The 55,793-nt window shown below is 63.8% G+C and carries 53 protein-coding genes (2 of these 53 cut by a window edge); 21 read left to right on the forward strand and 32 right to left on the reverse strand.

Annotated features, from left to right (window positions below):
• From FJ492_RS05130 to FJ492_RS05145, 4 genes are all read left to right on the forward strand, one after another.
• On the forward strand, positions 1–60 hold the 3' end of the coding sequence (locus tag FJ492_RS05130) for a TetR/AcrR family transcriptional regulator (protein WP_140768823.1). Its footprint begins 630 nt before the window's first position; only the last 60 of its 690 coding nucleotides appear in the window; its start codon lies beyond the left edge, outside the window; the stop codon is at positions 58–60.
• A gap of 146 nt (positions 61–206) precedes the next feature.
• Positions 207–743 carry an SspB family protein gene (locus FJ492_RS05135; RefSeq protein WP_140502475.1) on the forward strand — a complete coding sequence of 179 codons (537 nt, stop codon included), beginning with the start codon at positions 207–209 and terminating at the stop codon, positions 741–743.
• An 11-nt stretch (positions 744–754) separates the two neighbouring features.
• Positions 755–1,006: a DUF4169 family protein gene (locus FJ492_RS05140; protein WP_140768825.1), complete on the forward strand. Its 252-nt coding sequence runs from the start codon at positions 755–757 to the stop codon at positions 1,004–1,006.
• Positions 1,003–1,227, forward strand: a complete 225-nt coding sequence (locus FJ492_RS05145) for a ribbon-helix-helix domain-containing protein (RefSeq protein WP_140502472.1) — start codon at positions 1,003–1,005, stop codon at positions 1,225–1,227. The genes FJ492_RS05140 and FJ492_RS05145 overlap by 4 nt, the downstream gene beginning before the upstream one ends.
• A gap of 1 nt (position 1,228) precedes the next feature.
• Here the strand turns inward: FJ492_RS05145 and FJ492_RS05150 are convergent, their stop codons facing one another.
• Positions 1,229–3,031 carry a chloride channel protein gene (locus FJ492_RS05150; RefSeq protein WP_140502470.1) on the reverse strand — a complete coding sequence of 601 codons (1,803 nt, stop codon included), beginning with the start codon at positions 3,029–3,031 and terminating at the stop codon, positions 1,229–1,231.
• Positions 3,032–3,195: 164 nt separating this feature from the next.
• Between FJ492_RS05150 and FJ492_RS05155 the strand changes: the two genes are divergently transcribed.
• The 3 genes from FJ492_RS05155 to FJ492_RS05165 all read left to right on the forward strand — a co-directional run bounded on the left by FJ492_RS05155 (position 3,196) and on the right by FJ492_RS05165 (position 4,950).
• Positions 3,196–3,627 carry a helix-turn-helix domain-containing protein gene (locus FJ492_RS05155; RefSeq protein WP_181166582.1) on the forward strand — a complete coding sequence of 144 codons (432 nt, stop codon included), beginning with the start codon at positions 3,196–3,198 and terminating at the stop codon, positions 3,625–3,627.
• A gap of 104 nt (positions 3,628–3,731) precedes the next feature.
• The gene (locus tag FJ492_RS05160) at positions 3,732–4,037 is read left to right on the forward strand and encodes a hypothetical protein (protein WP_140768827.1); all 306 of its coding nucleotides are present in this window, start codon (positions 3,732–3,734) and stop codon (positions 4,035–4,037) included.
• Positions 4,038–4,068: 31 nt separating this feature from the next.
• On the forward strand, positions 4,069–4,950 hold the full coding sequence (locus FJ492_RS05165; RefSeq protein WP_140768829.1) for a sigma-70 family RNA polymerase sigma factor: 882 nt from the start codon (positions 4,069–4,071) through the stop codon (positions 4,948–4,950).
• A 45-nt stretch (positions 4,951–4,995) separates the two neighbouring features.
• Here FJ492_RS05165 and FJ492_RS05170 read toward each other — a convergent pair whose 3' ends face one another.
• Entirely contained in the window at positions 4,996–8,994 is a 3,999-nt protein-coding gene (locus tag FJ492_RS05170; protein WP_140768831.1) for an AsmA-like C-terminal region-containing protein, read from the reverse strand.
• Between the two features lie 133 nt (positions 8,995–9,127).
• On the opposite strand from FJ492_RS05170, the gene FJ492_RS05175 reads away from it, so the two are divergent.
• Positions 9,128–10,090 carry a Dyp-type peroxidase gene (locus FJ492_RS05175; RefSeq protein WP_140768833.1) on the forward strand — a complete coding sequence of 321 codons (963 nt, stop codon included), beginning with the start codon at positions 9,128–9,130 and terminating at the stop codon, positions 10,088–10,090.
• Between the two features lie 57 nt (positions 10,091–10,147).
• On the opposite strand, the gene FJ492_RS05180 is transcribed toward FJ492_RS05175, so the two are convergent.
• On the reverse strand, positions 10,148–10,666 hold the full coding sequence (locus FJ492_RS05180; RefSeq protein WP_140768835.1) for a hypothetical protein: 519 nt from the start codon (positions 10,664–10,666) through the stop codon (positions 10,148–10,150).
• A 100-nt stretch (positions 10,667–10,766) separates the two neighbouring features.
• Positions 10,767–12,182 carry an FAD-linked oxidase C-terminal domain-containing protein gene (locus FJ492_RS05185; RefSeq protein ID WP_140768837.1) on the reverse strand — a complete coding sequence of 472 codons (1,416 nt, stop codon included), beginning with the start codon at positions 12,180–12,182 and terminating at the stop codon, positions 10,767–10,769.
• 102 nt (positions 12,183–12,284) lie between these two features.
• On the opposite strand from FJ492_RS05185, the gene FJ492_RS05190 reads away from it, so the two are divergent.
• Both FJ492_RS05190 and FJ492_RS05195 read left to right on the forward strand, forming a co-directional pair.
• Positions 12,285–12,764: a thioesterase family protein gene (locus FJ492_RS05190; RefSeq protein WP_140768839.1), complete on the forward strand. Its 480-nt coding sequence runs from the start codon at positions 12,285–12,287 to the stop codon at positions 12,762–12,764.
• A gap of 259 nt (positions 12,765–13,023) precedes the next feature.
• On the forward strand, positions 13,024–13,221 hold the full coding sequence (locus FJ492_RS05195; RefSeq protein ID WP_015317249.1) for a hypothetical protein: 198 nt from the start codon (positions 13,024–13,026) through the stop codon (positions 13,219–13,221).
• Between the two features lie 27 nt (positions 13,222–13,248).
• On the opposite strand, the gene FJ492_RS05200 is transcribed toward FJ492_RS05195, so the two are convergent.
• Positions 13,249–13,728: an Lrp/AsnC family transcriptional regulator gene (locus tag FJ492_RS05200; protein ID WP_140747409.1), complete on the reverse strand. Its 480-nt coding sequence runs from the start codon at positions 13,726–13,728 to the stop codon at positions 13,249–13,251.
• An 89-nt stretch (positions 13,729–13,817) separates the two neighbouring features.
• Between FJ492_RS05200 and FJ492_RS05205 the strand changes: the two genes are divergently transcribed.
• The gene (locus FJ492_RS05205) at positions 13,818–14,759 is read left to right on the forward strand and encodes a DMT family transporter (protein ID WP_246675899.1); all 942 of its coding nucleotides are present in this window, start codon (positions 13,818–13,820) and stop codon (positions 14,757–14,759) included.
• On the opposite strand, the gene FJ492_RS05210 is transcribed toward FJ492_RS05205, so the two are convergent.
• Positions 14,756–15,643, reverse strand: a complete 888-nt coding sequence (locus FJ492_RS05210; RefSeq protein ID WP_140747412.1) for a dienelactone hydrolase family protein — start codon at positions 15,641–15,643, stop codon at positions 14,756–14,758. The two genes, FJ492_RS05205 and FJ492_RS05210, sit on opposite strands and share 4 nt — an antisense overlap.
• Positions 15,644–15,893: 250 nt before the next feature.
• Between FJ492_RS05210 and FJ492_RS28655 the strand changes: the two genes are divergently transcribed.
• Positions 15,894–16,061 carry a hypothetical protein gene (locus tag FJ492_RS28655; protein ID WP_181166583.1) on the forward strand — a complete coding sequence of 56 codons (168 nt, stop codon included), beginning with the start codon at positions 15,894–15,896 and terminating at the stop codon, positions 16,059–16,061.
• A complete protein-coding gene (locus tag FJ492_RS05215) occupies positions 16,058–16,492 on the forward strand; it encodes a hypothetical protein (protein ID WP_140715863.1) in 435 nt (144 codons plus the stop codon). Before FJ492_RS28655 ends, FJ492_RS05215 begins: the two co-directional genes overlap by 4 nt.
• A gap of 27 nt (positions 16,493–16,519) precedes the next feature.
• Here FJ492_RS05215 and FJ492_RS05220 read toward each other — a convergent pair whose 3' ends face one another.
• Positions 16,520–18,835 carry a glucose/quinate/shikimate family membrane-bound PQQ-dependent dehydrogenase gene (locus tag FJ492_RS05220; RefSeq protein ID WP_140747415.1) on the reverse strand — a complete coding sequence of 772 codons (2,316 nt, stop codon included), beginning with the start codon at positions 18,833–18,835 and terminating at the stop codon, positions 16,520–16,522.
• 258 nt (positions 18,836–19,093) lie between these two features.
• Between FJ492_RS05220 and FJ492_RS05225 the strand changes: the two genes are divergently transcribed.
• Positions 19,094–21,883 carry a UvrD-helicase domain-containing protein gene (locus FJ492_RS05225; protein WP_140768841.1) on the forward strand — a complete coding sequence of 930 codons (2,790 nt, stop codon included), beginning with the start codon at positions 19,094–19,096 and terminating at the stop codon, positions 21,881–21,883.
• A 2-nt stretch (positions 21,884–21,885) separates the two neighbouring features.
• Here FJ492_RS05225 and FJ492_RS05230 read toward each other — a convergent pair whose 3' ends face one another.
• The 4 genes from FJ492_RS05230 to FJ492_RS29435 all read right to left on the reverse strand — a co-directional run bounded on the left by FJ492_RS05230 (position 21,886) and on the right by FJ492_RS29435 (position 25,304).
• Positions 21,886–23,004, reverse strand: a complete 1,119-nt coding sequence (locus tag FJ492_RS05230) for a DUF5677 domain-containing protein (RefSeq protein ID WP_140768843.1) — start codon at positions 23,002–23,004, stop codon at positions 21,886–21,888.
• Between the two features lie 170 nt (positions 23,005–23,174).
• Positions 23,175–23,489, reverse strand: coding sequence for a hypothetical protein (locus tag FJ492_RS05235; RefSeq protein ID WP_140661187.1), 315 nt, complete (start codon positions 23,487–23,489; stop codon positions 23,175–23,177).
• A 124-nt stretch (positions 23,490–23,613) separates the two neighbouring features.
• A complete protein-coding gene (locus FJ492_RS05240) occupies positions 23,614–25,167 on the reverse strand; it encodes a trimethylamine methyltransferase family protein (RefSeq protein WP_140769009.1) in 1,554 nt (517 codons plus the stop codon).
• 14 nt (positions 25,168–25,181) lie between these two features.
• Positions 25,182–25,304 (reverse strand): hypothetical protein, encoded by a 123-nt coding sequence (locus tag FJ492_RS29435; RefSeq protein WP_281408108.1) that lies wholly within the window; start codon positions 25,302–25,304, stop codon positions 25,182–25,184.
• Between the two features lie 287 nt (positions 25,305–25,591).
• Between FJ492_RS29435 and FJ492_RS05245 the strand changes: the two genes are divergently transcribed.
• The gene (locus FJ492_RS05245; RefSeq protein ID WP_140768845.1) at positions 25,592–27,061 is read left to right on the forward strand and encodes an esterase-like activity of phytase family protein; all 1,470 of its coding nucleotides are present in this window, start codon (positions 25,592–25,594) and stop codon (positions 27,059–27,061) included.
• Between the two features lie 56 nt (positions 27,062–27,117).
• On the opposite strand, the gene FJ492_RS05250 is transcribed toward FJ492_RS05245, so the two are convergent.
• Entirely contained in the window at positions 27,118–27,921 is an 804-nt protein-coding gene (locus FJ492_RS05250) for a L,D-transpeptidase (protein WP_140768847.1), read from the reverse strand.
• A gap of 166 nt (positions 27,922–28,087) precedes the next feature.
• Between FJ492_RS05250 and FJ492_RS05255 the strand changes: the two genes are divergently transcribed.
• Positions 28,088–29,560 (forward strand): MATE family efflux transporter, encoded by a 1,473-nt coding sequence (locus tag FJ492_RS05255; protein WP_140768849.1) that lies wholly within the window; start codon positions 28,088–28,090, stop codon positions 29,558–29,560.
• 24 nt (positions 29,561–29,584) lie between these two features.
• Here FJ492_RS05255 and FJ492_RS05260 read toward each other — a convergent pair whose 3' ends face one another.
• Together FJ492_RS05260 and FJ492_RS05265 are read right to left on the reverse strand one after the other, a co-directional pair.
• Positions 29,585–30,790 carry an MFS transporter gene (locus tag FJ492_RS05260; RefSeq protein WP_140768851.1) on the reverse strand — a complete coding sequence of 402 codons (1,206 nt, stop codon included), beginning with the start codon at positions 30,788–30,790 and terminating at the stop codon, positions 29,585–29,587.
• 212 nt (positions 30,791–31,002) lie between these two features.
• Positions 31,003–31,410 (reverse strand): SH3 domain-containing protein, encoded by a 408-nt coding sequence (locus FJ492_RS05265; RefSeq protein ID WP_140768853.1) that lies wholly within the window; start codon positions 31,408–31,410, stop codon positions 31,003–31,005.
• Between the two features lie 238 nt (positions 31,411–31,648).
• On the opposite strand from FJ492_RS05265, the gene FJ492_RS05270 reads away from it, so the two are divergent.
• On the forward strand, positions 31,649–32,224 hold the full coding sequence (locus tag FJ492_RS05270) for a TMEM175 family protein (protein WP_140502445.1): 576 nt from the start codon (positions 31,649–31,651) through the stop codon (positions 32,222–32,224).
• Positions 32,225–32,305: 81 nt separating this feature from the next.
• Here FJ492_RS05270 and FJ492_RS05275 read toward each other — a convergent pair whose 3' ends face one another.
• On the reverse strand, positions 32,306–32,587 hold the full coding sequence (locus tag FJ492_RS05275) for a hypothetical protein (RefSeq protein ID WP_023792142.1): 282 nt from the start codon (positions 32,585–32,587) through the stop codon (positions 32,306–32,308).
• A gap of 134 nt (positions 32,588–32,721) precedes the next feature.
• On the opposite strand from FJ492_RS05275, the gene FJ492_RS05280 reads away from it, so the two are divergent.
• Positions 32,722–33,588: an SDR family NAD(P)-dependent oxidoreductase gene (locus FJ492_RS05280; protein WP_140502443.1), complete on the forward strand. Its 867-nt coding sequence runs from the start codon at positions 32,722–32,724 to the stop codon at positions 33,586–33,588.
• Between the two features lie 3 nt (positions 33,589–33,591).
• Here FJ492_RS05280 and FJ492_RS05285 read toward each other — a convergent pair whose 3' ends face one another.
• From FJ492_RS05285 to FJ492_RS05295, 3 genes are all read right to left on the reverse strand, one after another.
• Positions 33,592–34,020 carry a low affinity iron permease family protein gene (locus FJ492_RS05285; RefSeq protein WP_181165913.1) on the reverse strand — a complete coding sequence of 143 codons (429 nt, stop codon included), beginning with the start codon at positions 34,018–34,020 and terminating at the stop codon, positions 33,592–33,594.
• 320 nt (positions 34,021–34,340) lie between these two features.
• Positions 34,341–34,982 (reverse strand): DapH/DapD/GlmU-related protein, encoded by a 642-nt coding sequence (locus FJ492_RS05290; protein ID WP_140768855.1) that lies wholly within the window; start codon positions 34,980–34,982, stop codon positions 34,341–34,343.
• Between the two features lie 83 nt (positions 34,983–35,065).
• Entirely contained in the window at positions 35,066–35,584 is a 519-nt protein-coding gene (locus FJ492_RS05295; RefSeq protein ID WP_140502441.1) for a CreA family protein, read from the reverse strand.
• A gap of 196 nt (positions 35,585–35,780) precedes the next feature.
• Here FJ492_RS05295 and FJ492_RS05300 point away from each other — a divergent pair, with 196 nt between their 5' ends.
• From FJ492_RS05300 to FJ492_RS05310, 3 genes are all read left to right on the forward strand, one after another.
• Positions 35,781–36,359 (forward strand): SCO family protein, encoded by a 579-nt coding sequence (locus tag FJ492_RS05300; protein WP_140502440.1) that lies wholly within the window; start codon positions 35,781–35,783, stop codon positions 36,357–36,359.
• 11 nt (positions 36,360–36,370) lie between these two features.
• A complete protein-coding gene (locus FJ492_RS05305) occupies positions 36,371–37,243 on the forward strand; it encodes a 50S ribosomal protein L11 methyltransferase (protein ID WP_140502438.1) in 873 nt (290 codons plus the stop codon).
• Between the two features lie 200 nt (positions 37,244–37,443).
• On the forward strand, positions 37,444–39,288 hold the full coding sequence (locus FJ492_RS05310; RefSeq protein ID WP_140768857.1) for an aminopeptidase P family protein: 1,845 nt from the start codon (positions 37,444–37,446) through the stop codon (positions 39,286–39,288).
• Between the two features lie 28 nt (positions 39,289–39,316).
• Here the strand turns inward: FJ492_RS05310 and FJ492_RS05315 are convergent, their stop codons facing one another.
• The 14 genes from FJ492_RS05315 to murG form a co-directional block, all read right to left on the reverse strand.
• Complete coding sequence (locus FJ492_RS05315) at positions 39,317–39,613, reverse strand: AzlD family protein (RefSeq protein WP_140747450.1); 297 nt, start codon at positions 39,611–39,613, stop codon at positions 39,317–39,319.
• Positions 39,610–40,338: an AzlC family ABC transporter permease gene (locus tag FJ492_RS05320; protein ID WP_140502434.1), complete on the reverse strand. Its 729-nt coding sequence runs from the start codon at positions 40,336–40,338 to the stop codon at positions 39,610–39,612. Before FJ492_RS05320 ends, FJ492_RS05315 begins: the two co-directional genes overlap by 4 nt.
• A gap of 167 nt (positions 40,339–40,505) precedes the next feature.
• A complete protein-coding gene (locus FJ492_RS05325; protein ID WP_140715838.1) occupies positions 40,506–41,201 on the reverse strand; it encodes a TIGR02453 family protein in 696 nt (231 codons plus the stop codon).
• Positions 41,198–43,402, reverse strand: coding sequence for an NAD-dependent DNA ligase LigA (gene ligA / locus FJ492_RS05330; protein WP_140768859.1), 2,205 nt, complete (start codon positions 43,400–43,402; stop codon positions 41,198–41,200). The genes FJ492_RS05325 and ligA overlap by 4 nt, the downstream gene beginning before the upstream one ends.
• 134 nt (positions 43,403–43,536) lie before the next feature.
• On the reverse strand, positions 43,537–45,210 hold the full coding sequence (recN, locus tag FJ492_RS05335) for a DNA repair protein RecN (RefSeq protein ID WP_140768861.1): 1,674 nt from the start codon (positions 45,208–45,210) through the stop codon (positions 43,537–43,539).
• Between the two features lie 178 nt (positions 45,211–45,388).
• A complete protein-coding gene (locus FJ492_RS05340) occupies positions 45,389–46,258 on the reverse strand; it encodes an outer membrane protein assembly factor BamD (RefSeq protein ID WP_027141655.1) in 870 nt (289 codons plus the stop codon).
• Between the two features lie 261 nt (positions 46,259–46,519).
• Positions 46,520–47,470, reverse strand: a complete 951-nt coding sequence (lpxC, locus tag FJ492_RS05345; RefSeq protein WP_140768863.1) for a UDP-3-O-acyl-N-acetylglucosamine deacetylase — start codon at positions 47,468–47,470, stop codon at positions 46,520–46,522.
• 280 nt (positions 47,471–47,750) lie between these two features.
• Complete coding sequence (gene ftsZ, locus FJ492_RS05350; RefSeq protein WP_140502428.1) at positions 47,751–49,436, reverse strand: cell division protein FtsZ; 1,686 nt, start codon at positions 49,434–49,436, stop codon at positions 47,751–47,753.
• Positions 49,437–49,502: 66 nt separating this feature from the next.
• Positions 49,503–50,810, reverse strand: a complete 1,308-nt coding sequence (gene ftsA / locus FJ492_RS05355; RefSeq protein WP_015317215.1) for a cell division protein FtsA — start codon at positions 50,808–50,810, stop codon at positions 49,503–49,505.
• The gene (locus FJ492_RS05360) at positions 50,807–51,748 is read right to left on the reverse strand and encodes a cell division protein FtsQ/DivIB (protein WP_140768865.1); all 942 of its coding nucleotides are present in this window, start codon (positions 51,746–51,748) and stop codon (positions 50,807–50,809) included. The genes ftsA and FJ492_RS05360 overlap by 4 nt, the downstream gene beginning before the upstream one ends.
• On the reverse strand, positions 51,736–52,662 hold the full coding sequence (locus tag FJ492_RS05365; protein WP_140768867.1) for a D-alanine--D-alanine ligase: 927 nt from the start codon (positions 52,660–52,662) through the stop codon (positions 51,736–51,738). Before FJ492_RS05365 ends, FJ492_RS05360 begins: the two co-directional genes overlap by 13 nt.
• A gap of 300 nt (positions 52,663–52,962) precedes the next feature.
• Complete coding sequence (murB, locus tag FJ492_RS05370; RefSeq protein WP_140768869.1) at positions 52,963–53,928, reverse strand: UDP-N-acetylmuramate dehydrogenase; 966 nt, start codon at positions 53,926–53,928, stop codon at positions 52,963–52,965.
• Complete coding sequence (gene murC, locus FJ492_RS05375; RefSeq protein WP_140715829.1) at positions 53,925–55,325, reverse strand: UDP-N-acetylmuramate--L-alanine ligase; 1,401 nt, start codon at positions 55,323–55,325, stop codon at positions 53,925–53,927. Before murC ends, murB begins: the two co-directional genes overlap by 4 nt.
• Positions 55,322–55,793: the final stretch of an undecaprenyldiphospho-muramoylpentapeptide beta-N-acetylglucosaminyltransferase gene (gene murG, locus FJ492_RS05380; RefSeq protein ID WP_140715827.1), read on the reverse strand. 656 nt of this gene lie beyond the right edge of the window; 472 of the gene's 1,128 nt are visible here — the last part of the coding sequence; its start codon lies beyond the right edge, outside the window; the stop codon is at positions 55,322–55,324. Before murG ends, murC begins: the two co-directional genes overlap by 4 nt.

A 55,793-nucleotide genomic window follows, 5' to 3' on the forward strand; every position in this document is an offset into this window, starting at 1 on the left:
TTCGGCAAGCGCCCTTCCCCGTCCGGCGCGAAAAAGCACACTGCGCTGGCTAACGCATAACATTTGCGGTTGCGGCGAAGCCGCCTTGCCGATCAAATCGTTGGCAATAGTCTTCGCTTCGGCGCGGCGGCGGTCTATATCAGGTTTACGCCGCGCCCAAGCTTGATTACAGCTATGCGGACGATTCAACGGAACCCGACCACCTCATGGCCGACGACCACATCCGCTACGACATTCTGGCCCAGGAGGCGTTGCGCGGCGTCATGCGCAAGGTCCTGGCCGAGGTCGCGCGCACCGGCCTCCCCGGCAATCATCATTTCTTCATCACCTTCCTGACCGGCGCGCCCGGCGTGCGCGTGTCGTCGCGCCTGCGCGAGCGCTATCCCGAGCAGATGACCATCGTCATCCAGTTCCAGTATTGGGACCTGAAGGTGACCGACACCGGCTTCGAGGTCGGTCTCTCTTTCTCCGACGTGCCGGAGAAACTCGAGATCCCGTTCTCGGCCGTACGTGGGTTCTATGATCCCTCGGTCAATTTCGAACTCGAATTCGACGTCAAGACCGACGCGCAGCCCGACGAGGAACCGGCAGCACCGGCCCCCGAGCCGCTGACCATCGTCTCCGAGAAGAAGCCGAAGGCCGAGAAGAAGGCCGCCGCCGAAGCGGAGAAGAAGCCCGCCGCTGGCGATGCCGGCACCAAGGGCGCAGAAGTGGTCTCGCTCGACGCCTTCCGCAAAAAATAGGCTCGCGGTCCATGGCCGATATCGTGAACCTTCGTCAGCTCCGCAAACAGAAGGCGCGAGCCGACAAGGAACAAATGGCCAGCCAGAATCGCGCCTTGCACGGCCGCACCAAGGCCGAAAAGCAACGCGACCGCCTGATCGCCGACAAGAGCGAAAGGTTCGTCGCGGGCCATCACCGCGAAAAGCCCGGCGAACCAGGCAACCCCAGCCAACCTAACGATCGCAGCCAATCTGGCGATTCCAGCCAATCTGACGGTCAATGAGCGCCGTCGAAAAGCGCTCGGTGACCATTCGCGGCCATCGCACCAGCTATTCCCTCGAAAAACCCTTCTATGACGACCTCCTCGCCATCGCGGCGGCGAGAAAGCTGACACTCGCCGCCCTTGTCGCCGAAATTGACGAGACCCGGCCGCGCGGTGCCAACCTGTCCTCGGCGCTGAGGCTCTATGTCCTGGAGTGGGCGAAGCACGGGACGAACGCCTGAACTAGGCACTGTCAGCTACGTCTGCCTTTTTCCTGCGTCTGGTGCCGAAGCCGAGCAAGGTCGAGCGCTCACGCTCCTCGGCCTGCTTGCGCGAGCGCACGCGCATCAGATCCTTCCAGCCGACATAGCCGACCAGCCTTCCGTCCTCACGCGCCACGACCGGCAGATGCGAGACATTGGCCGTCAACAGTTTGTCCGAAAGACCTTCCAGATATTCGTCGGGATAGGCCAGCGTCACCTTGCTTCCGGCCAACAACTCCCCCAGCGTCGTCGTCCGGTGCTTGCCGGCGCGGCGCCAGCGCAGGATCGCCGGCGGATCGATGAGCCCGAGCACCTGCCTGTTTTCATCGACCACGGGAAAACTCGGATGCCGGGTTTCCGGCGCGGTCAAGAAGGCGGCCGCGCCATGCAGCGTCATCGTCGCCGGCACGCTCTCGACTTCCGATGTCATCACCTCGCGCACCCTGGTGAGCGCGAATGGATCGACGCGATATTCGCGCACAAGGTGGTGCCCTCGCCTGGCGATCTTCTCGGTCAGGATCGAACGCTTCATCAGGAGAACGGTGACGGCATGCGCCGCCGCACAGGCCGCGATCAGCGGCACCAGCACATGCGTGTTGCCGGTCAGCTCGACGGCGAAGAAAGTGGCTGTCAGCGGCGCGCGCATTGTGCCGCCCATGGTGGCGGCCATGGCCAGCAGCGCCCAGAAGCCCGGGTCCGCCGCCGGCAGGATCCCGGCAAGCACCGCGCCCATTGCGCCACCCATGATCAACAGCGGCGCCAGCACGCCGCCCGAGGTTCCCGAGCCGAGCGCCACCGACCAGATCACGGCCTTGACCACCAGCAGCAGGAGCGCCGCGGTCGCGATCGTGCGGCCGTCCAGCATGTCGGCGATGTTGTCATACCCCACGCCGAGCGCCCGTGGGTCGATCAATCCGCCTATGCCGACCACCAGGCCGCCGAGCATCGGCCACCACATCCAGTGGATGGGCAGCTTCTGGAAGCCGTCCTCGCACGCATAGACCATCTGCGTCAGCAGCCCGGACAAAAGACCGGCGCAGATACCGACCAGCACCCAGCCGCCAAGGCCGAGGAAGGAAACCGCCATGCTGCCCTGGAACGGAAAGATCGGCCCCGGCATATGCAGCATCGTGCGCTCCACCTCCGCCACGATGGCCGCCACCGCCACGGGAATGAAGCTGCGCGGCGTCCATTCGAACAAAAGCAGTTCCACCGCCAGCATGATGGCCGCGATCGGCGTGCCGAACACGGTGGTCATGCCGGCCGCCGCTCCCGCGACCAGCAGCGTCTTGCGCTCGGTGTCTGAGACCGGCAGCATCTGCGCGATCAGCGAGCCGATGGCGCCGCCGGTCATGATGATCGGCCCCTCGGCGCCAAACGGCCCGCCGGAGCCGATCGAGATCGCCGACGACAGCGGCTTCAGGATTGCCACCTTCGCGTCCAGTCTGGAGCGCCCGAGCAGGATCGCCTCGATCGCCTCGGGAATGCCGTGACCGCGGATTTTCTCGCTGCCATAGCGCGCCATCAGGCCGATGATCAGCGCGCCGATGACCGGAACGATGACGGCGGCAAGCCCGAGCGGCGTATCCTGCAGCTTCAGCTCGGCAAGCGAGAACTGGCCGAAATAGGCGATGTTGGTGGCCAGCCGGATCAGCTTCAGCAGCACGATGCCGGCAAACAGCCCGGCGGTCGCCACCACCACCGCTATCGCGGCGACGAGCAGCACTCGGGCATCCGTGGTGAAATCCCTGAGATGACCGGGATTGGAGTTATGGGTCTTCATGGTTGCGTTGCTTCCCGGCGGCGGCCGTATCTGGTTCTGCGGCACGGTCGAAGTGGCCAGCCGGTTGTCGGTCGGCTATGTATCGTAACACGATATATCTGTTCAAGCTCATTCCGTCCGAAATTTCGTTTGAGCTTTCTCCGGAAAACGAAGACATCTCCTATATGACGCAGTCACCCAAGACACGACGCCCCGCCATCAGGCAATCCGACTACGAGCGGCTGTCCGAATTCCGCTACCTGATCCGCCGCTTCCTCGAATTCAGCCAGGTGCAGGCCGAGGGTGCCGGCCTGACCCCACGCCAGCACCAGGCGCTGCTGGCGATCAAGGGCTATCCGGGCGGCGGGCCGGTGACGGTGGGCGACCTGGCGGAACGCCTGCGCATCCGCCACCACAGCGCCGTCGAACTGGTCAACCGCCTCGGCGAGGCAGGACTGGTCGCACGAGATCAGGACAAGGACGATCATCGCCGCGTACTGCTGCGGCTGACCGAACGCGCCGACGATTGCCTGGCCGAACTGTCGGCCGCGCATCTCGACGAGCTCTCGCGCATCGAACCCATGCTGCGGCGCCTGCTCGACCGGAGCCGGGACTGACGTCCAGCATCCGTGCGGGCCGATACGAACTATTTTTTCGGAATCCGAATCCTTTGGCTTGGCCCCGGCGTCTTGGACACGCGACAGCCAAGGGAGCCGATGCGATGAAACGCCATATGATACGCTACAAGACGAAGCCGGACCGGGCCGACGAGAACGAGCGCCTGGTCAAGGCCGTGTTCGAGGAACTGCGCGGCAAATCGCCGGAAGGCGTTCGCTACATGACCTGGCGCTCCGGCGACGGCACTTTCGTCCATCTCGTCGAGATCGAAACCGACGAGCATGCCGATGTCATCCCCGGGCTTGCCGCTTTCGAGGCCTTCCAAAATGGCATCAGGGATCGCTGCATCGACCCGCCGCACCGTGACGTGATGACAGTGGTGGGCCATTATCGGATGCTGGACGAGTAGCTGAATAAACCACGTCAAGAACGGGCGGTGCATGAACAGTCAAGGCGAAGTCCGCGAGCCTTTCGACCGCTTGTTCGGCGAATTGCGCCCCAAGCTGCACCGCTATTGCGCCCGCATGACAGGCTCGGTCGTCGATGGCGAGGACGTCTTGCAGGAGGCGCTGGCCAAGGCATTCGAGGCCTTGCCCAACGCCGGCCCGATCGCCAATCCCGAAGGCTGGCTGTTCCGCATCGCCCACAATGCGGCGCTCGATTTCCTGCGCCGCCGCGCCCGCGAGAGGGCCTTCTCCGACGAGGAGCCGGACATGATCGCCGACCCGGCAAATTCCATCGCCGACCGGCAGGCCGCGGCAGCCGGATTGCACAGTTTCATGCGCCTTCCCGTCGCGCAACGAAGCAGCGTCATCATGATGGACGTCCTGGGCTATTCGCTGCAGGAGATCAGCACCATGCTCGACACCAGCATCCCCGCGATCAAGGCCGCGCTGCACCGTGGCCGAGGCCGGTTGCGCCAGTTCGCCAATGAACAGGACGATCGTCCTGTTCCCAGGCTGAGTGCATCGGAGCGCCTGTTGCTCGACGCCTATGTCGATCGCTTCAACGCCCGTGATTTCGACGCCGTGCGGGACATGCTGGCCGATGAAGTGCGGCTGGAACTGGTGGCCAGGGCAAGGCTGAACGGCCGCAAGGAGGTGGCCACCTATTTCGGCAATTATTCCCGGGTGCAGGATTGGCATTTCGCGCCTGGTTTCGTCGAAGACCGTCCGGCAATCCTCGTGCGTGATCCCAACGACCCTGGGGCAGCGCCGACATACTTCATCCTGCTGGGTTGGCAGGGCGACAAGCTTGCCACCATCCGCGACTTCCGCCACGCCAGATACGTCGCTGACGGCGCCGGAACGTTTCTTCTTTGAGACGATTGCGAGACGGCGAGCAACCGGAAAGCCCAGTCTTACCGCCTACTGCAGCGACTTCAGCAGATTGTCGACAGTGAACGGATTGGCTTTCGGCTTGGCCGGAGGCGGATTGTCGTTGGCGGGCACCCGCTCGGCCTTGGGCGCCTGTTCCGCCGCCTTGCGCTCGGCTTCGAGCCTGGCTTTTTCCTGAGAGGCAATGCGCATCGCCTCCTCCGCCTTCTGGCGCTCCTGCTCGGCCTGCGCCTTGGCCGCCTCGTCCGCTGCCTGCTGTTCCGCCGCCGCCTTCGCATCGGCATCGGCCTTAGCTTTCGCGTCTGCATCCGCCTTGGCTTTCGCTTCCGCGTCGGCTTTCGCCTTGGCATCCGCTTCAGCCTGGGCCTGAGCGTCGGCTTCCGCTTTCGCCTTGGCGTCGGCTTCTGCTTTCAGGCGCGCCGCTTCCTCCTGCTGGCGCAATTCTTCCGCGGCCTTGTCGCGGGCATCCTGAAGTGCCGCGTAGTAGCGCACCTCGCGCCGCAGCCGCTGTTTCTCAAGCAGCGCGGCCTGCATCGCCTCGACGCGTTGCTGTTCTTTTTCCAGCGCGCGCTGGGTCAGGAACTGCGCCAGCGGCTCGCTGTCGAACTGCCGTTTCACGGCACCGAACGGCCCCTCGGCGGTGAAATTCACGACCGGCTCGGAGCCGACCAGCGCTTCGTCGCCGGGCCGATAGGTGACCGCGCCCTTGGCCGAAACCGTGCTGGCGTTAAGGTCGGCCGTGATGTCGGCCGACAAGGTCGCCGCCGGATTTTCAAGGCTGATCGGGGGCGCTCGCAGCATGCCGCCGGCAATCGTGAAGGCGACCTCGGCGTCCTTTGCCGCGAAGCTGCCGTCGGCTGCGATGTCAGGCACGAAGCCAGCGGTCTTGGCCGCGTCGATATCGCGGCCGATCGCATCCGCCTTGGCGAGGAATGCGCCGAACGCGTCAGGATTGACGCCGGCGATCTGCAAGCCCTTCAGCGTCGCCGTGCCAGATCCCGACAGAGCGGCGATCATCGCGTCGACCGACTTGCCGCTGGTCGACATCGTCGTCGAGAAATCGCCGCTGCCGCTGATGCCCGCATTCGGCAAGACATCAGCCAGGTCGGCATCCGCCAGTTTCATCTGTCCGGTGAAAAGCCCGGTGCCCTCATTGTTCTTCAACTCGAACAGGCCGGAGAGCGCCCCGCCGAGGAATTTGGCTTTGAGATCGGCCACCCGAATGCCTTCCGGGTCGAGCTTGAGCGAGAAGGCCGCGTCATAGGCGGTCGCCAACGGGCCGGCGGCCAGCGAAGCCGTGGTCAGGTCGAGATCGGCGGTGAACGGCAGGCTGGACTTCTGGCTGAACGGCGCCGACGGCCATGCGCCGGCCTTCTCACTCTTGTCGGCCTTGTCGCTCTTGCCGGCTCCGTTCTTGTCCGCGAGAAAAGCGGAATCGCCAAACAGTGCCACCGCCATCGGATCAAGGTCGAGTTCGTCGAGCGCCAGCGCACCGGCCAGATGCGGCACGCCATCCTTGCCGTCGACCCCCTGCTTGACATCGAGGTTGATGTCGCCGGACACAGCCGCCTCGTTGATGGCGCCGCTGAGCCCGGAGAGCACCAGCAGGCCATTGCCGTAATCGGCCTGCGCGGCCAGCGATGTCGACATGCCGGCGCCCATGCCGGGCAGGCCGATGCCCGTCGTCATCAGCCAAGGTTCGATGTCGGCGGCGTCGAGGTTGACCTTGCCCTTGGCCGTCGGACCTTGCTGCGTGTCGGCGACCGTACCCTCGAAGCCGGCCTTGAAGTCGTTGCCGGCAAGGCTGAAGCTCGTCGCCAGGCCGCCGCCAAACGTGCCCTTGGCCTGGATATCGGTGCTTGCTTCACCCAGCATGCCGAGCGGCAGCGCCGGCAGGCCATAGAGCGCCAGCAAGGCGGTTGCGTCCGGGTTCCTTGCATTGAAAGTCAGGGTCACCGGCGCGTCGGCAAGCTTGTTCACCGCGCCCCTTCCCGACAGCGACGCCGAAAACGCCGAGCCGCCGGCCTTGCCCTGCCCGCTGACCGCCAGACCCGTAGTGCCATCGCCATTGTCGGCGGCACTGGCCACGAGGTCGATGCGCGCATCCTGGAACAGGTCGGGATAAGCGGCGGCGCGGCCCGCAAGCCCCTTCAGCACGGCATTGTCAGGATAATGCTGCGCGGCGACGTCGATCAGCGGCTTCAGGTCGACCGCGACCACCGAGGCGTCGAGCTTGCCGGTCGGGCCCGCCGGAAAATCCTTGATCCGGCCCGTGGCGCTGATCGAGGAACCGGCCAGTCCGCCGACCGAAAGCCTGTCGATTTCGAGCAGTCCGTCCCGCAGCCTGAGAGCGGTATCGACCGTGTCGGCGGTCAAGCCGCCGGCGCTGACCGGGCCGGCCTTGATCTGGAAATCGAGGTCGCTGCTGGCAAAACGGTTGGCGCCCTTGTCGCTGACGAAGATCGAGGCGAAGGCCGCCAGCCCGTCGACATCGAGGTCACCGCCCTCGAGCCGCATCAGCACCGAGGGCTTTGCGTCTGCGGGCTGGCTGGAATCGATGCGGCCGGAAAACTTCGCCTTGCCGAGGATCAGTTCGAGATCGCTGAAGGATTGATGATTTTCCGAGAGATCGACCTTGGCCTTGAAACCGGCGGCAGGCAGACGGCGGATCGCCTCGTCGACATCCTTCGACAGCCAGGCTGCGAAACCCGAAGGTTGCGCCACGGCCAGCAGCAACGAGCCGGTGAAGCCGAAATGGCCCTGCACGTTGAGCATGACCTTGCCATCGGCTTCCAGCTTGGTGCGGCCCGGCAAGGTCGCGGCCAGCGATTTCACCGACCAGCCGTCACCGACCGGCTCGGCGGAAAGATGAACGTCGCGCACCGTGGTGTCGCCGGCCACCACCGCCGGCAGCTTGACCTCGACCGTGCCGGGAATGGTCGGCTTCGGCACATCGAGCAACGCCTGCTCGAGCCCGGCGATACGCTGGTCCAGCGTCAGGCCCGCACCCGCCGGCGCACCCACCGCCTCGTCGAATTGCACCTGTGCGCCGTTGGCTTCGATGGCGAAGCTCGGTTTCTGGCCGAGATCGACCGAAGCCTTGCCGTCGGCGGTGTAGGGATTGTCGAGCGGACCGGTTTCGAAACGGAATTCATCGACCCCAAGCTTCTGGTGGTCGAGCGAGAACTTGCCGTTCAGCCGGAAACCCGGATCGGGCTTGCCGGCGCTGACCTTGACCGTCTCGCCATCCGTGCCGCGCAGCTCGGCTGAATTCTTGCCGGCACCATCCTTGTCGGCACCCAAAATCTTGAACTGGCCGGAATAGACGGCGGCACCGTTGACGATTCCGGCATTGCCGTCGGTCTCGATGACCAGCGGATAGGCTTCGGGGTCCGCCCTCACCCGTAACCGCATCTGCCCGGAGGGTTCGGCCTTGCCGGTCGACGCCGCGACCGTGGTCCGCAACCCGTCCAGCCGCAACGTGCCGTCCATGCGCCACGGACCGGCCAGCGACTTGGCCGAAATGGTCGAATTGATCTCGGAAAAGATGTGGCTGCGGCCGCCGGCGGCATGGCGCAGTTCGACCTGCCCTTCCGTCACCGTCAGCTTCTCGATCGAAATCTGGCCGGGGTCGAAGGGCGAGGACGGGCGCATCGCCCAGTCGACGGTTCCATTGGCGGCGATGTCTATGGTCGCCTTCGGCCGCACCAGCCGCATGTCGAAGATCAGCACCTCGCCGCGCAGGAAGGGCGCCAGTTCGGCATCCATCGAAAACGTCTCGACGGTCATGGCCGGCTGGCCGTCGGGGCCACCGGCGACGGCGACGTTGGAAAAGGTCACCGAGGGGAACGGCAACAGCCTTGCCGTGGCGTCGCCCTGCACGGTGACCTTGCGGCCGAGGATGGCGCTTGCCTCGCGCTCGAACTCGGCGCGGTAGCCGGTCCAGTCGACGAAGTACGGCACCACCAGCGCCGCAAGCAGCACCAGCACGAACAGGCCACCGAAGATCACGAACAGGCGTGCGAGCATCCGCTCCGAACAGGTTGATTGAAATTCCACCGCACTCTACCCGCATCCGCGTGTCGATAAAGAGGCAATTCATCCGGTGTTGCGTGATGTCGGACGATCTGAAACAAATTCTGGAAAAAGCGGAGATTCTCGGATGTCGGGCAAGAACTGGGATCGCGTGCCGATCGATGCGCAGAGTGTCGATGCCCCGCTATCGCAGTCGGCGATTTTCCTTGTCGTCACCGTCGCCGGCGAACAGCCGGCCTTGGCCAGGGTTTGCTCCGTGCTCGGCGAGCTCGACGACCTGGTCAAGACTGTCGGATTCCGCGATCTTGGCGGGCGCCTGTCGTGCATCGCCGGCATCGGCAGCGATCTCTGGAACCGGCTCAGCCCCGGCCGGCGACCGCTGGAGCTGAAGCCGTTCGCGCCGATCAAGGGCGCGGTCCATTCGGCGCCAACGACGTCGGGCGACCTGCTCTTCCACATCCGCGCCGAGCGGCCCGACATGTGCTTCGAATTCGAACGTATCCTGCTCGACAGGCTTGGTCCCGGCGTGACCGTCGTCGACGAAGTGACGGGCTTTCGCTATTTCGATGCCCGCGACCTGCTCGGTTTTGTCGACGGCACCGCCAACCCGGCCGGCCTCGATTTGCCCGCCTCGGCGCTGGTCGGTGACGAGGATGCCGACTTCGCCGGCGGCAGCTATGTCGTGGTCCAGAAATATCTGCACGATATGCAGGCCTGGGCGCGCATTCCAACGCCCGAGCAGGAGGCGATCATCGGCCGCACCAAGATCGACAACATCGAAATCGATGATGACGACGCGCCGCGCAAATCGCACAAGTCGCTGGCCACCATCGAGGATGCCGACGGCAACGAGTACGACATATTGCGCGACAACATGCCGTTCGGCAGGCCCGGGCAGAACGAGTTCGGCACCTACTTCATCGGCTACAGCAGATATCTCTGGGTCACCGAGAAAATGCTGCAGCGCATGTATGTCGGCGACCCGCCGGGCGCCTACGACCGGCTGCTCGATGTCTCGACGCCGCACACCGGCACGACCTTCTTCGCCCCGACCCGTCCCATGCTGCAGACGCTTGTGCAGGCGAAGTAAGACAAGCTACTCCACTGCACGGTAGAGCAGCGGCTGGTGGCCTCTATCCGCGGTCCCTCAGCGTGCGTCGCGTTTCGCCTGCGCCACCTTGGCCGCTTTGCGCTGGCGGCCAAGTTCCGCCGGTCGAACAAGACTTGGAACCTTCTGGTTGGCGACGGCCCGCATGCCCTTGTGCGCCGTTCGCGAATTGTGCGTGGGACCGTCCGGGGCTTTCTGCTTCAAGGCCAGCGCCTTGCGTGCATTGTCAACCAGCGAAATGCGGGCCGCCAGTTGGCGGCGCCGTTCGGGCTCGCCGTTCAGCCGCCGCATCGCCATGGCCAGCACCGCGAGCTTCACTTGTGAACCGCCATCGGCCTTTGAGGGTGCCGCGCCTTTCGGCGCGCCCTTGCCGCGTATCTCGCGCCGCCTGCGATGCGCTTCCGCCTGCGCCTTGTCACGCCGTTCCCGCAACAGCTTGACCAGGCCGGAAAGGTCGGTATCGGAAAGTTCCTGCACCACCGGGTGGTGCGATTTCTCCACCATCTCGTGTTCGTCGGCGCTCAGCGCTCGCGCTTCTTCCCTGCGTGAAATGGCCATGACAGTCCTCCTCAGCCGGCACGCCTGTCTTTCCAGGCTTGCCACTGCGGGAGCCTCGACCCGAATGGCCGCGCGGTCAAGACGCGCTCTTCACGACGCCCTAGCCCGCGTCAGGCAGGATCTTGCCCGGATTCATGATGTTTTGCGGATCGAGCGCCTGCTTGATGGTGCGCATGACGTCGACGCCGTGGCCGAGTTCATGGCGCAGGAAGCCGATCTTGCCCTGGCCGATGCCGTGCTCGCCGGTGCAGGTGCCCTCCATGGCGATCGCCCGCATGTTGAGCCGCGCGACGAATTTTTCCGACAGCGCGATTTCCTTGGGATCGTTCACATCCATCAGCACCAGCACGTGGAAATTGCCGTCGCCGGCATGGCCGACGATCGGCGCGATCAGCCCCATCTCGGCGATATCGGCCTCGGTTTCCATGACGCATTCGGCAAAGCGCGATATCGGCACACAGACATCGGTCGAAAGCCCCTTGGCGCCCGGCCGCAAGGTCAGCGACGCCCAGTAGGCGTCGTGCCTCGCCTTCCACAATTTTGTCCGCTCCTCGGCGACGCTGGTCCACAGAAACGGCCCGCCGCCATTCTCTTCCGCGATCATGCCGAAGGTCTCGGCCTGCTCGGCGACACCGGCATCGCTGCCATGGAATTCCACGAACAGGCACGGGCTCTCGGGATAATCGAGCTTGGAATAAGTCTTCATCGCCCGCATCTGCAGTGCATTGACCAGTTCGATGCGCGCCACCGGAATGCCCATCTGAATCGTCGCGATGACGGCGTTGCAGGCCGCCTCGACGCTCGGAAACGGACAGACGCCGCCCGAGATCGCCTGCGGAATACCCTGCAGCTTCAAGGTTAGCGCGGTGATGATGCCGAGCGTGCCTTCCGAGCCGACCAGCAGCCGGGTCAGATCATAGCCCGCAGAACTCTTCTTCGCCCGTTTGCCGGTCGTCACCGTCTCGCCGTCAGCCATGACGGCGGTCAGCGACAGCACGTTCTCGCGCATCGTCCCGTAGCGCACCGCATTGGTGCCGGACGCCCGCGTCGCCGCCATGCCGCCGAGCGAGGCATTGGCGCCCGGATCGATCGGAAAGAACAGCCCGGTGTCGCGCAAATGCCGGTTCAGGTCCTCGCGCGTCACGCCGGGCTCGACCGTGCAGTCGAGATCCTGTGGATTGACCGAAAGAATGCGGTTCATCCGCGACGTATCGACCGAGATACCGCCACCCGGCGCATTGGTGTGGCCTTCGAGCGACGAGCCGACGCCAAACGCGATCACCGGCACGCGATGCGCGGCGCAGGCGCGCACGATCTCCTGCACCTCGGCCGTGGTCTCGGGGAAAGCCACGCCGTCGGGCGCCTGCGTCGGAATGTAAGTCGTCGTATGCGCGTGCTGCGAGCGGATGGCCTGGCCGATCTGGAAGCGCTCGCCCAGCCGCTGCTTGAGGATGCCGAGCACCGCCGCGATGCCTTCCTCGTTGCGTTCGACCGGATTGAGGTCGCTCAGAGCCATGAAATCCTCCGCGAATGGACCAGCATGCATGCTTGTTATGCGATTATGGATGCGTAGTCTCCGCGACCACGCTCTGTCCAGCACCAGAACAAGGAAGTTTCAATGTCCATCCCCGCCCCCTTCGTCTCCAGGCCCATGGACATCGAGAAGGACTGGATCGACTATAACGGCCATCTCAACATGGCCTACTACAACGTGCTGTTCGACCGCTGCTCGGACGAGGCCTTCGAGGCGATGGGCATGGGGCTGGACTATGTGAAAGAGCGGCGGCTCACCATCTACACCGCCGAAGTCCATGTCTGCTACGTGCAGGAACTGCACCTGGACCACAAGGTCACGGTCTCCTTCCAGCTCATCGAGCATGACGAGAAGCGGCTGCGGGCCTACCAGGAAATCCGCCATGTCGAGGGCTGGCTCGCCGCCACGTCCGAGACCTTGTCGCTGCATGTCGATATGTCGGGGCCGAAGGTGGCGCCCTTCCCGGCCGATGTGCTGGCGAGGATCCAAGCCATGCGCGCCGCCCATTCGGTGCTGCCGATGCCCGAACGCGCCGGCCGCTCGATTGGAATCAAGCGCAGGTAGGGCGGAGCCGGCATCCATCTCGCCCCATTAGCGGGAGACCGGGCTGGCTTCGAAGCCACACCCGAAACTCAAAATCGCAGAACATCGGATAACCGCCGGCACCCGCGCTTGAGGCGGGTTCGCACCGACGTTAACCTTACCGAGGTTTTAACGGGAACAAGCCAATTGAGCCGTTGAACGACTCAGCGGAGCGGTCGAAAACGTCCGCACAAGGGTTGTTTTAGCGGGCGGCGGGGCGAAGCCGGTTCGAGGAACGTGCATGAAAACCGACATCAAGGTCGAGGTGGACAGGCTGGCCGCCGATCCGCGCATATCAGACTACGATTTCTGGCGTTCGCTCAAGAATGTCGACAACGAGATCTTTCACATCGCCAACAACAACGAACCGATTCCATTCGACATGATCCGCTGGCGCAGCATCCTGAAGCGCGCCCGCCTGAAGCGCGGCCATGCATAGCGAGGCGGAGGGATCAAATCCCCAGCTTCACGGCTGCCGCCTGATCGCCGCCAGCGGTGAGCGCGCGATCACCGGCGATGACTGGATGATCGCCGTATTGGTCATCGCATGGGGGATGATGCGGTCGATCACCCGTTCGAGTTCGGCGACCGAGCCGACATGCGCCAGCGCGATGAAACAGTCTTCGCCGGTCACCCGGTCGCATTGCGCGATTTCCGGCAGGTCTCGGATGATCTCGGCCACGACGGCCAATTGCCCGGGCACCGGCCGGATGCGCAGCCATGCCGATAGTTTCAGGCCAAGCGCCGCGGGATTGATCTTGACGCAATAGGCCTCGATCACGCCGTTTTCCTGCAGCCGCTTGATGCGCTCGGCCACACTCGGCGCCGACAGGCCGACCGAGCGCGCCAGTTCCGCCGTGCTGGCGCGCGCATCCTTTTCCAGCAGGCGCAGGATCTTCATGTCGGCCGCATCGAGGTTGATGTTTTCGCTTCGAAGGCGTTTCATGGAAAACTCCTTGCTTCCGGGTAAGAAATGATCGGACAAGCGGATCATCATCCATATAAGTCGGGACGATCGGCTACGATACTGGTCTCATGGACGACCCGAGGCAAGCACCGCATTCCGGTTTTACCGCAGTCAGCCCTACTGCTGTCCGCCCGGCCCTTGCCGGCCCCGCACTCAGCGGGCTGCTGACAAGACTGCCGCCGCATGTCTGGTTCGCGGTCAGCGCGGTCTTCCACTATCTCGGTCCGGCCTTCGCCGTGCTGCTTTTCCCGCATGTCGGCGTGCTCGGCATGGCGTGGCTGCGCATCGCCACCGCGGCGCTGATCTTCGCGCCGCTGACCCGCCCTTGGCGAACCTTCGCCCGTGCCGGCCCTCGGACGCGGCTCCTGCTCATTGCCTTCGGCGCTTGCCTGGCGGTGATGAACTGCTCGTTCTACCTGGCGCTTGACCGCCTGCCGATCTCGCTGGTGGCGGCGATCGAGTTCGTCGGCACCATCGGCATTGCGCTGGTCGGCCTAAGGAGCGCCCGCAATCTGGCCGCTCTTGCCATCGCCGTCACCGGCACCTTGCTGTTGATTGACGTCAAATGGTCAAGCGACCCGGTCGGGCTGTTCTGGGCTTTCCTCAACGGAGCGCTCTTTGTCGGCTACATCGTGCTTGGCCACCGTGTCGCCCGCGCGGGCGCCGGCGACGGCATCGCCGGCCTGGGTGCTGCCATGGCGGTCGCCTTCGTCGTCGTGCTTCCGATCGGTGTCACCGACGCGCTGCCCGCCTTTTTCTCGCCGCCGCTGCTCATCGCCGCCATCGGCGTCGGCATCTGTTCTTCGGTCATTCCGTATGTCTGCGATCAACTGGCCATGGCGCGGTTGCCGCGCGCGAGCTTTGCGCTGATGCTGTCGCTGCTGCCGGTCACCGCGACGCTGATCGGCATCGTCGTGCTGCGCCAGATTCCAAGCGTCAGAGATTGCCTCGGCGTCGCGCTGGTCGTGGCCGGCATTGCCTTCCACAAACCGGCGGCTGATCGCGCTTAGGCCAGCTTCTGCTTGAGGAAGGCGATCGTCCTGCCCCAGGCGAGGTCGGCCGCCTTCTTGTCGTAGCGCGCCGCCGAGGTGTCGTTGTTGAAGGCATGGTTGGCGCCTTCATAGACATAGACCGTGTATTCGACATGCGCGGCGTCGAGTTCCTTCTTGAAAGCATCGATGCCGGCATTCGTGCGCTCGTCCAAGCCCGCATAATGCAGCAGCAGCGCAGCCTTGATCTTCGACGCGTCGGCGGCCTTGGGCTGCATGCCGTAATAGGCGACGCTGGCGGAGAGATCGGGCGCGTTGACGGCCAGCATGTTGGCCGTGCCGCCGCCCCAGCAGAAGCCGATGGCGCCGACCTTGCCATTGCCGTCCTTGTCGGCCTTGAGGAAGGCGACCGTCGCCACGCCGTTGGCAACAGTCTGCGCCGCATCGAGTTTCCCGAACATGTCGCGCGCCTTGTCCTCATCAGTGGGCGTACCGCCGAGCGGCGACAGGAAATCGGGCGCGAGCGCCAAGAAGCCCTCCAGCGCCACGCGCCGGGCGACGTCGCGGATATGCGGGTTGAGCCCCCTGTTTTCATGGATGACGATGACGGTGCCGAGCTTGCCGGTCTGGTTTGCCGGTTTGACCAGATAGCCTTTCATCTCGCCGCCGCTGACGGGATAGGTGATGTCCTCGCCCTTCACGCGGGGATCGTTTTCGGCCACGATCGCCGCCTGGGCGGAGTTCGCCGCCAGCATCGGCACGATCGCGGCGGCCGCAGCACTTGATCCGGCAAGCCTGGTCAACTGCTCCATGAAGCGGCGGCGATCCAGCGTCAGATGTGTGTATTCGTCATAAGCATCGATCATCGCCTGGGTGATGACGGGTTTGGTGGTGACGTTGGCCATCAGCTTCCTCGCTCTCTCGGCTTCGGGTCCTTGCCGGTCGCAAGATAGGGGCGAGCCTCTCATCGTCCAGTCACCGGACCGTGACATCTCGCTGTCCTGCCGGCCGCCAGTGGGTCGGCTGGAAGATCATCACGTTTTTGTCATCGGTGACAAATCTTGATGGCGCCGCCACAATAGTGGGGGAAACTGGCTTGCCGGCCGCCTTTGGCGGCCACGGTCCTATAGGCCCGATCTGAAAGGAACAGTACCGATGACCATGACCTCGCCGATCCTGGCAACGGCCTTCGTGGCAGCAGTGGCGGCCGTTCTGGCGATGCGCGCGGCTGTTGTCGCGGCGAGCCGCAAGTCCATGGTCAAGGTTCGCAGCCGCCGGCGTCAGTGCACAAACACGAAAACCCAAGTTGAGGTGAAGTCATGAACGTCCAGGACATCGTGAACACCGTCTCGCAGAAGGCCGGGCTTGACCAGGCTACGACCGAAAAGGTCGTCGGCACCATCCTCTCGGTGCTGGAGCACGAAGCCGAAGGCACCAGTGCGTCTTCGTTTTTCGCCAAGATTCCCGGCGCCGACGACCTTGCGCACCAATATGACGTCATGGCCGCCGCGCCGGCCGGCGGCGGCGGCTTCCTGTCGTCGCTGCAAGGCGCGCTTGGCGGCGTTCTCGGCGAGAAAGCCGGCGCACTGGTCAACGGCCTCGCCGCGCTCAAGGCATCCGGCCTCGACATGGCGCAGATCCAGAAGGCCGGCGAGACGCTGGTGCAGCAGGCCGAGGCCGCCGCCGGCCCCGATTTGACCAACCAGGTGCTCGGTTCGGTGCCCAGCCTGAAGGCCCATCTGGGGCTCGGCTGATCGTCGAATCGCCGAACCCGGCACCGCCTATTTCGGCAGCGCGTAGGCCATCACATAATCGCCCGGCTTGGTGCCGACCGAGCCGTGGCCGCCGGCGACGATGACCACGAACTGCCGCCCGTCGGCGACCGTATAGGTCATCGGCGTCGATTGCCCCCCGGCCGGCAGCCGCGCCCGCCAGAGCTGCTTGCCCGATGTCAGGTCGTAGGCGCGCAGATAGTCGTCGACGGCGGCACCCAGGAAGGCAACACCGCCGGCCGTGATCATCGGTCCGCCAATGCCGGGCACCCCGACCTTCAGCGGCAACGGCAGTGGCGTCATGTCGTAGACGGTGCCGTTGCGGTGCTTGTAGGCAATGGTACCGGTCCGAAGATCGACGCCAGCGACATAGCCCCAGGGCGGCGCCTGGCACGGAATGCCGAGCGGCGACAGGAACGGTCCCATCACCACCGCATAGGGCGCGCCGTCATTGCGGTTCAGCCCCTGCTCGCTGCCCTTGGTATCGCCCGGCGGCGGCACGTCGGCGCGGGGGATCAGCCTGGACGTGAAGGCGAGATAAGTCGGCATGCCGAACATCACCTGCCGCACCGGATCGACCGCCACGCCGCCCCAGTTGAAAGTGCCGAAATTGCCGGGGTAGACCAGCGATCCCTGCAGCGAGGGCGGCGTGTAGCGGCCTTCATAGCGCAATTTATGGAGCGCGATCCGGCAGGCCAGTTGGTCGAACATGGTGATGCCCCACATATCGGCCTCGGTCAGCGGCGGCGGGCTGAAGGAAAGGTCGGATGCCGGCTGCGTCGGCGATGTGTGATCTCCTCCGATGGCGCCGCCCGGCGCTGGCACGTCCTTGACGGGGATGACCGGCTCGCCGGTGCGCCGGTCGAGCACATAGAGGTCGCCCTGCTTGGTCGGCCCGACGAGGGCGGGCACGACGGAGCCGTCAGCCTTGGTGATGTCGATCAGGCTCGGCTGCGCCGGCACGTCCATGTCCCAGAGGTCATGGTGCACGGTCTGGCGCACCCATTTCAACTGCCCGGTGTTGAGGTCGAGCGCGGTGATCGAGGAGGAGAATTTCTCGACATTGGCGCTGCGGCCCATGCCGAGCTGGTCCGGTGTCTGGTTGCCGAGCGGCACGTAGAGCAGGCCGAGCTTGTCGTCGGCGCTCGGCGTCGACCACATGTTCGGCGAGTTGGCGGTGTAGGTCTGGTCGGCCGGCAGCGGCGTCGTCTGGTCCGGATTGCCGGAATCCCAGTTCCACAGCAGTTTACCGGTGCTCGCATCATAGGCGCGGATGACGCCGGACGGCTCCTGCGTCGAATAATTGTCGTTGACCGCGCCGCCGACGATGATCTTGCCGCCCGCGATCAGCGGCGCCGAAGTCGAGTAGTAGTAGCCCGACTTCGGATACGGCATGTTGGCCAACAAATTGAGCGTGCCGCCCTCGGCGAAGGCCGGGCAAACCTGCCCGTTGGCGGCGTCGAGCGCGATCAGCCGGGCATCCGAGGTCGGCAGGTAGACGCGCGCAGCGCAGGGCTGACCGGCGGCGCCCGCGGCATCGGCATAATAGGAAACGCCACGGCAGGTCTGGTGCTGGCGGTCCTTGTCGAGCTTGACCTTGGGATCGTAGCGCCACTTCTCCTTGCCGGTCGCCGCATCGACGGCGATGGCGAAGTTGTGCGGCGTGCAGATATAGAGCGTGTCGCCAATTTTAAGCGGTGTCACCTGGTAGGTGGTCTCGCCGACATCGTCCGGGCCCTTCACGTCACCGGTGCGGTAGGTCCAGGCCGGCTGCAGATTGGCGACATTGTCGGGCGTGATCTGGTCGAGCGGCGAATAGCGCTGGCCGAACTGCGTGCGCCCGTAATAGTGCCATTCGCCCGCGGGCACATCGCCGCCGAGATTGGCGTTGGGGATCACCTTGTCGGTGTCGAGCGCGCCGCCGATGTCCTTCGGGTCCGTGGTCATCGAATAGCCGGCCACCGCCAGCGATGCCAGCACGGCAAGGATCAGAGGCGCGCGACCGTCCGGACCGGCAAGGCCGCGCCGCGCCCACGGCGTCAGCAGCCACAGCGCCACCAGCACGATGATGCCGCCGCGCGGGCCGAGCTCCCACCAGTCGAAGCCGGTTTCCCATACCGCCCAGGCCAGGGTGCCGATCACGATCGCCGCATAGAGCCAGAGCGCCGTGGAACGGCGCCGGTAGAGCAGCCAGGCGGTGATCAGGAAGGCTAGACCGACAATGATGTAGTACCAGCTGCCGCCCAGCGAAGCTAACCAGATGCCGCCGGCGCCAAGTGCCAGGCCTATGAGGAAGAGGACGAGGGAGGCGATGGTGACAGCCAAGATGATACTCCTTCGACTGTTGCGCGCATGAGGCGGCCTTGGGCAACCCGGCATTGTGTGCCGCCCCCTGCGCAACTTTCTCCCGACCGCCGCGCCTGTCAAGCATAGGTCATGGGTCCGCGGCAGCAACCTTCTTCCGCCTGAGGTTGTTCACAACGCCGGCCGCCATGTCGCTCAAGCGGCCGTATCAGGCACTTTACCGGAACAAAACGTAGACAGTTCTGGTCTTTCGCTACCGAATCACTACATTCGGGGGCGATGTCCGGCTTTTCCGAAGACATGCCCTTTTTCGACGAACCCGATGCGCGGCCCACGGCCCCGTCGGGCATTGCCGCGCGCGCCATGGCTGCCCGCGGCGGCCAAAACAATGCGCCTGACTATCTCAGGGGCTTGAATCCCGAGCAGCGGCTGGCGGTGGAGACCACCGAAGGGCCGGTTCTGGTGCTGGCCGGCGCCGGCACCGGCAAGACCCGCGTGCTGACCACCCGCATCGCCCACATCCTCGCCACCGGCAGGGCCTTTCCCTCGCAGATCCTGGCCGTGACCTTCACGAACAAGGCCGCGCGCGAGATGAAGCAGCGCATCGGCATCCTGATCGGCGAAGGCAATGTCGAGGGCATGCCGTGGCTCGGCACCTTCCACTCGATCGGCGTGAAGCTGCTGCGCCGCCACGCCGAGCTTGCCGGCCTGAGATCCGACTTCACCATCCTCGACACAGACGACGTCGTGCGCTTGATCAAGCAGCTGATCCAGGCCGAGGGCCTGGACGACAAGCGCTGGCCCGCGAAACAGTTCGCCCAGATGATCGACGGCTGGAAGAACAAGGGCCAGGGCCCGGCCGACATCGCCGAGGGCGATGCGCGCAGCTTCGCCAACGGCAAGGGCCGCGAGCTCTACAAGGCCTATCAGGAGCGGCTGCAGACACTGAACGCCTGCGACTTCGGCGACCTGCTCTGCCACCCGATCCGCATCTTCCGCGCCAATCCCGATGTGCTGAGGGACTATCACCGGCGCTTCAAATACATCCTCGTCGACGAATACCAGGACACCAACACCGCCCAATACATGTGGCTGCGCCTGCTGGCGCAAAGGCCCGAAGCGCCAAGGAGTGGTTCTCCGGGCGGTCGCGCTCCCACCGCGTCCAATTCGTCGGTCATCGACAGAACAGAAGCAGGGCGCTATAGGCCTCCAGCGCCTGAAGAAGACCCACTGGAGCATAGCCATGGATCGGCTGCTTCGGCCGAAGGCCGCAAGCCCGACCGGGCGTCCGAGCCGTTGCGAGGCCCCCGCGGAGGGCCCGCGCCGGCAGGCGCGGAACAGCCCGTGAGCGAAAACAAGGTAAACATCTGCTGTGTCGGCGATGACGACCAGTCGATCTATGGCTGGCGCGGTGCCGAGGTCGACAACATCCTGCGCTTCGACAAGGATTTTCCGGGCGCCACCATCATCCGGCTGGAGCGCAATTACCGCTCGACCGCGCACATACTGGGCGCCGCCTCCCACCTCATCGCCTACAATGAGGGCCGTTTCGGCAAGACGCTGTTCACCGATCGCAACGATCCCGAGGACGGCAAGGTCAACGTCCACGCCGCCTGGGATTCGGAGGAGGAAGCCCGCGCCATCGGCGAGACCATCGAGGCCTACCAGCGCCAGAAGCATAATTTGAACGACATGGCGATCCTTGTCCGCGCGTCCTTCCAGATGCGCGCCTTCGAGGACCGCTTCATCACGCTCGGCCTTAACTACCGCGTCATCGGCGGTCCGCGTTTTTACGAGCGCATGGAAATCCGCGACGCGCTGGCCTTCTTCCGGGTCGTCGCCAACAGCACCGACGACCTCGCCTTCGAGCGCATCGTCAATGTGCCGAAGCGCGGCTTGGGCGAAGCGACCATCCGCCAGATCCACGACACGGCGCGCAGCCTGCGCATCCCGATGCTGGAGGCGGCGGGAACGCTTGCCGAAAGCGACGAGCTGAAGCCGAAACCCCGCGCCGCGCTGCGCGAGGTCGCGGCCAATTTCGAACGCTGGCAGAAGGCGCTGGAAACCACGCCGCACACCGAACTCGCCGAGACCATTCTCGAGGAGAGCGGCTACACCGACATGTGGAAGAACGACCGCTCGGCCGAAGCCCCCGGGCGGCTGGAGAACCTGAAGGAACTGATCCGTTCGATGGAGGAGTACGAGTCGCTGCGCTCCTTCCTCGAACATGTCGCGCTGGTCATGGATGCCGAGCAGAATGCCGGGCTCGATGCCGTTTCCATCATGACGCTGCACTCGGCCAAGGGCCTCGAATTCGAAACCGTCTTCCTGCCCGGCTGGGAGGAAGGCCTCTTTCCCCATCAGCGCGCACTCGACGAAGGCGGCCGCTCCGGGCTCGAGGAAGAGCGCCGGCTCGCCTATGTCGGGCTGACGCGGGCCAAGAAGAACCTGCATATCTGGTTCGTCTCCAACCGCCTCATCCACGGGCTCTGGCAATCGACCATCCCGTCGCGCTTCCTCGAGGAACTGCCGGAAGCCCATGTCGAGGTCGCCGAAGCCGGCAACTCCTATGGCGGCTACGGCAATCCCTATGGCGGCGGCTCGTTCGCATCCGGCCGTGGCGGCGGCCAGGGGGCAGGAAGACAGAACCCGTATGGCGCCTCGCGCTTCGACAATATCGGCGCCAATTCGGGCGGCGGGGAAAAGTCCGGCGCCTTCTCCAACACCTATTCCACGCCGGGCTGGCAGCGCGCACAGGCCAACCGCACCGAAGCGACCGACCGCAACTGGGGCACGCGTTCGGGCCATCAGGTCGAACGCATCGGCTATGGCGAGACAGACTCCGGCTACGGCGCCGGCCGCACCAGCGTGAAGGGCCGCACCATCGACGGCGAACTGGTCGCCAAATCCGTCTCCGACACGCCGTCGGCTTTCAGCGTCGGCGACCGCGTCTTCCACCAGAAATTCGGCAACGGCAATATTTCAGCCATCGAAGGCAACAAGCTGACCATCGACTTCGACAAGGCCGGCCAGAAACGCGTGCTGGACGGGTTTGTGCTGCCAGTGTGAGGCTATGAAATTTTATGCAAGCGACGAGATGGTAATTTTTTCATACGGGCAAGAAGACATCGAAACGTTTTCTTCTCATTTTCTGTATTTCCAGATTCCTCATTCACTCCGGTTTCGTAGCTCATAAGCTTAACAACCCGACAATAATACTCTATATCTCTCTTACTCACAGCAGAGACGCCTTTTTGATGATGCATCTTTTGCATAATCATCGAAGCAACCATTCCAGTCATCAACCTCACCGGAATGGCTTCCAGATCCTCCTCCCACCGGCCACCCACCACAAATTCGAACTTCTCTTGGTCAAAATCCTTGAAAATGTGCCGAATTCCAGAATGAGCGAATGAACTCAGAAACTCATAAGTAGGTTCAAAAAGCTCGTAATCTTCCGCAATTTTCGAATAGGAGATCATTTTAAAAAATGAGATATCCCTTTGGATAACCTCGCCAGTTGATATTCTACGTATCCTATTTCTAACGATCCGGTCGCCTTTTTTATCAAACTCGAAATCTCCCATGGCCATGCCATAATCTATCTCGAATAGAAGCTTCGACCTACTCTCGGAGCCGTCGATGAAACACAATTTGCAATAATTTTCAAACAAAGATCTTACAAGTATATACTTCTCCTCTGGAGAGCTTGTGAAAGTCAATTTCCATATTGATCGAATAATCCTATAACTTCTAAGGACCAGATAAAATGTAACAATCCTGTTAAAGCCAATCCTAAGTTGCGACCCGTTAAAATTTCTATCTATGTAATTTCCGAATATGTACAGTGGTATTGCCATATCAGGGTTGTTTTCGAATTCAAGGTCAGAATAATCCTCTAGTAGATAGGCAAAATCCTCCGGCGATTCGTAAAACTCGTTAAAAGCTTCGTCGATTTCGTGTCGCCCTTCCGGGGAAAATTTCTTCTTGTTCATCTCGGACGGCACAAAGCCGGTTTTATCAAACACATAAATGAGGGCGGAGTTCATTCCGGATTGGATCATGAGTTTGATTGTCTCACGCCTCTGCTCCGCAGCCGAATGAAAATACGTTCCAAACAGAAGCCGGTCACCATCCGCAGGCTCTCGCAGCATAAGCTCCGAGAAATGCCTTTGGTTATGTTCAAACATTCTAACAAGTTGCGCTGGCAGCTTTGTCGATTTTGGCTTTTTTTGTTTGATTTTGACAAGAAAGTTATCCTCGGCTTTCTCACAACTTGCAGCGAAGAGTTCGCCGCAACTTCTTGTCAATTTATTTGAGGTGAGCCGGAGAGCCTAGTCCAGAAATGACAGCAAACAACTCAATCCACCTTCTTCTCTCCCTTCTCCCCTGCCTTCACGATATCCCCTGTCGTGAACAAAATCTCCTTCAGTTCCACGCGCCAGTCCGTCTTCTGGCGCAGCAGGAATTCGAGGTCCATGCCGAAATGCTTGAACTCCTCGCTCTGCGCGTTCTTCATGATCGCCTTGGCCTGCGGGTTCTTCTCGACCGACATGCGCTGTTCGTACCAGCTGATCGCTTCCGCCTCCTCGATCAGCGAGGTGATCATGCGGGCAAAGGTCCGCACTTCCTGCGACAGTTCTTCCGGCGGTTCGTGGTACTGGTCGAAACCCATGTCGTCCTCCCCTCAACGGCTCGCGGATGGAGCCAGGCATTGGCCCGCACCCATGAATGCGTGGGACGCGCCGCGGGTTCCGGGGTCACGGCCACAATTCGGGATGATGGACCGGCGAACTATCTCACGACACTGGCGCCGCGCCGCCCTCTTCCGTGCGCCGCGCGATGAACGCGTCGAGCACGCCTGACGTGGCGGCCGCGGTTGCGGGCGACTCGAAATCGGCGAGGATGCGTTTCCAGACGCCGGTGGCGCGTTCGGTGGCGGTCTTCGACCCGCTTTGCGTCCAGTTGCCGAAATTCGACCAGTCGGCCACCAGCGGCTCGTAGAAGGCGGTGCGGTAGCGTGCCATGGTGTGGCTGGCCGAGAAGAAGTGGCCGCCCGGCTGCACTTCGGCGATGGCCTCGAAGCCGATTGCGTCGTCGTCGCCGGGCGTTGTTGTACAAAGTTCCGCGACCGTCTGCAGCGCTTCGATGTCGGTGACCAGCTTTTCCAGGGAAACACTCAAGCCCCCTTCCAGCCAGCCGGCCGCATGGATGCAGACGGTGGCGCCCGAAAGCACCGAGCCCCACAGCGCGAACTGTGTCTCGTGCGCGGCCTGCGCGTCCGAAATGTTGGCAGCGCTGCCGCCGCCCGAGCGCCAGGGCAGACCAGTGAAGCGCGCCAGTTGGCCTGCACCCAGTGTGGCCTTGACGTGCTCCGGCGTGCCGAAGGCCGGTGCGCCGGATTTCATGTCGACATTGGAGGAGAAGGAACCGTAGACCACCGGCGCGCCCGGCCGCACGATCTGCGCCAGCGTCAGCCCGGCCAGCGCTTCGGCATGCTGCAAGGTCAGCGCGCCGGCCACTGTTATCGGCGCCATCGCACCCGCCAGGCAGAACGGCGTGATGATCAGGACCTGGCCCGCCTTGGCGAAGTCGATGATGCCTTGCGCCATCGGAATGTCGAGCTGGCGCGGCGAGTTGGTGTTGATGACGGTGTAGCAATGCGCGCCTGAGCGGAACTCGTCCTCGGACAGCCCGCGGGCCAGCCTGATCATCTCGAAACTGTCATCGACCTGCGGCGTGCCGCGCGCGAACACGAACGGGAATTTGTCCGACAGGGTCAGCTGCGCCCGATTGACGGCATAGTGGCGGAAACGATTGTCGATGTCCTGCGGTTCGATGCACGGCCCCAGCATGTGCAAGACATCGAAATGCTGCACCAGCTTGATCAACTCCTCGAAGGCGACCAGCGTCCCGGGCCGCCGGCCGCGGTCGAGATCGGTGACGTTGGGCGCACCGGAGCCAGCCAGGAACGTCATCGAGCCCAGTTCGAGCGACAGGTCGCGAGCGCGCGCGCCGGCATAAGCGTGGATCGATCGCGGCGCCGAGGCTAAGGCCGCCACCACCATGTCGCGGCCGATGCGCACCATGTCGGTGTCGGGGTCGACCAGGGCGCCGGCGCGGGCAAGCACGTCGCGCGCCTCGGGCAGCAGCACCTTGATGCCCAGTTCTTCCAGCACGCGCAGCGCCGTGTCGTGGATCGACGCCACCTGGTCGTTGGAAAAGATCGGATGTGGCAGGAATGGGTTCTTCAGCGAGCGGTAATTGGGCTTGCGGCTTGATTCGCTGCCGGCCTCGCCCATGCGTCCGCGCCGGCGTTCGCGCCTGCTGTCTCGTGCCGCGTCATCGATCATCGCGAATTCCCTCCTCATTGCCGCATCGCCTTGCCCTGGGGATCATAGGGCGAGCCCGCGATGACCCGCGCAGGCCGTTCGACGCCGACAATGTGCACGCAAAGCGCCATTCCCTCCCCGGCGAAACCGTCGTCCATCAACGCCAGCGCGACCTCTTGATCGTGTAGCCAAATCCGCCCGAGGTGACGAAGCCGCGCGGCGGCCTCAAGGCTTCCCTTCCGGTCAGTTCGAAGCCGGCATCCTATATGTACTAGACATAAGTGTCCAATACGCTGGCGGACCGGCATCGCGCACTGTCACGCAAGCATCATGTTCACGCCTTAGATCGCTTTCGGGGAGGCACGCGCGGCATCGTCGATGCGGCACCTCTTTCCGTTTTTGCCCTTCGGCCGCTCCGGCATGCTCGTCACAAAGAGGATTGTCCATGAAACACCCACACCGAACCGCCTCGCTCGGCGTCGCGCTGGCCTTGTTCACCGCCCTGACACCGGCGCTTGCCGACGGCGTGGCCTACATCAACAAGGGCCTGGTCGGCGTCGGCCGCATGCCGGCTGCTCAGCGCGACAAGTTCGGCGAGACCTTCGGCTCGGGCTCCGGCATGGCAATCGACACTACAGGCTGGACGCAAGATGCCGGCACCTACAAGGGATCGCTCTGGCTCCTGCCCGACCGTGGCTACAATGTCGCTGGCACCACCGACTACCGGCCGCGCCTCAACACCATCGGCATCGAGTTCACGCCTGTCGCACCGGGTGCGGCTCCCGCCGCCGGCCAGGAGCAGACGGGCGTCAAGGCGACGCTTGCCGACACCATGCTTCTCACCGACGACAAGGGCGCCGATGCCACCGGCCTCGATCCGCTGTCGGATGTACGCCCTGCCGCCGGCGACATGCCGATGCTGCCCGTCGCCACCAACGGCAAGCTCGCTCTCGACAATGAGGCCATCGTGCGGCTGCCCGACGGTTCGATGTTCATCTCCGACGAGTACGGCCCCAACATCTACAGGTTCTCCGCGCAAGGCGGCCTGATGTCGGCGACCCAGCCGCCGGCAGCCCTCGTGCCGATGCGCAAGGGAACGCCGAACTTCTCCTCCGACAATCCCGGTCCGGGTGCCGCCGACCCTGATCCGAAGGATCCCGAAACCGGGCGCCAGAACAACCAGGGCCTCGAAGGCATGGCGATGACGCCGGACGGCAAGTTCCTGATCGCCGTGCTGCAGTCGGCGCCGAGGCAGGACGGCGGCGATTCACCCTCGACGCGCCAGAACACCCGGGCGTTGGTTTACGATGCCTCCGACCTCGCCCATCTGAAGCTCGCGCATGAATACGTCGTGCCGCTGCCGGTGTTCAAGGATGCCAAGGGCAAGACCAAGGTCGCCGCGCAGAGCGAGATCGTGGCGCTTTCGGACACATCCTTCCTGATGCTGGCGCGCGACAGCGGCAACGGCCAGGGCCTGAAGAAGGGTGACGCGTCGCTCTACCGCCAGATCAACATCGTCGACGTGTCCGGCGCGACCGACATCGCGGGCAGCGCCTTCGACGTGGCCGACAAGCCTGCAGCGCCCAAGGGCGTGCTCGATCCCTCGGTGACGCCGGCCAAGCTGACGCCGTTTATCGATATCAATGACGCCGCCCAGCTTGGCCGCTTCGGCCTGCATAATGGTGGGGCGAAGGACCACAACGAGCTTTCGGAGAAGTGGGAAGCGATGTCGTTGGCCAGCGTCCTCGACCCGAAGCTGCCCGACGACTATTTCCTGTTCGTCGGCAACGACAACGACTTCCTCGCCCAGGACGGCTTCCAGGTCGGCGCGCCCTACAAGGCCGATGACGGCGCCGATGTCGACACCATGTTCCTGGTCTATCAGGTCACGCTCCCAGGTCTCGGCAAGAAGTAACGATCACCGCACAAGCGGGCGCGCCTGGCGCGTCCGCCTGTGCAGGTCGTGAAGGCTTACTTCAAGAACTCGGCGTCCTTCGGCACGCCGGCATCGATCGGCTCGGCCGTCCTGCTCGACACGGCCATGATCTTGCCGGCGGCAGACAGGTTGGGCCGCACGAAGACCTGGGCGGGGCCGTTGACGCGGCTGTAGAGATCGATGATGTCCTGATTCATGAAGCGCACGCAGCCGGACGACGCGTTCTTGCCGATGGAATCCCATTCCGGCGTGCCGTGCAGCCGGTACATCGTGTCCTTGCCGTCGCGGAAGAGATAGAGCGCGCGGGCGCCCAGCGGGCTCTGCGGTCCGGGCGGCATGCCGTCCTTGTATTTCGCCAGTTCCGCCCGGCGCTGGATCATTTCGGGCGGCGGCGTCCACACCGGCCACTTCTTGCGCGCCTGGACCACGGCGCTGCCGGTCCATCCGAAACCGGCCTTGCCGAGGCTGACGCCGTAGCGGATGGCCTTTCCGCCGTCGCGCACCAGATAGAGGAAATGCTCGGAAACATCGACGACGATCGTGCCAGGCTTCTCTCCGGTCGGATCGGCCACGATCTGGCGCACGAACTTCGGATCGAGCTTGGCAACCGGGATGGCCGGCAGTTGATAATCCTCGTCGGTGCGCGCCGCATACATGGTTGCGGTATCGCCGACAGCCGGCTCGCTTGGCGCAGCCGACGGCGGGACCGGCGCCACTGCCGGCGGCGCCACATCGGTCGTGGTGCACGCCGAGAGAAGGACGGAAGCGCAGCCCAAAGCGGACGCGCCAACAAACGCGCGCCGGCTCAGGCGCTCAGCAACAAGCGGAATATCGGACATGAACCCCCCGGTGCCCAACGCGCTTGGGATCAATATCCCATTCCGCAAGCTTTGAGAACAGGATGGATCATGGCGTGAGCATCGTGGACCGTTCGCGCCCCGCATCGACCTGTCGGGTTGAATCTGCAATCATCGCGCACCGGACTCGAGATAGGCTTTGTCGGCCATGAACGAAAAAATGCCCGCGCGTCGGCGCACCGGCGACCTGACCAGCGGCCCGATCCCACGCACGCTGCTGCTCTTCGCCTTGCCGGTGCTCGGCTCCAACGTGCTGCAATCGCTGAACGGCTCGGTCAATGCCGTGTGGGTTGGCCGCTTCCTCGGCGAATCGGCGCTGACGGCGACCTCCAACGCCAACCTCGTCCTGTTCCTGATCCTCGGCACGGTGTTCGGCATTGGCATGGCGGCCACCATACTGGTGGCGCAGTCGGTCGGCGCCCGCGACCTGCCCGAGGCACGCCGCATCGTCGGCACCAGCGCCACTTTCTTCTTCCTCGTTTCGGTGGTCTTCGCGGTTTGCGGCTGGATCTGGGTCGACGCCATCCTGGGCGCGCTTGGCACGCCGGCCGACGCCTTGCCGCTCGCACGCTCCTACCTGCGCATCATCTTCGTCGCCGTGCCGATGATGAACCTTCTGTCCTTCGTCATGACCGTGCTGCGTGGCGCCGGCGATTCCCGCACGCCCTTCATCTTCATGGCGCTGGCGGTCGTGCTCGACATCGTGCTCAATCCCCTGCTCATCCGCGGCATCGGCCCGTTTCCCGAACTCGGCATCGCCGGTTCCGCCACCTCGACGCTGATCGGCCAGACCGTGAGTGTCATCGCCATCCTCGTCGTACTCTACGCGCGCAAGCATCCGTTGCGGCTCGCCGGCACAAATCTCGCCCTGCTGCGCCCGGATCCGGCGCTGCTGCGCATCGTCGTCTTCAAGGGCGTGCCGATGGGCCTGCAGATGATCGTCATCTCGGCGGCGGCACTGACGGTGATGGGCATCGTCAATTCCTATGGTTCGCAAGTCGCCGCCGCCTACGGCATCGCAGCGCAGCTCTGGACCTACATCCAGATGCCGGCGCTCGCCATCGGCGCCGCGGTTTCTTCCATGGCGGCGCAGAATGTCGGCGCCGGCCGCTGGGACCGGATCGGCCGCGTTGCCGCCTCCGGCGTCGGCTTCAACCTCGTCCTGACCGGCGCCCTCGTCGCGCTGCTATGGGTCTTCGACCGCTCGATCCTGGGCCTATTCCTGAGCAGTGACGGCGCCGCGATCGATATCGCCGCCCACATCAACACCGTAGCATCCTGGTCGTTCATCCTGTTCGGCATCACCATCGTGCTGTTCGCCACGGTGCGCGCCACGGGTGCCGTGATGCCGCCGCTGATCATCCTGGTGATCTCGGTGCTCATCGTGCGCACCGGCTTTGCCTATTACATGCGCGGCGTGATCGGCGAGGAAGCGCTGTGGTGGAGTTTCCCGGCCGGCTCGATCGCCTCGCTGGTCCTGGCCGCGGCCTACTACCGCTTCGGCGGCTGGCGCACCTTGCACATGATCGAGAACAGGCCGGCTGCCGGCGAACCGCCCGACACCGGGCTCGGCGTGCCGCGCCAGCGCGCGAACATGGCACCTGAAACGCCGAACGGCTGAAGCGCACGTGCTGGCGCGGCGGTCTCAGCGCCTCTGTCGGAGCCCGAAGGCGAGCGCCACCAGCGCGAACACGATGATCATGGCCGCGAAGGCCAGGCTCGCGGCGACGGGGCTGGCATAGGTCGACACGACGCCGATGCCGATGACAGGCAAGGCGTTGCCGACAAAGCAGCAGACGAAGAAGCTCGACACCACTTCGGCACGGCGATCCTGTGGCGCGATCTCGTTCACCACCTGCAGGCCGCCTCGGTAGCCAAGCGCGGCCACGACACCGCAGCAGGCCGTCGCCACGATCATCAGTGCCATCGAGGCCAGAATCTGCGCAGCCACCACCAGCAACACGCTTGGGATCATCAAGGCCAGGGCGGCCAGCATGGCCTTGCTGCTCTGCACCCGCATCAGCGCCACGATGCTGGCCGCCGCGACGATCGCCAGTTCGAAGAACAGCGCGCCGGCAACGGCATGGTTCGTTTCGTGCAGCTGCTGCGCCAGGATGCTCGGCGCCAACGCGGCATAGAAGCCGACCAGCGCCATCGCGCCGAAACCGGTCACCGCCGGCGCGACGAAGCGCGTGCGTATCTTCTGAGGCACGGAGAGGCGCGGCCGCATCGAAATCCGCTCGAGGCCACCCGGCTTCGCCACCGTTTCACGGGTACGCCAGACCAGGACCGCCACCACCGCGAGTGCCATGAGATAGACGATGAACACCAGCCGCAGGGGCCAGGGCTCGTATTGAGCCAACAGTCCCGATATCAGCGACCCGAAACCGAGACCGAGGAAATTGGTGCTGGTGGTGATGACGCTGGCACGCGATTTATCGGCGGCGGGGAGAAGCTCGGCAATCCAGGCGGTTCCCGTTCCGGCGCCAACGCCGATGCCAAGCCCGCTCAGGATGCGCGCCACGTCGAGCGAGACGACATTTCCGGCGAACAGGAAGATAAGCGCGCTGACAATGGCCACGATCATCGCCGCCAGCGCTGCGGGCCGGCGCCCGACAACATCCGACACGCCACCGAACACCAGCAGGGCGCCGAGATTGCCGACAACATAGACCGCGTAGATCAGCGTCAAGGTGATCTGCGAAAAGCCGAACTGCTGCTTGTAGATGATATAGAGCGGCGTCAGCGCCGTGCTGCCGGCAAACAGCACCGCGATCATCGCCGCGACAGTCGGGATCGCGAGGACGTCGACAGCCTCGTTCTGAGTTTGCGCCAAATCGCGAAAGGCCATGGCCAACCTCGTCATCAGTTTCAGGGATCGCGACGTTAACGCACCCTTCCCGCCGGCGTTCCAGTGAACGGCCACGCTCCTGACACCACGGTGGGCCTTGCCTGACCAGGCCGATGAACGCACAAATGCGGATCGGGGCCAGCGGCCCCGATCCATCGCGGCACCCCTTGTGCCGTATCAGACGCAATCAGACTATTTGCAGGAAACCGGGCCTACTTGCAGGAAAAACCGGGCGCGATCTTGCACTTGCCGGGACGCGGCTTGTGCGGCGGGCGGTGATGCGGAGGACGGTGATGAGGCCGGTGGTGCCAGTATGGCGGCCGACGCGGCGCGCCTACGATGATAACCGGCGGATGCACGACTTGGGCCCGCGAGAGATAGCCGGAGCTGGCCCAGCCGCTGACACCGCCGCCATGGATCCTGCACCAGCCAGGCTGGCAGCCGGTCACGTCAACCCGGAAGCCGGCCGGCAGCGTCCTGACCTTGGCGTATTCCGCGCCAGGCCCGGTACGCACGTTGAGGCTGGTGGTGGTATGGGCGCCGTAGGCGAAGGCAGCGGCGGACGTCCCGAAGACGGCAGCCAGAATGGTCGCTACCGCAAGCAGAAATCGAAATCTCATCGGTCCCTCCATCGAGTGCCGGCCGTTCGACTGCTTCGGCCGGGACAGCATCGCAACGGGAGAGGCCGCGGCAAGAAAAGTCAACAAGCTGCCAGGGCCGATCACCACGATCACCGTTCCTGCGTGGAAGTTTCCCCTGATATAGTGAGGAGTTTTCCTCACACTGTTTATCGGCGCGCCAACATCCGCTAACGATTTACTATCTTTCGGCAACTCATCGCGGACTGGGGTGGTGATCATGGGCAAAGGCAGGGTCGAGGCATTCACCGACGGCGTGGTGGCGATCATCATCACCATCATGGTGCTGGAACTGAAGGTGCCGGAAGGCGAGGATTTTTCGGCGCTGCTGCCGCAGTGGCCGATCTTCCTGTGCTACGTGCTCTCCTTCATCAATGTCGGCATCTATTGGAACAATCTGCACAATATGTTCCACACCGTGCAGCGTGTCGACGGCCACGTGCTGTGGGCGAACCTGCATCTGTTGTTCTGGCTGTCCCTGATGCCGATGACGACCGCCTTCATGGGCGAGAACCATTTCGCCACGGTTCCCGTCGCGGTTTACGGTTTCGACCTTGTAATGTGTGCGACCGCCTACAGCATCCTGGTCATTGCGCTGCATCGGCTGCATGGGCCGGATACCGCATTCGCCAAGGCGATCGGCCGCGACCGCAAGGGAAGGATTTCGCTTGCCGCCTACATAGCGGCCGTTGGGCTGACCTTCCTCGACCGGTGGATCGGCGTCGCGCTCTATGTCGCCGTCGCCCTGGTCTGGCTGGTCCCGGACACGCGTTTTTCGCGCGTTCTCGAAAAATAGCTCTTTGTCCAGCGCAATTCCCTAGGGAAAGCGTTATGCGCTTTTCCCGGGAAAACTGCCTCACGCCTCTCCTGGAATTGCTTAACCGCGCATCGCCTTCAGCTTCTCCGCCACGGAAGCGGCAAGGTCGGCATAGCGCTCTTCCAGCCGCTCCGCCGCCTTGATGATCGAGAAATCATGGCCGAACTTCTCCAGCGCCATGCGCAGCTTCTCGACGAACTCCGCTTGTTTTTCCAATGCGGAGAACAAGGTTTTCACCTGGGCTTCGCTGATATCCGGGTTGGCCAGCATCTGTGGCACCTCGCGCCCCATCTGGTCGCCGGTGGCGGTCTGCTCCTTCAGAATTGCAACCCAATCCGTCAATCGCAAATCTCCCTTTTGGCATCGCAGCATGCGCAGCCACGACCGGACTGGTCAACCCGACAAGCCCGACGGCGGCTTGCACAAGCCCGTTCCGGCGCTAAGTTCGGCGCCATCGAAAAAGGAAAGCATCGCCGATGATCCCCGATACCGAGATCCAGACCGCCTTGCCCGCGCTTGGCCAAGGCAATACCGCCGTCATCACCGGTGCCGCCAGCGGCATTGGTCTTGCGGCGGCCAAACGGCTGGCGCTGATGGGCATGAAGATCGTGCTCGCCGACATTGGCGGCCCGCGCCTCGACGATGCCTCGCGAGTCGTTGCCGCGATTGCCGGCGACGACGCCGTGCTTGCCGTTGCATCGGACGTGTCGAAGGCCGATGAGGTGGATCGCTTGGCCGACCGGGCATTCGGCGCCTTCGGCGCCGTCTCGCTGCTGATGAACAATGCCGGCGTCGGCGACAACCCGGGAAAGCCCTGGGACAACCGCGACGGCTGGAAACGGCTGCTCGACATCAATTTCTGGGGCGTCGTGCATGGCGTCGAAGCCTTCGCGCCACGCATGCTCACGTCGGCCAAGCCGGGCCTGATCATCAACACCGGCTCCAAGCAAGGCATCACCACGCCGCCCGGCAACCTCGCCTACAACGTTTCCAAGGCCGGCGTGAAGACCTTTACCGAGGGCCTGGCGCATGCGCTGAGGAATGAGCCTGGCGCCCGCCTGTCGGCGCATCTGCTCATCCCCGGCTTCACCTATACCGGCCTGACCGAAGGCGCGACGGAAAAGCCGGCGGGAGCGTGGACCGGTGAGCAGGTGATTGATTTCATGCTGGAATCGCTGGTCAGGGGTGACTTCTACGTCCTGTGTCCCGACAATGAGGCCGCGCGGCCGCTGGACGAAAAGCGCATGGCCTGGGCGATCGGCGACATTATCGAAAACCGCCCTGCCTTGTCGCGCTGGCACCCCGACCACAAGGATGCGTTCGCGGCGTTCATGAAAGGCTGAGCCTCAAGCCACGCTCTTTTTCGCGCCCCGCTTCTGGGCAACCGCCTTCTTGGCTGCCATGGTGGCTATCTTCTCGTCGTGCCGCTTAGCCGCCCGCTCGCATTTGGCGCGGATCTCCTGGACCTCGGCTTCAGTCAGGTGCTCGATGCCGATGAAGGTGTTTTTGGCCGCGCTGACCCGTATCAGCTCATCGAGCTTGGCCTGGATCGCCGCGCCGTCGCGATTCTGGGTGTTCTGGATGAGAAACACCATCAGGAAGGTGATGATTGTCGTCCCGGTGTTGATCACCAGTTGCCAGGTGTCCGAGAACGCGAAGAGTGGCCCGCTTAGTCCCCAGACGATGACGATCAGGCAACAGAGTGCAAACGTGGGCGACAGGCCAGCAAGGTGAGCCACCCGGTTGGCGATTTTGGTGAAAAGCTTCTCGATCATGAACTCCCTCAGACAGCGCGGCTCCGTGCGGGCACAAGAGGAAACAACCAGCAGCCATTTCAGGTTCCCGCGGGCAAAAAATACAACCGATGCAATTAAATGCACGCGAAGCGCGCATTCGGCACAAAACACACCTTATCGGTTCAATGTCATGGTAGCCGCGCAGGCAAGAGCCTGTTCCTTCCGCTTTACAGCGGGTTACCTCCAGCCCCTTCCGCCGCGCCACCCCCGCATGGCGGAAGGGGTTTCATTCCGGAGAGCGTCAAGAATAGTTCCCTGCGCAGCCGTGACGGCGAGGCCCAAACCGTTCTCCGCGGGAGTTAAACGGCGTCGTTTTCCCAGCGGTCGAGGAAGGTTTCGATCGGCATTGCCTGCATGTCGGGAACCGCCCTGGCGAGTGTCTCGACCGGCCAGTCCCACCAGGCGAGAGCCTCGATGCGTGCCGCTATTTCAGGGGCAAAGCGCAGCCTGATCGGCTTCGCCGGCACGCCGGCGACGATCGTGTAGGACGGCACGTCCCGCGTCACCACCGCATTGGCGCCGATGACCGCGCCATTGCCGATGGCGATGCCAGGCAAGATGACCGCGCCGTGCCCGACCCAGACATCATTGCCGATGGTCACGGCCTTCGACCGCCGCCGGTCGCGAAACGCGGCATCGACACCCAGCCAGCGAAAATATTCGTTCGGCCGATAGCTGACCTTGTGCTGGGTCAGCCGCTCGATCGGATGTTCCAGCGCGTTGATGCGGCTGTTGGCGGCGATAGAACAGAATTTGCCGATCGTCGTATAGATCGCCTCGGCATGACGTTCGAAATAGGAGAAATCGCCGACGATGACCTCGCGCAGCACGACGCGTTCGCCGATCGCGGCGTAGCGGCCAAGCTTGCAGCCCTTCATCTCCGCCGTTGGATGGATGCGCGGCTCGGGGTCTTTCGCGACGAGATCTTCGGAACGGTCCATGCCGGCGGCTTTACGTCAGGTCGATTGGTCCCGCAAGCAGGAGCCGATCATCGTCAGGGTAGCACCAGGAAGAGTTCGCCCGCCTATTTCGGCTTGCTGTTGCTCCACACCACGTTCTGGCCGTAGAGCGGCACCGTCGTAACCGACATCTTGGCCGAGCCGTTCTGCACCTGGCGCGAGTGCGACAGATAGATCAGCGTCTCGTTCTTCTTGTCGTAGATGCGGTTCACCACCTGCTTCTTCCAGATCAGGCTGAGACCTTGCTTGAACACCTCCTCGCCGCCCTCGCTCATGTCGATGTCGCCGATGGTGATTGGCCCGGTCTGGCGGCACGAAATCGAGGAGTCGCTGGGATCCTCGAACCAATTGCCCTTGTGCAGGCGGTCGATCACGCTTCGGTCGAAATAGGAGACATGGCAGGTCACGCCATCCACCTTCGGGTCCTTGATCGCGTCGATGATGATGTCGTTGCCGACCCAGTCGACGCCGACCTTGCCGACTTCCTCGGCAACGGCGCTACCGGCGCCAAGCGCAACGCATGCCGCCAACGCGCCGCCGATCAGTTTCCGCCCAGTCAGTTTGAGCCCAATCAGTTCGAGCAAAGAAGCCTCCTCGGGTTCGAGTTGCCGGTCTCAGGTGGGGCGGGCTGTGCGGCTTTGCAAGCAGATGCGTCAACACCACAGCGGTTGCGGCAACGCGGCACTTTGCCTGTGCGAGGCTGAACCGCTAAGACTGTGGCCGAACAAGGGGCGCACGGCTTTGGCCGGCGCGCCATGACATTACAGACGGACTTTTCTGATGATGCGTTCTATCCTGGTCGGCATTCTCGTCCTGATGGCCGCCGGCATCGGCTGGCTGACCTTCGACTGGTATCGCGGCCACTATGGCGGCGAGCCGTTCGGTGCGGCGTTCACCCTGGTCGACCAGAAAGGCGCACCGATTACCGAGGCCGCTTTCCGGGGCCAGCCCAGCGTCGTCTTCTTCGGCTTCACCCATTGCCCTGAAGTCTGCCCGACCACGCTGTTCGAACTCTCCGGCTGGCTGAAGACGCTCGGCGACAACGGCAAGAACCTGCACGCCTATTTCGTCTCGGTCGATCCGGAGCGCGATACACCGCAGGTCATGAACGCCTATGTCAGCAATTTCTCCGACCGCATCACCGGCATTACCGGCGACCCTGACAAGGTCCATGCCATGGCCAAGGCATTCGGCATCTACTGGAAGAAGGTCGACACCGGCGACGGCGACTACACCATGGACCACACCGCCTCGGTGCTGCTGCTCAACGCCAAGGGCGACTTTGCCGGCACGATCGCCTATGGCGAGAGCGCCGACACCGCCGTGGAGAAGCTGAAGCGCCTCGCCGCGAACGGCTGACCAGAATTCACATGACCCAAACGCGGCTCCATTTCACCACCGGAAAGATCGAGGCCGAGCGCATCTTCGCGGCGCTCGAAACGTCCTTCGAGGATGAAGGCCTGCCGATCGCCGTGCTGGAGGTCGACGAAGACGCCGACATCCATGAGGTCTCGCTCTATGCCGATGGCGACGTCGACGCGGTTGAGGCGCGGCTGAAGGACATTCTCGCCGGCCTCGCCTTGTCGAGACCGGTCGAGCGCGAGGCGCTGCCCGACATCGACTGGGTGGCACGTTCCCTGGAAGGCCTGAAGCCGGTGCGCGCCGGCCGGTTCTTCGTCCATGGCGCGCACGACAGCAGGAAGCGCCATAGCGGCGAGCTCGCCATCGAGATCGAGGCGGGCCTTGCCTTCGGCACCGGCCATCACGGCACCACCGCCGGATGCCTCGAAATGCTGGAGAAAGTCGTGCGGCGCGAGCACCCGCGCAACGCGCTCGACCTCGGGACCGGCAGCGCGGTGCTGGCGATCGCCGTCGCCAAGCTGGCGCATATTCCGGTGCTGGCCACCGACATCGATCCGGTGGCGGTCAAGGTCGCCGCCGCCAATGCGCGGCTGAACCACGTCAAGGCGCTCATCGAGACGGTGACGGCGCCGGGCTTTCATCACCCGATCTTCGCCAGGCGCGCACCCTTCGACCTCATCGTCGCCAACATATTGGCGCGGCCGCTGATGCGGCTCGCGCCGCAAATGGCAGGGCATATCGCGCTTGGCGGCTCGATCGTGCTGTCAGGCATCCTGGACCGCCAGCGTGATGCGGTGGTATCGGCCTATGTCGGCCAGAATTTCCGCCATATCAGCACCTTACACCGCGAAGGCTGGGTGACGATCCACCTCAAGCGCTGAGGCCGGCAAAGCCATTGCCGATCAATGGTTGTCGGCAGGCACCGCCAAGAGAATGCCGGCGCCGTCCCCTTCAGACCACGGCTGGACCATCCCCATTTGGTTGTCAGCCAGGCAATGCTGTAGCAGGTTGCGCCAGCCGGAAATCGATTCCGATTTCCAGGCCCATGCGCTACGGTCAAGCTGATATCAGGAGGCCCATCATGTTCCAGACCTTCGATTCCGCGGGCGATCCGGCAGTCGGCAAGCCACGCGTGGCGTTGCTGCGCCAATGGCTCAGCGACAATGGCCTCGATGGCTTCATCGTTCCGCGCGCCGACGAGCACCAGGGCGAATACGTCGCCGATCGTTCTGCACGGCTGAAATGGCTGACCGGCTTCAGCGGCTCGGCCGGCGTCGCCGTCGTGCTGCGCGACCGCGCCTTCGTCTTTGTCGACGGGCGTTACACGCTGCAGGTGCGGGGCGAAGTCGACCTCGGCATCTTTTCGATCGAGAGCCTGGTCGACAATCCGCCCGCTGTCTGGCTCAGCGACAACATCGGCAAAGGGGCGCGGCTGGGCTTCGATCCCTGGCTGCACACGATCGGCGAGGTCAAGGCGCTGCAGGCCTCCGCCGACAAGACCGGCGCGGTGCTGGTGCCGTTAGACAGGAACCCGATCGACATCATCTGGAAGGACCAGCCCGCCGCACCCGTAACCCCGGTCGAACTGCACCCGATCGGCTTTGCCGGCGAGCTCGCCAAGGACAAGCTGGCGCGGCTGGCAACGGCGATCGGCAAGGACGGCGCCACCCATGCGGTGCTGACCGACCCCTCCTCTATCGCCTGGGCCTTCAATATTCGTGGCGGCGACGTCCCGCATACGCCGCTGGCGCTCGGCTTCGCCATTCTCGCCGCCGACGGATCGCACCAGCTTTTCATGGATCGACGCAAGTTCTCGCGTCAGGTGGCGGCCTACCTCACCCAGCTCGCCGATCCGCACGAGCCCGGCGAATTCGAGGCCGCGATCGTGGCGCTTGCCAAAAGCGGCGCGAAAATCGCGCTCGATCCGGTGCTGGCGGCCGACCGTCTGCGCATGCTGGTCGAGGACAATGGCAGCACGGTGATTGCCGCGCCCGATCCCGCCCGTATTCCGCGCGCCACCAAAAACCAGGCCGAGATCAACGGCTCACGCGCCGCGCATCGCCGCGACGGCGCGGCGGTGGCCAAGCTTTTGTGCTGGCTCGACCGGCAGCAGCCCGGCTCCCTCGACGAGATCGCGGTCGTTACCAGGCTCGAAGAGACCCGCCGGCAGACCGGCGAGGAAACCCAGATGCCGCTGCGCGACGTCTCCTTCGACACCATTTCCGGCGCCGGCCCGAACGGCGCCATCATGCATTACCGCGTCTCGCGCGCCACCAGCCGCAAGCTGCAGGCTGGTGAGCTGTTCCTGCTCGATTCCGGCGCGCAATACCAGGATGGCACCACTGACATCACCCGCACCGTACCAATCGGCCAGCCGACCGAGGAGATGCGCGAGCGCTTCACGCTGGTGCTGAAAGGCATGATCGGCATTTCGACGCTGCGCTTCCCGGCCGGCACGCGCGGCTCCGAGATCGACGCCGTCGCCCGCATGGCGTTGTGGAAGCATGGCTGCGATTTCGCCCATGGCACCGGCCATGGCGTCGGCTCGTACCTGGCTGTGCACGAGGGTCCGCAGCGCATCGCCCGCACCGGCACCGAAAAGCTGCTCGAGGGCATGATGCTGTCCAACGAGCCGGGCTATTACAAGGAAGGCGCCTACGGCATCCGCATCGAGAACCTCATCCTGGTGACGCCGGCCGAACAGATCGAGGGCGGCGACATCGCCATGCACGGCTTCGAGACGCTGACGCTGGCGCCGATCGACGTCAGGCTGGTGCGATCGGACCTGCTGACACGTGACGAACTGCACTGGCTCGACACCTACCACGCCCGCGTGCTGTCCGAGATCGGTCCGATGCTCGACGGCGAAACGCTCGCCTGGCTGGAAAAGGCGACAGCACCGCTGCCGCACGACGCGAAGATTTGAATTTTTGAGGCGCCAAGGGCGATGCGCCCTACCCCACGAACTGCCGTGCCAGGATCAGCGCCACCGCGCCCGCCAGAAACATCGCCATCAGCCCGCCACGCAGCGAAACCACCGCCGTGACGACCAGGGCTGCCCACTCCGCCGGTCCGGCATTCAGAAGCTCGGGCGCCACCAGCGTCGTCAGCACGGCAGCCGGCACGGCGTTGAGACCGGCTTCCACGCGCGGATGGATGTGATCGAAGCGAGAGATGACCAGATGGCCACCGATGCGCGTAAGATAGGTGGCGATCGCGCCGGCGATGATGATCCAGAATGTTGTGCTCATGACCTTGCCTCCACGCCGCTGTGGCGCGGCGGCAGAATGACGGCGAGCAGCACGCCGGCGACGGCGCCTATGGAGACGTGCCAGGGCGAACCCACCGTCTTGTAAGCGACGATCGAGGCGCAGGCACTGGCGACGACCACCGGCAACCACAAGGGGCGCTTGCGGAAGCCCATCACGAGGCCGAGGAAATAGATGGGCAGCAGGAAATCGATGCCCAGCGCATGGGTGTCCGGGATGAGCTTGCCGAACAGCGCGCCGAGCGCGCTTTCGACGATCCAGAACAGATAGACCGGCAGGCCAAGCCCCAGATACCAGGCGAAGCCGACCGTTTGTCCGGATTGCGCCCGCGCCTCCGCGACCGCGAATTGCGGGTCGGTGAGGATGAAATAGCCGAGAGCCTGCTGGATGACAGGCCAGTGCGCGATGCGCCGGCCGATGCCGGCGGAATAGAGCACGTGGCGGAAATTGACGGCGAAGATCGAGAGCACGACCAGCCACGGCGCGACATGCTGGCCGAACAGCTGGATGCCGACCATCTGGCTGGCGCCGCCATAGACCAGCGCGCTCATCAGGAAGGCTTCAAGGACCGAGAAGCCATTGTCGACGGCGAGCGCGCCGAACAGCACGGCGAACGGCGCCGACGCCACCACGACCGGCATGGAGAGCCGTACGCCCTGCCAGAAATCGCTTTTGCCGCCGCTCTCAGAAATCACGTCCGTCGCCATCGGCCACTCCTGATGCATGTCGCCCAAACTGCGTAGCGGTTTTGGGACAACGACATGCACGACAACAAAAGGAGTGGCGGTATTTAGGTGGCATGGGTTGCCGTGTCACACGAATTCGCTTGAGCCAAACGATCAGCGGAAATGATCGTCGACGCTTGCGTGGAGGCTCAGTCCTTCGCGGTCTTGCCCTCGATCGCCCTGCCCCAGTCGAGCAGCGGCTTGGCGCGCAAGGTGAAATCGACAAGTTCCTCGACCAGCTCCGGCCCGTGGATACCAGCCGGATCGATCGCGTGGCGGACGGCGAAATGCCGGTTGCGGATGGCAGCGACAAGATCCTCGTCGGCGACCTCTTCGAAGCCGCGCGGCGTGCGTTTCATGCCGCCTTCGGCATCGAGTTCGAGGCCATTTTTCCTCAGCGCCGCCACCACGGCGCGAAACGTATCGGGATGGCTCGCGATGGCCTTGCGCATGGCCGTCAGCAGTTCCGGCGCCGGCTGCCACCAGGCGACGCCGGCAAAGCAGCGCTCAAGCCCGATATGGACGAAGAACACGCCCTGCTCCATCTTGGTGCCGTCCGGCGACAGGATAGCCGACAGATGTCGGTTATAGGGTCGCTTGTCCTTGGCGAAGCGCACGTCGCGGTTGATGCGGAACAGCGATTTCTTGCGATCGCCGCGCAGACCGAGGCCGGCTTCCGCAAAACGCTGCGTAAGCGTGTCGACGAGATCACCCAGTGGGTCGCGCAATTCCTTTTCGAACAAGTCGCGATTCTCCAGGAACCACTCGCGACTCTGGTGGAAATCCAATGCCTTCAGGAACGGAATTGCCTTGGAGCCGAACCCCTTGAACGCTTCGCCCGTCACGACTTGCCGACCCGCTGCAGCCAGGTGTCCTCGTCGATGACTTCAACGCCGAGTTCGCTGGCAAGCTTGAGCTTGGAGCCCGCACCCGGTCCCGCCACCAGCAGATCGGTCTTGGCCGAAACCGAGCCGGCCACCTTGGCGCCGAGACGCTCGGCCATTGCCTTGGCTTCGGAGCGCGTCATCTTTTCCAGCGAGCCGGTAAAGACGATCGTCTTGCCGGCGACCTCGCTGTCGGCCGAGACGGTGACGATATACGGCTTCGGTTTGACCTGCTCCAGCAGCTTCTCGAGCACGTCGTCATTGCGCTCATTGCCGAAGAAATCGCGCAGCGCATCGATCACCGTATCGCCAATGCCGTTGATCGATGGGAAGACGGCATGCGGATCCGCCGCCGCCGCCGTCTCCTTGCCGACGCGGATCAACTCCTCGATGGTTGAAAATGTCCGGGCCAAGACGGCAGCCGTTGTCTCGCCGATATGGCGGATGCCGAGCGCGAAAATGAAGCGGTCGAGCTCCGGCTCTCGGCGCGAATCGATGGCCGCGAACAGCTTGTCGAGCCCCTCATAGTTGCGGTCCTCGACGCTGCGCACGTTCTTGCGGGTCTTGCCGGACGCTGCCTCGCGCTGCCTGGCCTGCTCCTCGCGCCGCTCGGCCAGCGCCTTGGTCACGGCGGGCCGGCGCTCCCTGAGCGTGAAGATATCGGCGGCGGTCTTGATCAACCCGGCATTGAAGAAAGTATCGATGTTCTCCGCGCCCAGCCCCTCGATATCCAGGGCGCCGCGCGACACGAAGTGGCGCAGCCCTTCCACTGCTTGCGCCGGGCAGATCAATTCGCCGGTACAACGGCGCCGTGAATCCTCCTTGCCGGTCTTTTCGTTGATCTCGCGTGTCGCCGGCGAACCGCAGATCGGGCAGGTGTGCGGGAATTCGTATGGCACGGCATTGGGCGGACGCTTGTCGACGACGACACTGACGATCTGCGGGATGACATCCCCTGCCCGCTGGATCACGACCGTGTCGCCGATGCGCACGTCGATACCGTCGCGGATCGGCTGGCCGGTGCTGTCCAGGCCCTTGATATAGTCCTCATTGTGCAGCGTGACGTTTTCCACCACCACGCCGCCGACCGTCACCGGCGCCAGCCGCGCGACCGGAGCCAGCGTGCCGGTCCGGCCGACCTGGATGTCGATCCTCTGCACGGTCGTCATCGCCTGTTCGGCCGGGAATTTGTGCGCGACGGCCCAGCGCGGCTCACCGGTGACGAAACCCCAACGGCGCTGCAACTCCAGCTGGTCGACTTTGTAGACGACGCCGTCTATGTCATAGCCGAGCGACGAGCGCTGCTCCTCGATCCGGTGATAATGCGCGACCAGCTCCTCGACCGACTTCGCCCGCACCATCAGCGGACTGATCTTGAAACCCCAATCGGCGAATTTCTGCACCGCTTCGTACTGCGTTGGTGCCGGATCCGCCGTCGTATAACCCCACGCATAGGCAAAGAATTTGAGATTGCGGCTGGCGGTGACGGAGGGATCCTTCTGGCGCAGCGACCCGGCCGCCGTATTGCGCGGATTGACGTAATCCTGGCCACCGACAGCCGCCGAGCGCGCCTTGAGCGCCTCGAATTCCGCATAGGTCATGTAGACCTCGCCGCGTATCTCAATGATCTCGGGCCAGCCCGAACCTTTCAACCTTGCTGGGATGTCGGCGATGGTCCTTAGATTGCCGGTGATGTCCTCGCCGACAGCGCCGTCGCCGCGCGTCGCCCCCTGCACGAACACGCCTTTTTCGTAACGCAACGACGCCGACAGCCCGTCGATCTTCGGCTCGGCGGTGAAGGCGATGTCGAGGTCCTTGTCGCGGTCGAAGAAGCGCCGGCCGCGCTCGATGAAATCGGCAACGTCAGCGTCGGTATAGGCCTTGGCGAGGCTGAGCATCGGCACGGCGTGGCGAACCTTGGTGAAGCCTTCCGCCGGTGCGGCACCCACCCTGAGCGAGGGCGAATCCTCACGCACCAGCCCGGGAAAACGCTCCTCGATGGCAAGATTACGCCGCCGCAGAGCATCATACTCCGCGTCCGTGATAACAGGCGCGTCCTCGGCATGGTAGCGCCGGTCGTGACTGGCGATCTCCTCGGCAAGGCGCTGGAGTTCGGCTTCAGCCTCGCTTTCGCTGAGCGAATCGACAGGTTTTTCGGCCATGCTTTTTGTCCCTGAACGGTGGCGCGTCACCATAGAGCATGATCCGGAAAAGTGGGAACCGGTTTTCGGAAAAGATCATTCCTGAACAGCAGGATGGAGCCATATCCTGACTCGCCCCATGACGCCGGATAGTCTCATGCCGCGTTTGTATTCTCGCGCAGCAGCCGCTCGGCGGCGGCGCGCGCCTCGTCGGTGATCGTGGCACCGGCCAGCATGCGGGCGATCTCCTCCTGCCGCGCCGTCCTGTCCATCTCGGCAATCCCTGTCGCGACCCGGTCGGTGCTGCCCGATTTGGAGATCAGGAAATGTGTCGCCGCGCGCGCCGCAACTTGCGGCGCGTGGGTGACGGAAAGCACCTGGACGCGCTTCGACAGCCGCGCCAGCCGCTGGCCGATGGCGTCGGCCACCGCGCCGCCCACGCCGGTGTCGATTTCATCGAAAACCAGTGTCGGCGCCGAACCACGATCGGCCAGCGCCACTTTCAGCGCGAGCAGGAAGCGTGACAGCTCACCGCCGGACGCGACCTTCATCATCGGCCCGGGCCGCGTGCCGGGATTGGTGCGCACCCAGAACTCAATCTGGTCGATGCCCTCCTCCATGCGCGTCTCGGCCTCGCTCTTCATCTCGACGATGAAGGCCGCGCGTTCGAGCTTCAGCGCCGGCAGTTCGGCCATCACAGCCTTGGTCAGACCGACCGCCGCGGCATGGCGGAGCGAGGACAGCTGTGCGGCGGCGATGTCGTAGGTTTCGCGCGCGGCCGCCGCCTGCCTTTCCAGGCCATGCAGGCGCTCCTCGCCGGCATCGAGATCGGCGAGATCGGCAACCATCGTGTCGCGCAGCTGCGCCAGATCGTCGACGGCGACGCTGTGCTTGCGCGACGCCGCGCGCAGCGAAAACAGCCGCTCTTCCGCTTTTTCCAGCCGCTGTGGATCATACTCCGTGGCCCGAAGCGCGGCCTCGACGCCCGATTGCGCCGCATCGAGCGACAACATCGCTTCATCCAGCGACTTGACCACGTCCTCAAGCAGGCCGGGCGCCTCCGTCGCCTTGCGCTGCAACCGCCTCAGCAGGCTGGCCAGTTGCGGCAAGGGCGAGGATGGACCCGACAGCACATCCTGCGCATCGTGGATTTCGGAGGCGATCTTCTCGGCGCGCATCATGTGGGCGCGCAGCTCCGCAAGTTCGGTTTCCTCGCCGGGCTGCGGATCGAGCTTGGTCAGTTCGGCGACCGCGGCGCGCAGATAATCGGCCTCGCGCGCGGCGGCCGCCACCTTGGCGCGATGGCGCGTCAGCTCCTGCTCGCAGGCGCGCCAGTGCCGCCATGCCTCGCCGGTCGAGCGGACGGCACCCAGATGGCCGCCGAAAGCATCGAGCACATCGCGGTGTGCGCCGGGATCGACCAAAGCGCGTTCATCATGCTGGCCGTGGATCTCGACCAGCGCGCGGCCGACGTCGCGCATCAGCGTCACACTGGACGGCTGGTCGTTGACGAACACACGGGTACGGCCGTCCGCCGTCTGCACGCGGCGCAGGATGACGTCGCCGTCATCCTCGATGGCGTTTTCGGCAAGCAGCGCGCGCACCGGATGGTTGCGCGGAACATCAAACACGGCAATGACCTGCCCCTGGGATGCGCCATGGCGCACTAGCGAGGCATCGCCGCGCGCGCCTAGCGCCAGCGACAGGGCGTCGAGCAGGATGGATTTGCCGGCGCCGGTTTCGCCGGTCAGCACGGAAAGACCAGGCTGGAATTCGATGTCCAGCTTTTCGATCAGGACGATATCTCGGATCGACAGTCTGGAAAGCATGAGAAACCGGACCTATTGCATGCCGCCCAAAAAGTGGACCCGGTTTCGGGATAACGACAGGCACGAAAACAAAAAGATTTGGAGCGGCACCCGACAGTTGGAGTCGCAGCGCCGCACTATCTTTTTGTTTGAGCTTCGGATCAATCCGAAAAAGCGCGCTGCGCGCTTCGCTCGGAGGTCAGGCGCCGGTAATCAGCTTCCCGGCCTTGGATATCCACGACCCGGCATTCTCGCGCGGTGCCAGCCCATTGCTCTGCAGCAGCTTGTAGGAATCCTTGTACCACGAGCTGTCGGGATAGTTGGTACCGAGCACCGCGGCGGCCGTCTGGGCCTCCGAGGTCAATCCCATCGCGTAATAGCTTTCGGTGAGGCGCGCGAGCGCTTCCTCGACATGGCGGGTATTGGAATAGTTTTCGACCACTGTGCGGAAGCGCTTGACGGCGGCGATGTACTCGCGGCGCTCCAGATAATAGCGCCCGATCTGCATTTCCTTGCCGGCGAGCTGGTCGTTGGCGAACCGGATCTTTTCCTTGGCGTCGTCAACATATTCCGACGTCGGCCAGCGCGTCACCAGGTCTTGCATGGTCTGCAGGGTCTGGCGTGCTTCCTTCTGGTCCTGCGTCACGTCCTTGATCTGGCGATAGTAGCTGAGACCAATGATGTACTGGGCGTAGGCGGCGTCATCCGTGGACGGATAAAGCGCCAGGTACCGCTTTGCCGACTGGATCGCGTCGTCGTAGCTGCCCTTTCGATAGTCGGCGAACGCGCCCATCACCATCGATTTGCGCGCCCACTCCGAATAGGGGTGCTGGCGGTCGACGGCGTCGAACTTCTTGCTCGCCTCGTCCAGGCGTCCCGCATTCATGTTGGCGAGGCCCTGATTGTAGAGAACGTCGGCCGGCTCGGTCTGGTCGACATAGGTCGACAAGTCGATATCTTTCTCCGACGACATGCAGGCCGACAGAAAGAGCGATGGAACAACCACCGAAAGCGCCAGGAAAACAGACCGCTGCGGCGCTTTCGATTGACCGACTCGCTTGAAGAACATGATTGGATTGCGCCCTTTCGGCGTTATTTCAATGCCTCTTGCATGCTGTTGTCCCAAAACTGATCCCCACTTTTGAGCGACATGCACTAATAGACGGCCGCAGCCATAAACCATAACCGCCTTGCCCGGCAACGCTATGTCCAGCCAATCGCACATTTTTGTGGCGGCGGACCGTGGCGTGAAAATCTATGCAATTTCGCTGATGGATGATGCATTCATGCAACACCCATGCCCCATGGAATCCGAAAAAGATTAAGAAAATCAGATCATCCAGGGCGCATAGAGCGGCGCGTTGACGGCGTTCATCTCGGCGGCCCGGCCACGCTCCCGGCGTGTCGTCTCGACGATCTCAAAGGCCGTGCGGTCCGACAGCAGGCGCCGCAGCGCGGCGGCGTTCAGCCTGTGACCGCCGCGATAGGAGCGGAAACAGCCGATGAAGCGCGCACCGGCCAGCGCCAGGTCGCCCATGGCGTCGAGCGTCTTGTGGCGCACGAATTCGTTGGGATAGCGCAGGCCGCCCATATTGATGACGCGGTTGTCATCACCGATCACCACGGAATTTTCCAGCGAGGATCCCAGCGCATAACCGGCGGCCCACAGCCGCTCGACGTCCTTCATGAAGCCGAAGGTGCGGGCCCGCGCGATGTCGCGGCGGAAAATATCGGCATTGATGTCCGATGCGAAGAGCTGACGGCCGATCGCCGGGCTTTCGAAATCGATCTCGACCTCGAAACGGGTACCGTCATAAGGCCTGAACTCCGCCCAGGAGGCGCCGTTCTCGATGCGGACCGGCTTGACCACCCTGATATATCGCCGCTTGACGGCCAAGACCTCGATGCCGGCCTGGTCGATGGCTTCGACGAACGCCATGGCGCTGCCATCAAGGATTGGGACCTCGTGGCCGTCGATCTCGATGACGACATTGTCGATGCCGAGCCCGAACAGGGCCGCCATGATGTGCTCGACCGTGGCGATGTGCTCGCCAGAGGGATCGCCGAGCATTGTGCAAAGGTCGGTGGCGCCGATCTCGGAGAACAGGGCGCGAAATTCGCGGCCCTGCCCATCGCCATTAAGGAGTTGGAACACGATGCCGGTATCGGCATCCGCGGGCATGAAACTGATGGAAACTTCTTTGCCGCTGTGAACGCCGGTGCCTGTAAGCGACGCGCGCGTCTTCACTGTCGTCTGGTGGTCGTGCAAGACAATCCCCATGAGCCCGTAATGCCTAGGTCCGCTTCTCCAGCCCGAGGGCGCGGCTCTTGTTAAATCGGCAGGCAGGGCTACTTCCCCCGAAATCCCGGCATACCGACTATGGTAGGCAGCGAAGATAATGTCCCGGCAAGGAGACTCCAAATCACGGTTTCTTACTCTTTGTAACCGCGAACTGGAACATGTACGGCACCATAACCAGTTGATTATGCTGTATTTTAAACGTTAACAGGCAAGCAATTCCTTGCCTGCCTGTTAACAATTGTTACAGTCCGTTAACGGCTCAGTTGGCCTGGCGGCGCAGGAACGCCGGAATCTCCAACTGATCGTCGTCCTGAGTCGCCCTGGTCTGTGGTGTCAGGCGGCCCTGATCGTCCAGCTGACCGCGGCGCGGCGCGTAGAGCTGCGCGTCCTGGCTGGCGAGGCGGCGCACTTCCGGTGCCGCCTGGCGCAGTTTGGGCTCGCGCGGTTGCGCCGGCTGCAGCCGTGCAGGTTCCTCTTCGCGACGGGTCAGGCCATTGGTCAGGCGCTTGAGGAGACCCATCGGGCCGCTGTTCTCATGGTCCACCGGACGGCTCTTGGCGTCGACCTCGGCCTTCACGACCGGCGGAAAGTCCTCGACGCGCGGCATGCGCTGCGGCGCCATCGCGACCGGCTGCTGAACCTCACGCAGCATTTCGCGCGGCTGCGGAGCCGGCTGCATCATCTGCTGGACGACCGGCTGCACCATCGGCTGCGGCTGTGCGGGCGGCGCCTGGAAGATCTTGCTCTGCGGGCGGAAATCGTCCGCATGGGCGACCGGAGCCGGACGAGCCTGCGCCATGGCCGCGGCATTCGCTTCGGCCAACTGGATGGCTTCGGCAACCGGATCGGCGGCGCGTGGTTCATACACCGCCTGCTGGACCGGTGCCGGGCGGCTTTCCACCGGGGCGACGGCCGGCCGGGCAGCCGGCTTCGGCGGAGCGGTGCGGATCGAAATCGGCGCGGCGGCGATTTCAGCCGCCGACTTGTCGATACCGGTGGCGACCACCGAGACGCGGATGACGCCTTCGAGTTCCTCGTCGAAAGTGGCGCCCAGGATGATGTTGGCGTCCTGGTCGACTTCCTCGCGGATGCGGGTCGCCGCTTCGTCGACTTCGAACAGGGTCAGGTCGCGGCCGCCGGTGATCGAGATCAGCAGTCCCTTGGCGCCCTTCATCGAGGTCTCGTCGAGCAGCGGGTTGGCGATCGCGGCTTCCGCCGCCGCCATCGCACGGCCCTCGCCCGAAGCCTCGCCGGTGCCCATCATCGCCTTGCCCATCTCGCGCATCACCGAACGCACGTCGGCGAAGTCGAGGTTGATCAGGCCTTCCTTGACCATCAGGTCGGTGATGCAGGCGACACCGGAGTAGAGCACCTGGTCGGCCATCGCGAAGGCGTCGGCAAAGGTGGTCTTGTCATTGGCCAGCCGGAACAGGTTCTGGTTGGGGATGACGATCAAGGTGTCGACGCATTTCTGCAACTCCTCGATGCCGAAGTCGGCCGTTTTCATGCGGCGCTGGCCTTCGAAGTGGAACGGCTTGGTGACGACGCCGACGGTCAGGATGCCCTTCTCGCGGGCCGCGCGGGCAACAACCGGAGCAGCACCCGTACCGGTGCCGCCGCCCATGCCGGCGGTCACGAAGCACATGTGGGTGTTGGTGAGATGGTCGAGGATCTCGTCGATGCACTCTTCCGCCGCGGCGCGGCCGACTTCCGGCTGCGATCCGGCACCGAGCCCCTCGGTGACATGCGCGCCAAGCTGGATCAGCCGGGAGGCCTTCGACATGGTCAGCGCCTGCGCGTCGGTGTTGGCCACGACGAACTCGACACCGCGCAGTCCGGCGGTGATCATGTTGTTCACGGCATTGCCGCCGCCGCCGCCGACACCGAACACGGTGATGCGCGGCTTGAGCTCGGTGATGTCCGGCTTCTGCAGATTGATGGTCATTGTCTCCGTCCTTTGCCTTTCACGCCGCTTCGCCGCCGCGGCCGCCTATGGGGCTGTCCCCGTCAATTAGAAACTGTCTCTCAACCACTGACTCATGCGATGCAGTTTTCCACCAGTTCCGGTCATCCTGAGACCGGAAATGCCTTTCGCCGGATGGCTCTCGAAGCTCGCCATCTGCGGATAGATCAGAAGCCCGACAGCGGCCGAGAAAGCAGGGCCTTTCGCCGCTTCGGGCAAGCCCGCCACGCCGAGCGGGCGACCGATGCGTACATTGCGCCCCAGGATGCGGCGCGCCGCCTCCGGCAGGCCGGCCAGCTGGCTGGCGCCGCCGGTGAGCACGACGCGCTTGCCGACCGCATTGCCATAGCCGGACTTGTTCAACCGGTCGCGCAGGAGTTCGAGCGTCTCGTCGATGCGGGCGCGCACAATGCGCGTCATCACCGAACGCGGGATCTGCAGCGGCACGTCGCCGTCGTCGCCGATCGGCTGGATTGAGACCAGGTCGCGGTCGTCGGCACTGCCCGGCAACGCCGAGCCGTGCATCACCTTGAGCCGTTCGGCGGCATCGAGCGAGGTCGAAAGTCCCTTGGCCATGTCGAGCGTGACATGGTTGCCGCCAATGGCGATGGCGTCGCCATGAACGAACTTGCCTTCCGAAAACACCGAGATCGTCGTCGTGCCGCCGCCCATGTCAATGCAGGCGGCTCCGAGTTCCAGCTCGTCGTCGACGAGTGCCGCCAGCCCGCTGGCATAGGGCGTCGCCACCATGCGCTCGACCGACAGGTGCGAGCGATTGATGGAAAGCTCCAAATTGCGCATCGGCGCGGCATCACCGGTCAGCACATGCATGTCGACGCCAAGCGTGTCGCCCACCATGCCGCGCGGATCGCGCACACCGCGCTCGGCATCCAGCGAGAAGCCGACGGGCAGCGAATGGACCACCTCGCGCTCGGCCTTCAGCGCCTGCTTGGCGCCGGCGCCGAGCACGCGCTTGATGTCGGCCTCGTCGGCCTCGTGGCCACCAAGGTTGATGGTGGCCGAGAAGCTTTCGCTCTTCAGCCGTCCGGCGGTCATGTTGACGATCAGCGAATCGACCGTCAGCCCGGCCATGCGCTCGGCGGCGTCGACGGAAAGGCGGATAGCATGCTCGGCACGATCGAGATCGACGATGACACCCGACTTCACGCCTTGCGATTTCTGGTGGCCGATGCCGATGACCTGGATGCGGTGCGAGCGGCCGCGCAGGAGCTTGCCGTCATCGTTCGGCTTGAGCTTGGCCACCATGCAGCAGACCTTGTTCGAGCCGACATCCAGCACCGTCAGGGTGCCCGACCGGCGCGACGAGGCATCGCCAGAACCGCCAAGCCAGCTCATATCTTCGTCTCCGGCTTGCGTTTCAGGGTTTTCGGCTTCTCGTTGAGCGCGGCTTCGCGCTGCGTCGCCGCCTGTGGCGTCAGCTCCACGACCAGCCGGTCTGTCAGGCGCATATCGACGGCGGCGATGTCGCGCGACAGCAGGCCCTTGTCATGGTCCATCTTGACGAGCTCGGCGAGCGCCTGTTCCTCGTCATCCTCGGGTAGCTTGATGGTGATGCCGTTGTCCAGCTTCAGGTCCCAGCGCCGCTCGCCGACGCGGACATAGCCTTTGATGCGACTGGCAAGGTCAGGATACCGTTCGATCCTGGCCAGGAAATCAGGCGCCTTGGCGGGCGCGCCGGTACCGATCAACAGCGGCAGGAGCACCTGCTTGCCGCCCGAGAACGGCGCGATGACAGCGCCATCCTTTTCGATGACGGAGAGGTCGTTGCCCTGCTGCCAGAGCGCGAAAGCCGCGCGCTCCTCGACGCGCACTTCGAGCGTATGCGGATAGACCTTGCGCACCGCGGCGACCTGGATCCACGGCAAGGTCGCGATGCGCTCCCGCGCGGCCTCGGCATCGAAGCCGATCAGCGAAGTCCAGCCATCGAGTTCAAGCCTGTCGAGAATGTCGATCTCTGAAGTCTGACGGTTGCCGACCACCTTGACCTGATCAACGGCAAAGCCGGTGCGGGCGGTGATGCTTTGAATGATACCGTCGGCATGACCGCCGAGGTAGGCGCCATAGGCCCCGCTCGAAGCCAGCAGCACCGACGACATGATCGCGACGGAGAACCGCGGCGCCTGGAATTCACCATCTCCAAGGCGCGTCAGGATGCGCACCGGGCGGCGAAGCACGCGCGGCAGGACGAAATGGTCCAACGACAATGGCAGGCCGAACAGCGACGGCCCGGCCGCGCCCCTCACCTTGCCCTGCCCCCATTTCAACGCAGACACGAAGCGTCCTCCACCATCCAACTCAACAGTTCACCAAACGAATGCCCGGCATGGGCGGCAATTTCAGGCACCAGAGACGTCGGCGTCATGCCCGGCTGAGTGTTGACCTCGAGCCATACAACCTCGCCATTTTCGGAGTGACGATCGTCATAACGGAAGTCCGACCGGGAAACGCCCCGACAGCCGACGGCTTGGTGAGCCTTGAGCGCCAGTGTCTGTATTTTTTGGTAAATATTCGGTGAAACTTTTGCGGGGCATTCGTGTTTTGATCCGCCCGCGACATATTTTGAATCATAGTCGTAGAAGGAATGGCCCGTCGGGATGATCTCGCAGACGCCAAGCGCCACATCGCCCATGACGGCGCAGGTCAGCTCGCGCCCATGGATGTAGCGCTCAACTATGACGGTATCGCCATATTTCCACTCGGACGACCCGATCACCTGCGGTGGGTGGGACTGCCCCTCCGACACGATGACGACGCCGAAGCTCGACCCTTCGCTGACCGGCTTGACCACGTAGGGCGGCTTCATCGGGTGTTTGTTCTGGATAGAGAAGCGGTTGGCGACCTTCGATTCGGCAACGGGAACGCCGACCGATTTGACGATCTTCTTCGCCTGCTCCTTGTTCATGGCAAGCGCCGAGGCGAGCACGCCGGAATGGGTGTAGGGAATGCCGAGATATTCAAGGATACCCTGGATGGTACCGTCCTCTCCGAACGGTCCATGCAGCGCATTGAAGGCGACGTCGGGCGTGAGCTCGGCAAGCACCGAGCCGACATCGCGCCCGACATCGACACGGGTGACCTGATAGCCTTCCTGCTCCAGCGCATCGGCACAGGCCTTTCCCGAAGACAAGGACACGGGCCGCTCGGACGAGAAACCTCCCAGCAATACGGCCACATGCTTGTTTTTCATTCCCCGTCATCCCCTCTCACGGCGGACCAAAATCCAAGATTTCCGCAACATTGAGTCCGAGTCTCCCGGCAGGTTGCCCCCCAGACGGAAAACGCGGGTAACGCGTCGAACGACTCAAATCAGGAAACGCTTTAGGGCAGAGAATCAGAGAGTTGATTCACTGGCAAGTACTTATGATTCCGAGAGATTCACTTTCTGAGAAAATGGATGCGAAAACCGTGTCGCTGAGTCTTTGCAGCAACGATTTCACGGCATTTCGATCCCGTTGAAGTTCACGCATCACGTGAACTTCAAGATGCGCTAAAGGAGCTGGCCGAGGAACTCCTGCACGGCATGCCCGGAGCGGAAATCGCCGATGCGCTTGATCTCCCACTGCAACCGGATGCCGGAATGCTCGAGCACCCGCGCGCGCACCGTCTCGCCGAGATATTCGAGATCGTAGCCGGTCGCGGTTCCGGTGTTGATCATGAAGTTGCAGTGCATCGGCGACATCTGCGCGCCACCGATCATCAGGCCGCGGCAACCCGCCTTGTCGATTTCCTTCCAGGCCGAGGTGCCTTCCGGATTCTTGAAGGTCGAGCCGCCGGTCTTCTCGCGGATCGGCTGCACGGTCTCGCGATGGTTCTGCACCGCATCCATCGCCGTCTTGATGACCGCTTTGTCTTCGGCAAAGCCTTCGAAAACGGCCGAGGTGAAGATCAGCCCGACGGGCGCCGCCGAATGGCGGTAGGCATATCCCATCTCGGCATTGCTCAGCGTCTGGACATTGCCCTTGCGGTCGAGCGCCCGCACCTCGACGACGCGCTCGCGCGTCTCGACGCCATTGGCGCCGGCATTCATCCTGAGCGCCCCGCCGATGGCGCCCGGAATGCCGTGGTAGAAATGGAAGCCGCCAATGCCGGCCTCGAGCGCCACCGCCGCCACACGCTTGTCGGGCGTGGCGGCACCTGCCTTGATCCTGATCGGGGAAATGACTTCAGCCTCGCCAAAGCCCTTCGCGGAAAGCCTGACGACAAAACCCGGGATGCCGCCGTCGCGGACCAGAAGGTTCGAACCGACGCCGACGATCGTCAGGGGGATCTCTTCGGGAACCGCCCTGAGGAACGCCGCAAGGTCCTCCTCGTCCGCGGGCTGGAACAGCGCCTCGGCAAGGCCGCCTGCCCGGAACCAGGTGATCTTGTCCATCTCGGCATTCGGCGTGATGCGACCGCGCAGGCCGGCCAGCCGGTCGCCAAGTCTGTCGATCAGGGCCTGGCCGTTCATCATGAGGGGGCAAGCTCCTTCGGCAGAGCATAGGCCCATTGGGTGATATTGCCGGCGCCCAGGAAGACGACGAAGTCGCCGGGCTTGGCGATGTCACGGATGACGGGTGCGATATTAGCCGGACCCTCGATATAGCGGGCGTCGCGATGGCCACCGGCGCGGATGCGCGACACCAGCGCGTCCGAGGTCACGCCGTCGATCGGCTCTTCGCCGGCGGCGTAGACCGGGGCGACCATCACCGTGTCGGCATCGTTGAAGCAGGCGGAGAACTCGTTGAACAGATCGTGCAGCCGGGTGAAGCGGTGCGGCTGGGCAATGGCGATGACACGCCCATTGGTGGCGCTGCGCGCCGCCTTCAGTACCGCCGAAATCTCGACCGGGTGGTGACCGTAGTCGTCGAACACGTCGACACCATTCCAGGAACCGGTATGCGTGAAGCGGCGCTTGACGCCGGCGAAGGAAGACAGGCCCTTCTTGATCGCCTCGGCGGAGAGGCCGAGTTCGTGCGCGACCGCGATCGCGGCCGTCGCGTTGGATACATTGTGGTGACCAGGCATCGGCAGGCGCAGGCCCGCTATCGTTGTCTGGCCGCGCCCCTTGCGGTCGCGGATGATGACATCGAACTCCGAGGTCGCCCCCGCCATGCGGTGGTTGGTGAAGCGCACGTCGGCCTGTGCGTTCTCGCCATAGGTGATGACGCGCCGGTCCTCGATGCGGCCGACCAGCGCCTGCACTTCCGGGTGATCGGTGCACATCACGCCGAAGCCATAGAAAGGCACGTTCTCGACGAACTGGCGGAACGCTTCGCGCACATTGTCGAAATTGCCATAATGATCGAGATGCTCGGGATCGATGTTGGTGACGACCGCGATGTCGGCCGGCAGCTTGAGGAAGGTGCCGTCGCTTTCGTCGGCTTCGACCACCATCCACTCGCCGTCGCCCATGCGCGCATTGGTGCCATAGGCATTGATGATGCCGCCATTGATGACGGTCGGGTCGAGCCCACCGGCTTCAAGCAGTGTCGCCACCATCGAGGTAGTCGTCGTCTTGCCATGCGTGCCGCCGATGGCAACAGCCTGGCGGAAACGCATCAGTTCGGCAAGCATCTCGGCGCGGCGCACGATCGGCAACAGTTTTTCACGCGCTGCCTTCAGTTCGGGATTCGACTTCTTAATCGCGGTCGAGACGACGATGACCTCGGCGTCACCGAGATTCTCGGCCTTGTGGCCGACGAAGCATTCGATGCCCTTGTCGCGCAGCCGCTGCACATTGGCGCTGTCGGCCTGGTCGGACCCTTGCACCTTGTAGCCGAGATTGTGCAGCACCTCGGCGATGCCGCTCATGCCGATGCCGCCAATGCCGATGAAATGCACGAGGCCAATGGTCTGCGGCATCTTCATGGGTGCGTTCCCTTCCTGAAATCCGATACTGTTTTGCGGGACGCAATAGCCTCTGTGAGGTCGGCGAGCAACCGTGCCGCGTCGGGCCTGCCGACCGACTTGGCCGCGGCGGCCATCGTCGCAAGCCGCTCCGGTTGGTCCATCAGGGCGCCGAGCAGGGCCGCGATACGCTCGGACGAAAGCGACGATTGCACATGCACTTCGCCGCCGCCAGCGGCAGCGAGCGCTGCCGCATTCGCTGCCTGATCGTGGTCGAGCGCAAAGGGATAGGGGACCAGCAGCGCCGGCCGGCCGATAACTGCGATCTCCGAGACAGTCGAGGCGCCGGAACGCGAGATCACCAGATGCGCCGCCGCAATGCGCGCCGCCATGTCGGTAAAAAACGGCGAGACCTCGACGGCGACGCCAAGCGCGGCATAGGCCGCCTTCACCCGCGCCACGTCGTCCGCGCGAGCTTGTTGAGTAATA

It is taken from the genome of Mesorhizobium sp. B2-5-4 (genome assembly GCF_006441095.1).
GTDB lineage: Bacteria > Pseudomonadota > Alphaproteobacteria > Rhizobiales > Rhizobiaceae > Mesorhizobium > Mesorhizobium salmacidum.

What these genes read in the sequence shown, in the direction of transcription:
- FJ492_RS05135 (WP_140502475.1), top strand. Translation starts at nt 207, where the DNA reads ATGGCCGACGACCACATCCGCTACGACATTCTGGCCCAGGAGGCGTTG.
- FJ492_RS05140 (WP_140768825.1), top strand. Translation starts at nt 755, where the DNA reads ATGGCCGATATCGTGAACCTTCGTCAGCTCCGCAAACAGAAGGCGCGA.
- FJ492_RS05145 (WP_140502472.1), top strand. Translation starts at nt 1,003, where the DNA reads ATGAGCGCCGTCGAAAAGCGCTCGGTGACCATTCGCGGCCATCGCACC.
- FJ492_RS05150 (WP_140502470.1), bottom strand. Translation starts at nt 3,031, where the DNA reads ATGAAGACCCATAACTCCAATCCCGGTCATCTCAGGGATTTCACCACG.
- FJ492_RS05155 (WP_181166582.1), top strand. Translation starts at nt 3,196, where the DNA reads ATGACGCAGTCACCCAAGACACGACGCCCCGCCATCAGGCAATCCGAC.
- FJ492_RS05160 (WP_140768827.1), top strand. Translation starts at nt 3,732, where the DNA reads ATGAAACGCCATATGATACGCTACAAGACGAAGCCGGACCGGGCCGAC.
- FJ492_RS05165 (WP_140768829.1), top strand. Translation starts at nt 4,069, where the DNA reads ATGAACAGTCAAGGCGAAGTCCGCGAGCCTTTCGACCGCTTGTTCGGC.
- FJ492_RS05170 (WP_140768831.1), bottom strand. Translation starts at nt 8,994, where the DNA reads ATGCTCGCACGCCTGTTCGTGATCTTCGGTGGCCTGTTCGTGCTGGTG.
- FJ492_RS05175 (WP_140768833.1), top strand. Translation starts at nt 9,128, where the DNA reads ATGTCGGGCAAGAACTGGGATCGCGTGCCGATCGATGCGCAGAGTGTC.
- FJ492_RS05180 (WP_140768835.1), bottom strand. Translation starts at nt 10,666, where the DNA reads ATGGCCATTTCACGCAGGGAAGAAGCGCGAGCGCTGAGCGCCGACGAA.
- FJ492_RS05185 (WP_140768837.1), bottom strand. Translation starts at nt 12,182, where the DNA reads ATGGCTCTGAGCGACCTCAATCCGGTCGAACGCAACGAGGAAGGCATC.
- FJ492_RS05190 (WP_140768839.1), top strand. Translation starts at nt 12,285, where the DNA reads ATGTCCATCCCCGCCCCCTTCGTCTCCAGGCCCATGGACATCGAGAAG.
- FJ492_RS05195 (WP_015317249.1), top strand. Translation starts at nt 13,024, where the DNA reads ATGAAAACCGACATCAAGGTCGAGGTGGACAGGCTGGCCGCCGATCCG.
- FJ492_RS05200 (WP_140747409.1), bottom strand. Translation starts at nt 13,728, where the DNA reads ATGAAACGCCTTCGAAGCGAAAACATCAACCTCGATGCGGCCGACATG.
- FJ492_RS05205 (WP_246675899.1), top strand. Translation starts at nt 13,818, where the DNA reads ATGGACGACCCGAGGCAAGCACCGCATTCCGGTTTTACCGCAGTCAGC.
- FJ492_RS05210 (WP_140747412.1), bottom strand. Translation starts at nt 15,643, where the DNA reads ATGGCCAACGTCACCACCAAACCCGTCATCACCCAGGCGATGATCGAT.
- FJ492_RS28655 (WP_181166583.1), top strand. Translation starts at nt 15,894, where the DNA reads ATGACCATGACCTCGCCGATCCTGGCAACGGCCTTCGTGGCAGCAGTG.
- FJ492_RS05215 (WP_140715863.1), top strand. Translation starts at nt 16,058, where the DNA reads ATGAACGTCCAGGACATCGTGAACACCGTCTCGCAGAAGGCCGGGCTT.
- FJ492_RS05225 (WP_140768841.1), top strand. Translation starts at nt 19,094, where the DNA reads ATGTCCGGCTTTTCCGAAGACATGCCCTTTTTCGACGAACCCGATGCG.
- FJ492_RS05230 (WP_140768843.1), bottom strand. Translation starts at nt 23,004, where the DNA reads ATGTTTGAACATAACCAAAGGCATTTCTCGGAGCTTATGCTGCGAGAG.
- FJ492_RS05235 (WP_140661187.1), bottom strand. Translation starts at nt 23,489, where the DNA reads ATGGGTTTCGACCAGTACCACGAACCGCCGGAAGAACTGTCGCAGGAA.
- FJ492_RS05240 (WP_140769009.1), bottom strand. Translation starts at nt 25,167, where the DNA reads ATGATCGATGACGCGGCACGAGACAGCAGGCGCGAACGCCGGCGCGGA.
- FJ492_RS29435 (WP_281408108.1), bottom strand. Translation starts at nt 25,304, where the DNA reads ATGGACGACGGTTTCGCCGGGGAGGGAATGGCGCTTTGCGTGCACATT.
- FJ492_RS05245 (WP_140768845.1), top strand. Translation starts at nt 25,592, where the DNA reads ATGAAACACCCACACCGAACCGCCTCGCTCGGCGTCGCGCTGGCCTTG.
- FJ492_RS05250 (WP_140768847.1), bottom strand. Translation starts at nt 27,921, where the DNA reads ATGTCCGATATTCCGCTTGTTGCTGAGCGCCTGAGCCGGCGCGCGTTT.
- FJ492_RS05255 (WP_140768849.1), top strand. Translation starts at nt 28,088, where the DNA reads ATGAACGAAAAAATGCCCGCGCGTCGGCGCACCGGCGACCTGACCAGC.
- FJ492_RS05260 (WP_140768851.1), bottom strand. Translation starts at nt 30,790, where the DNA reads ATGGCCTTTCGCGATTTGGCGCAAACTCAGAACGAGGCTGTCGACGTC.
- FJ492_RS05265 (WP_140768853.1), bottom strand. Translation starts at nt 31,410, where the DNA reads ATGAGATTTCGATTTCTGCTTGCGGTAGCGACCATTCTGGCTGCCGTC.
- FJ492_RS05270 (WP_140502445.1), top strand. Translation starts at nt 31,649, where the DNA reads ATGGGCAAAGGCAGGGTCGAGGCATTCACCGACGGCGTGGTGGCGATC.
- FJ492_RS05280 (WP_140502443.1), top strand. Translation starts at nt 32,722, where the DNA reads ATGATCCCCGATACCGAGATCCAGACCGCCTTGCCCGCGCTTGGCCAA.
- FJ492_RS05285 (WP_181165913.1), bottom strand. Translation starts at nt 34,020, where the DNA reads ATGATCGAGAAGCTTTTCACCAAAATCGCCAACCGGGTGGCTCACCTT.
- FJ492_RS05290 (WP_140768855.1), bottom strand. Translation starts at nt 34,982, where the DNA reads ATGGACCGTTCCGAAGATCTCGTCGCGAAAGACCCCGAGCCGCGCATC.
- FJ492_RS05300 (WP_140502440.1), top strand. Translation starts at nt 35,781, where the DNA reads ATGATGCGTTCTATCCTGGTCGGCATTCTCGTCCTGATGGCCGCCGGC.
- FJ492_RS05305 (WP_140502438.1), top strand. Translation starts at nt 36,371, where the DNA reads ATGACCCAAACGCGGCTCCATTTCACCACCGGAAAGATCGAGGCCGAG.
- FJ492_RS05310 (WP_140768857.1), top strand. Translation starts at nt 37,444, where the DNA reads ATGTTCCAGACCTTCGATTCCGCGGGCGATCCGGCAGTCGGCAAGCCA.
- FJ492_RS05315 (WP_140747450.1), bottom strand. Translation starts at nt 39,613, where the DNA reads ATGAGCACAACATTCTGGATCATCATCGCCGGCGCGATCGCCACCTAT.
- FJ492_RS05320 (WP_140502434.1), bottom strand. Translation starts at nt 40,338, where the DNA reads ATGGCGACGGACGTGATTTCTGAGAGCGGCGGCAAAAGCGATTTCTGG.
- ligA (WP_140768859.1), bottom strand. Translation starts at nt 43,402, where the DNA reads ATGGCCGAAAAACCTGTCGATTCGCTCAGCGAAAGCGAGGCTGAAGCC.
- recN (WP_140768861.1), bottom strand. Translation starts at nt 45,210, where the DNA reads ATGCTTTCCAGACTGTCGATCCGAGATATCGTCCTGATCGAAAAGCTG.
- FJ492_RS05340 (WP_027141655.1), bottom strand. Translation starts at nt 46,258, where the DNA reads ATGTTCTTCAAGCGAGTCGGTCAATCGAAAGCGCCGCAGCGGTCTGTT.
- lpxC (WP_140768863.1), bottom strand. Translation starts at nt 47,470, where the DNA reads ATGGGGATTGTCTTGCACGACCACCAGACGACAGTGAAGACGCGCGCG.
- ftsZ (WP_140502428.1), bottom strand. Translation starts at nt 49,436, where the DNA reads ATGACCATCAATCTGCAGAAGCCGGACATCACCGAGCTCAAGCCGCGC.
- ftsA (WP_015317215.1), bottom strand. Translation starts at nt 50,810, where the DNA reads ATGAGCTGGCTTGGCGGTTCTGGCGATGCCTCGTCGCGCCGGTCGGGC.
- FJ492_RS05365 (WP_140768867.1), bottom strand. Translation starts at nt 52,662, where the DNA reads ATGAAAAACAAGCATGTGGCCGTATTGCTGGGAGGTTTCTCGTCCGAG.
- murB (WP_140768869.1), bottom strand. Translation starts at nt 53,928, where the DNA reads ATGATGAACGGCCAGGCCCTGATCGACAGACTTGGCGACCGGCTGGCC.
- murC (WP_140715829.1), bottom strand. Translation starts at nt 55,325, where the DNA reads ATGAAGATGCCGCAGACCATTGGCCTCGTGCATTTCATCGGCATTGGC.